A 56,198-nucleotide genomic window follows, 5' to 3' on the forward strand; every position below is an offset into this window, starting at 1 on the left:
CGAGAATCTGGCCGACCCGGCCGGCGATAGGCGCCTCGACGCCGGCATAGCGAAGGTCGAGCGCGGCCAGCCGTTCGGCGGCGCGCGCCGACGCGACCTGCGCTTCGCGTTCGTGCAAGGTCGCGGTGGTCACGTCCGAGCGTTCGCGCGCGGCGACCCCCTCGGCGACCAACTTGCGCGCGCGCGCATCCTCGGCCTGCGCGAGGCCCAGCCGCGCTTCGGCTTCGCGCGTCGCCGCGCGTGCCGCGGCGTGCCGCGCCGCGAAGGGCGCGTTATCGAGGCGAAAAAGGATCTGCCCGCGCCGGACGATCTGCCCCTCGGGAACGCTGACGTCGGCAATATAGCCCGAGACGCGCGGCTTGAGCTCGACCGTCTCCACCGCGGTCAAGCGGCCGGTATAGGTCGAACGTGGTATATGGTCCTGCACCACGACCGATGCGGCAAGCACCATCGGCGGGGCTGGGGCAGCGGCCTGTTCGCCGCCTTCCGGCCCGCGCGCCCAAAGCACCACGAGCCCCGTCGCCAATATCGCGCCCAGCGCCGCGGCGACCCTCGATTTTCGCATCTCAACCTCCGAATCCGTGCTCGCCGATCCGGATGGATGGCGAGCTCATATTTCGGGGGTGCGGTTTTCCATCGTTGGAGGGTCAAGAGGTTTTCTTCGTCGGCGTCGAATGTGCATGAATCCGTAGAAGACACCGCGCCTATCGGTAGGCGGAGCTCTGCGGCAATAGTAATCCGGCGTGCGGCGACCGCGTTGGTCAGGGCTATGTCCCGCGAAGGTCGGGAAAAGCCCCTCCGCACGCGGAAAGGCCAAATGATCCCGAGGCCAAGCTAGTGCGTGCGGTTCGATGAACCCGCAGCATGGCGCCGGGCGGATTGTCCGCCGGACCTACCGAAACGCCGGGGTTCGCGCGGTTGGAGGCGCGGCGTCGCGCCCCCCTCTTCCGCCAGCCCCTCAATGATCGGACAATCGGGCCTGTCGTCACCGTGGCAATGATTGGCCAGTGTCTCGAGCGTCCGCACCATGGCTTCGATCTCGGCCATTTTTTCCTTGAGGCGCGCGATATGTTCGAGCGCGAAAGCCTTGACGTCGGCGCTGGCGCGGCTTCGGTCGGACCAGAGGCCCAGCAGCTCGCCGATCTGCTCCACGGTGAAGCCGAGATCGCGTGCGCGCCGGATGAAGCGCAGGCGGTGCACGTCGGCGTCGTCATAGTCGCGGTAACCTGAGTCCTGACGCGCAGCCTTGGGGATGAGACCCGTCTGTTCGTAATAGCGGATCATCTTTGGAGAGACGCCCGATATTTTCGCGGCGCGGCCGATGTTCATGCCGCCTCTCCTTCTTTTCCCTTGTCGGCGGCGATCACCGGCCGGAAGGCCTTCAGCCTGAGTGCATTGCTTAGCACGAAGACACTCGACAGCGCCATCGCACCGGCGGCGAACACGGGCGACAACAAAGTCCCGTTCAGCGGGTAGAGCACCCCCGCTGCAACGGGGATCAGCGCCGCATTATAGCCGAACGCCCAGAACAGATTCTGCTGGATATTCCGGATCGTCGCCTTCGACAGCGCGATCGCGTTGACCACGCCGCGCAGGTCGCCCGACATCAGCACGACATCGGCGGACTCGATCGCAACGTCGGTGCCGGTGCCAATCGCCAGACCGACGTCGGCCTCGGCGAGCGCGGGTGCGTCGTTGATGCCGTCGCCGACGAAGGCGACCTTGCGGCCACCCGCGCGAAGCCGGTGTATGGCATCGACCTTTCCGTCGGGAAGCACTTCGCCGACGACCTCGTCGATCCCCAGCGTACGCGCGACGGCATCGGCGGTCGCCTGATTATCGCCGGTGATCATCGCGACCTTGAGCCCGAGGGCGTGGAGCGCCCGGATCGCCTCGGGCGTCGTGTCCTTGACCGGATCGGCGACCGCAATCACCGCCGCGAGTTTGCCGTCGATCGCAGCATAGAGCGGCGACTTGCCTGCCGTGCCAAGTTCGCGCGCCTTGGCGGCAAAGGCCGACACATTATGGCCCAGCCTGGTCATGAACCGATCGGCGCCGACCTGAACCTCGCGGCCACCGACCTTTGCTGATACGCCATAACCGGGAATGGCTTCGAACGCCGCGGGCGATGGAGCGTCCAAACCGCGCGCATTCGCGGCCGCCACGATGGCTTCGGCGATCGGATGCTCGGACTGGCTTTCGACGCTGGCGACCAGCGCCAGCACTTCGACGCGCCCGAAGCCTGCGGCCGGCTCAAGGTCGGTCAGTTCGGGGCGCCCCTTGGTCAGTGTGCCGGTCTTGTCGAGCGCGATGACGGTCACGTCGCGCAGCGTCTGAAGCGCCTCGCCCTTGCGGAACAGCACGCCCAGTTCGGCGGCGCGTCCGGTGCCGACCATGATCGAGGTTGGCGTCGCGAGTCCCATCGCGCATGGGCAGGCGATAATCAGCACGGCCACCGCATTCACCAACGCAAAGGTCAGCGCCGGATCGGGGCCGACGATCAGCCATATCAGGAAAGTCAGCCCCGCAATTCCCATCACCGCAGGCACGAACCAAGCGGTGACCTTGTCGACCATCGCCTGGATCGGCAACTTCGATCCCTGCGCCTGCTCGACCATGCGGATAATCTGAGCCAGCACCGTATCCCCGCCGACTTTGGTCGCGCGGAAGGTGAAGGCGCCGGCCTTGTTGATCGTGCCGCCGACGACGGCCGCGCCGGCAGCCTTGGCGACCGGAGCCGGCTCGCCGGTGATCATCGACTCATCGACCCAGGAGCTCCCGTCGACAACCTCGCCATCGACCGGCACGCGTTCGCCCGGGCGCACCTGAACGATATCACCGGCGCGAACATCGGCGAGCGCAACTTCCAGCGCCGCACCATCGCGCACGACGCGCGCGGTTTTCGCCTGCAGCCCGACGAGCCGCTTGATCGCCTCCGATGTTCGCCCCTTCGCCTTGGCCTCGAGATAGCGACCGAGCAGGATCAGCGCGACGATCACCGCCGCGGCTTCATAATAGACGTTTGCGGTGCCGGACGGCAGGACGTGGGGGGCGAAGGTTGCGACCAGCGAATAGCCCCATGCGGCGCTCGTCCCCAGCGTGACGAGCGAGTTCATGTCGGGGGTGCCGCGCAGGATCGCGGGAATGCCCTTCTGGAAAAAGCGCAGCCCGGGGCCGAAAAGAATGAGGGTGGTCAGTGCAAACTGAATGAGCCAGCTCGTCTGCATCCCGATGCGGGTCATGACGAAATCATGGACGGCGGGGACGAGGTGCGAGCCCATCTCGAGGATGAACACCGGCAGCGCCAGCACCGCCGCGAGAAGCAGCGAGCGGCGTAGACTGTCCAGTTCCTGCTCGCGCACCAGGGCTTCCCGGTCGATGGAGCTGCCTTCGTCTACGACCCGGCGCGGTTCATAGCCGGCACCGCGGATCGCGCTTTCCAGATCCTCGAGCGTGACAGCGCCGCTGCGGTAGCGGATGCTGGCCCTCTCGGTCGCGAGATTGACGGTCGCGGCGGTGACTCCCGCCACCTTCGAAAGGGCCTTCTCGACATGCCCGACGCACGACGCGCAGGTCATGCCCGCAACGCCGATTTCGGCTTCGGTTTCGGGCACCTCGTAGCCGGCGCTCTCGACCGCTTGCACGACGGCGCCGGGATCGGACACTCCAGCGAATGTCACGTCGGCGCGGTTGGTCGCCAGATTGACGGCGACCCCGGTTACGCCCGGCAGCTTGCCGATCGCCTTTTCGACATGGCCGACGCAGGACGCGCAGGTCATGCCGGCGACGGCGACGCTCAGACGCTCCGGCCCGGTGGTCGGAGCATCACTTTTCCGCCTCAACTCGATAACATCGGACATCACATATTTCTCCGGATCTGCTCGTTCGACCGGAATCTGGGGCTTCCAACGATGGGAAGGTCAAGGGGGGAGAAAAATGTCTGTGGAGGCATTGACCTTGCCACGATGGCAAACCCCATCTTCGGACATCAAGCAAAGTTTGGAGGCAATATGACGATCCGTTTCAATATTCCCGGGATGACCTGCGGCGGTTGCGCGCGCTCGATCACCAAGGCGATTCAGGGCATCGATACGCAGGCCAAGGTCGAAACCGACATTCCCGAAAGGCTGGTCAGCGTCGAGACCAGCGCAGACATCGCGTCGCTCAGCGCGGCGCTCCGCGAAGCCGGCTATGAGGCGCAGGCGGCATAGGAAGGGGCGCCAAGAGCCTGATCAACCTGGGGAAATAGATCCAGATCTGGTTCCAGTTCGTCTTTCGCCCAAGGTCTCGGCGGTTATATTCTCCTTTCCATTTCCTGGCGTGGAGAATGAAATTGCGACAATCCGCCATCCTGTTACTCGGGCTCAGCCTGTCCGCCTGCGGCCAAAGCGAGCCGCGCAGTACCCAGTATTTCGAGACGAATCTCGACGAGGCGCGAAAGGTCGTCGCTGGCTGCCGGGATGGCTCGATGCGCGGCGATGAATGTACGAACGCCGACGTCGCGGTGCAGACGGTCGAAGGCCGCGAGCGTTTCAAGCGGTTTCTGGGCAAGGATTAAGCCAAGACACGATCACCGCACCTAACCTTTGGCGATTGCTAGTCCGACACGTTCCGATAAAGCGCCCGCATGACCGACGAACTGACGAGTATCGTCCTGCGCGCCGTCGAACGGGTTCCGCAATGGGTCCGCCGCGACCTGGAATCGAAAGATCCTGTCGGCCGCATCCAGGCCGAGGAAGCGCTCGCCGCAATGATCGCCGAAGTGCTGCGAAAAGCGGACAGCGCGGCGGACTAGCTCGCAGCTATCACGCCGGGCGGCTCCGTTCCTCAAGCTCCGCGATGCGCTCGGAGCAGATCGCATGGACCGCGCGCCCCAGTTCCTCGACACAATTGCCGAGCCAGAGAAGCTCATCCTCGGTGATGCGGTAATGCTTCGAGTAGCGCGCCTTCACATAAGCTTCCTTGAGCTTCTCGAAGCGAGCGCGATCTGTCCGCGTCTCGCGCGGCCAGGCGTTGACCAACCGCATGTCGATGCGCTCGGCTTGGGTCCTCAGGAACCCAAGGTTATGAACGTGCGGAGTATAGAAGGTGCAGACGAGTAGAACGCAATGATACAGCCGTTCTGTCGCTTGATGAGTTAGAAACGCTGCATCCTTTAGTCGGCCCGACTGCCGGCTGAAGTTTGCGGTCTCCAACATTCCAGATGCCGCCGGCATCCACTCGTCGAAATATTCCTGCGCCATCGCCAGCGCCTGTTCGGGCGTCTTCGGCTTCGGCTTATGCAGCGGCTTCTCGTCATATTCGTAGAGCGCGATCCCGTCCTTCGCGACATCCATGAAGAAATAGCGCCCATGCGCCAGCCCGTCGTTCACCTCCTGCAGCGTGTGCACGATGAAATTGACCGGCGTGTGCAGCGTCTTGTCGATCGCCAGTTCGCGAATGAGCCGATCCTCAAGCTTCAGCCAAAAATCGACCCGCTCGGTCAGGCGCTTGTCGTTGACGATGATGAGCAGATCGAAATCCGACCGATAGCCCTTGGCGGTATGCGGCTCATCGACCCAGCCGCCGCGCGCATAGCTGCCGTAGAGGATCAGCTTTTCGATCCGGCCCTTCTTCTTCCAGCCCATCGTCGCAAGCGCGATCGCATCCTCGAATTCTTCGAAGATGATCGCCTTCACGCGCTCGAGCTCGCGCTGCTTGTTCGGCGGTAGATGATCGAGATCGGTTCGCATGACTATTCTCACCCTGTAAGTCCGCTCGCCCGATGGCAAGCTATGTTGCAGCCAAATCTGCCGTCAAGTTTCGGGCGGCACGCGAAAATCCCAGACGGGGATGCCGAACGCGCGGGCCTTGTCGACGAGATTGTCCTGGATGCCGGTGCCCGAGAAGACGACGAGCCCGGCGGGCATCGCATCGATCATCCGGTCGTTGCGCTTGAACGGGGCCGCCTTCTTGTGGCGATTCCAGTCGGGCCGGAAAGCGACCTGCGGCACGCGGCGGGTATCAGCCCAGCAAGCGGCGGCGCGCTCGGCCCCGGTCGGCGTCGCACCGTGCATCAGCACCATGTCGGGATGGCGGGTATGGATACGATCGAGCGCGGCCCAGATATGCTGGTGATCGTTGCAGGCGGGACCGCCGCTGAAGGCGACGCGAGTGCCTTCGGGGATCAATGCCGCGGCTTTTTCGCGCAGCCGCTTGTCGAGGAAATCGCGGCTGTCGATCATCGACGCAGTCAGCGTCTTGTGCTGGGCGCGCGATCCGGTGCGCGGCATCCAGGCTTTGCGGAGATGAAGGCGGAATTGCTCGGCGGCGCATTCGCGGAAAAATTCCATCGTATCGCGGCGCTCGATCATCGTGATGCCTTCGGCGATCTTGCGCTCGAGTTCGACCGAGCGGATTTCGCTGCCGTCCTGTTCGCGCTGCTGCTCGCGCTGGGCCTGCTCGTTGCGATCAAGGTCGCGTTCGATCCGCTCGCCGGCACGGTGGAAGATATTGACGATGTTCCAGAGCAGGTCTTCGAGATCGGGCTCGATGCGGGTGTCGACGAGGCAGCCAGTCATCGCGTCGAAGATGTCGGCGACGGCGCCGCCAGCGAGCCGATCGTCGGGAAGCGGCCTGCTATCGGGCTCGTCCTCATAGGGACGGTGACCGTAAAGCTGCATTTCCTGAAGAAGATAAGCGCTGGCGCCGGGTTCATGCGGTTCGCCGCGTTCGGGAAAGTCGGACAGGTCGGTCATGTCATCTCTCGCATCTGGCGGCCGCGCCTCTCGCGGCCTTCGCAGCGACGCCTTTGCGGCGGCGGGTGCGGGTCCGCACCGCACGGGCAGAGCCCGGGCGGCCGAAGCGCAGCGAAGGATGGCGGGCGAAGGCTATTTTGCCTCGCGATGCAAAGGGGCAGAGCCCCGGCGGAAAATGGCCGCACGCCAAGCCATTGCGAGGCCCGCGCCCGATGCCGCAGTCGCCCTCCAGCGAAGGCCGGAGGCGCGGCTGCCCTGGGAGAAGGGAGTGATCACTCTATCCATCCCGACAGGGCGAGCCGCTTGCAGGCGGCGCAGCCTTCCACAGGAAATGGTCCGGCGCGGCAACGGTCACGAAACTCGCCCCAAAAAAGTCTTGCCTAATCAGAGCGACGCGTGAAGGCGGCTGGGGGCATGTCCGAAATCCCGCTATGTTTTTCGGACAACTCCACTGGCAATTGTCCGAAATACTGCTATATATTTCGGACATGGAGAAGCCCGCATCCGGATTGAAAGCCGCGATCCTCGATCGTACCGAGGTGCCCGGCAGCGTATGGACCCCCAGCGATTTTCTCGATCTCGGGAGTCGGGAGGCCGTCGATAAGGCTCTGCAGCGCCTCGCAAAATCGGACGAACTGCGCAGGATCGACCGCGGCCTCTATGACAGGCCCGCGCATAATGAGCTGACCCACCAGGCCAATCCGCCCAGTCCGAAGGCAGTGATCGACGCGGTTGCCCGCCGCGACCAGATCCGCGTGCTCGTCGATGGCATGACCGCCGCCAACGACCTCGGTTTCACCAACGCCGTGCCGGCGAAGATCATCGTTCATGCCGAAACGGGCCTGAAGACGATCAAGCTCGGCAATATGGCCATCATTTTCAAGCCGACGGCGGCAAGCAAGCTGTTCTGGGCCGGGAGACCGGCGATGCGGATCGTTCAGGCCCTGCACTGGCTGCGCGACACGATGCTCGGCGACGAGAATGACCAATGGCGCGAGCGGCTCGTGCAGTTGCTCGACGATCCCGTTCATGGCGAAACGCTCCGCACTGATCTTGCCGCGGGCATGACGAGTCTGCCCGTCTGGATGCAGGAGTTGCTGCGCCCGCTCGTCTTCCGTCAGGAACCTGGCGCATGAACCCCGGTTTCGACGAAGTTCTGCGTGCAGGGACGCGAACCCGGAGCGGCCTCTTCATCACCGCCGCGCAGCGCCTAGGCACCACGCCGCAGAATGTCGAAAAGGACTTCTGGGTGTGCTGGACGCTGGACGCGCTGTTCAACGGATTGCCCGATGGCCCCCGGCTGTTGTTCAAGGGCGGGACGTCGCTTTCGAAAGGCTTCGGTCTGATCCGGCGATTCTCGGAAGATATCGACGTCACGGTCTTTCGCGACGACCTTGGCGTCCCCGCGACGATCGACGAGCTCGCGGCGCTGAGCCGCAAGAAGCGCGAGGCCGCGCTCGATGCGATCCGGGACGCGTGCGAGGCCCATATCAACGGCGCACTCCTCGATCATCTGACCGTCATCGCCGCCCAATGCTGTGAGCGGGCCGGGCTCAAGGTCGGCGCGATCAAGGTCATCCCCGACGCAAAGGATCGCCAGACATTGCTGGTGGCCTATCCCAGCGTCACCACCGAAGATGCCTGTATCGCGAAGAGCGTGAAGATTGAATCGGGCGCCAAATCGGCGCTCGATCCCAATAGCCGCCGAACCATCGCGCCCTATGTTGACGAGGATCTGCCCACGATCGATCTCGGCGTCCCCAATGTGACGATCGTCGATGCCGAACGCACCTTCTGGGACAAGGTCGTCATCCTGCACGGGCTGCGGCGATGGTATGAAATCCGGGGACAATTGCGTGGCAACGGCCAGCGCGTGTCGCGCCACTATTATGACCTTCACCAGTTGATGCAGTCGCCCGTCGGTCAAAGCGCGATCGAGGACCGGACACTCGGCGAGGATTGCGTCGCCCATGCGCGCATGTTCTTCAATCGCCCGGATTTCGATCTCGCATCGGCGCAACCGCCGACATTCGTCCTTTGCCCCGAGGACGGCATGATCGACGATCTCAGACAGGATTATCGCGCCATGGCGACGATGATCTTCGGCGAGCCGCCCGAATTTGATGCCATTGTCGAAAGTGTCGCTGCACTCGAACGTCAACTCAACGCCAGGAAATAGCGATCAAGCAGCGCACTACAGCTGGAGCAGTGCGTCCATAACAGCGACTAGAAGCCATTGCGCGGGCCAAACCACCTCATGGCTATCAACACTTGTTTCATTTCGGATAAAAAATTGACTTTTGTTCAATAAAGGAACATATCAGCCATGAAAGGAGCCCGACATGGCAACGGCATCAGCCAAGACGATCGACCGGAAGGATCTTACCGGCCCGGCGCTGCGCACCTTTTTCAACATCGCCGAGGCGTGGAAGCTCAATGAAGGCGAGCAAATGGCGGTCCTCGGGCTCGACAGCCGTTCGACGCTGCATAACTGGAAACGCGGCGAGGTCGCGGCGCTTTCGAAGGATGCGCTCGAGCGGATTTCCTATGTGATGGGCATCTACAAAGGCTTGCAGATTCTCGTGCCGCAGACCGCCGACGAATGGGTCCGCAAGCCGAACAAGGCGAAGAGCTTCGCCGGCAAGTCCGCCCTCGACCGGATGGTGTCCGGCAATGTCTCGGACCTTTATGTCGTGCGGCAATATATCGACGGGCAGCGCGGCTAAGCCCATGCCGCTCGACATTCCGGTGACGGCGACGCGCTGGTCGCCCTGCTATCGCATCATCCCCAGCCGCTTCCCGCCGATCGGCCTGTTCGAGAAGGTGGCCGATCCGGCCGATCTCGAAGCGGTCTTCCAGATCGAGGCGATGACCAACGACCGCCTCCGCGACGAAGTCGGTGTGCTCGCGCTGGTGCCGCCCGAGGACCGTGTTTCGGGCCCCGGCACGACACCGATCATGGCGGCCTTCACCCATCTCAATCCCGAGGGCAGCCGTTTTACCGACGGCAGCTTCGGCGTCTTCTACGCCGGCCACACGCTCGACACCGCGATCGCCGAAACGCGGCATCACCGCACCAGATTCCTCACCGCGACCGACGAGCCTGCCCAGGAGATCGACATGCGCGTCTATGCCATCGACCTTGAGGCCAGTCTCCACGACATTCGCGGTCTCGCGGACAGCCATGCGCATCTCTACGATCCGGACAGCTATATCCATGCGCAAGGGCTCGGGGCGGAGCTCCGCGATGCGGGTTCGGACGGTATCCGCTACCAGAGCGTCCGCCATCCCGGCGGCGAATGCGCCGCCGCCTTCCGGCCGCGCCTCCTGTCCAATTGCCGGCAGGAACGGCATCTCTGCTATATGTGGGACGGCACGGCCATCACGACCATCTATGAAAAGAAGAGCCTCGATACGTAAAAGGGCACGATAGCGTCCGGGCTCCAAGCCGAACGGTTTTTGTCAGGCATCATCGTCCAAGAAATCTCCCCGCATCGACAGGCGTCAACTGCGACCGCAGCCCTTCTGCCAGCCGCGCCGGGCCGACGCGGCGGAGATCGGTATTGAAATCGTCGCGCTGCGGCTCAAGCGCGTGGACCGCGATGCCCAGCGGCAAGGCGCGTTCGTTCAGCGCGGCCCAAGCGGCGCGCCCCGCGGGATCATCGTCGCGCGCGACGTAGAGGCGCCGCAAGCCTGTCGGAAACAGGAGCGCCGCGAGATGCGCCGCCGAGAGGCCGGCGACGAGCGGCAGCGATGGCGCGACCTCGCGCAATGACAGCATGGTCTCGATGCCCTCACCGAAAGCCATGACCTCTCCCGCCAGCCCGAAGCGAACGCCATGCCCCAAAAGATGTCCCATCGCGCGCCGCGGATAGGCCACCGGCGCCTTGGCCGGCCGTGCCGGATCGAGCCAGGTGCGATGGACGCCCATGAGCGAGCCGTCCAAATCGGTGACAGCGGCGATTATCGCCGGGAATGCCGGCTTGACCGATGGGGCATCCTCTTCGGACCGGCGATAATAGCAATGCGGATGATATCGCAGCGCCGGCAAATCCCCGCCCCGCCGAAGAGCGCGGCCCGCGAGATAGATTGGCACCAGCGTCCCGGCGATGGGTTTCGAAGCCGCCCAAAGCCGCGCGGCCGCCTCCCTGCTTCCCGGGCTCGCCCGCCGCGGACGCGGGTTGCGCTTCACCAGGTCAGGCGGAGGCAGGCTCAGGAAGCGCCGCGCCTCGGCAAGCGTTTCGCCGAGGCTCATATGCGTGCAGCTCGCGGCGATGATGTCGAGCAAGTCGCCATGGTCGCCGGTCGCCGCATCGGTCCATTTTCCAGCGCGCGGCTTGCCGTCGTCACCGCTGAGACGGACATAAAGACTTCGCCCCGGCGCATTATGCACATCGCCGACCAGCCAATAATGGCCTTCACGGCGACCGTTCGAGAGATAGTGACGGCACACCGCCTCGGCATTTTCACCGAGACGGCGCGCGAGTTCACGGGCTGGACTTTCCATGCGGGGCTCCTTCAGGCGGCCTTGCGGTCGCTGACCCGTTCAATCGGAAACCGATCGACGAGCTTCGCGAACACATCGGCGCCAGCAGCCCCTGCCGGCACGTAGAGCTTCAATTTCCACGAGACGATCTCCGAAATCAAGCCAAATGCCTTGAGGCGCTCGATCCCCAGATCGTTGAAACCGGTGAGCTCGATCCGCCAATCGTTCATCGAGCGGACGCGCGCGACGCGCTGACCCTCAGCGAGGTGAAGGACGGCTTCGCCCGCAAGCAGCGTCGACCAGGCTTGTTCGGCCGACAGCTTCGGCGGCCCGTCATCGACGATCCGCGCGGCCCATGCGGGCGATACGCGGCGGCCGATGACGCGCTCGCCCGCATCGGTTTGCAGCCGGTAGACCCGCGTCGACTCGTTCGGCAGGCTGCGCCAGATCGGCAACAGGAGCCCCGAGACCATGTGCAGTGTTCCGGTCTCATAGTCGGGAAGCTCTCCAAGTTCGGCTTCCCACGCCGCGGTAAACGCCTCCGCATCGACGATAGTCCAGTGGCTCGCCCCGAACTGCTCGGCGAGGATCAGCACTGTCTCCATCGGGCGGATCAGGCGGAAACGGCGATGCACCGCACCCTCGTCGTCGATGAGGCTGCGCGCGCGCAGCTTGACCGCTGCCCGGCCCGAACGCCCGTTCACCAGCAACGCCGCGTCCTCGGTCCGTGCGAGATCGAGCGCCTTGCCGAGCGAGAGCGGGACGACGCGGTCCCTCCGGTCGATGGTCAGAAGCTGGGTCTCGGCGCCGGTGCCGGGATGGGTGTAGATCGTCCGGCGATCGGTGACGACGAAACTCTCGGCGCGCAGCGTTTCGAGACCGACCTCATAGCTGCCCGCCGCCACCGCCGCCTCGATCCGCGCGATGAGGAGCGCCTCGAACGCCTCGAACAATATATTCTGAAGGTCGATGGTGAGCGCGAGCATGCGGTTGAGGAAGGTCGTGATCGGCGGCAGTTCGTCGCGAATCCCGCCTTCGGCATCGAGCAGCGACAGCCCGGTTGCGGTCTCGAAGCTGAGCAGCGAACAGCCCTCCACCTTGCCGCGCACGATCAGCATGTAGAGCTGGCGGAGCGCGTCGCGGGCATAGAAGGATTCCAGATTGTCGTGCGCGCTGAACATATTCTGGCCGCCCGTCTGCCGCTGCCCCCGCGTGATCGCGCCCATCGTGTCGAGCCGCCGCGCGATCGTCGAGATGAAGCGCTTCTGCGCCTTCACGTCGGTCGATACCGGGCGGAACATCGGCGGCTGCTTCTGGTTCGTGCGGTTCGTGCGTCCGAACCCCTGGATCGCGGCATCGGCCTTCCAGCCCGCCTCGAGCAGATAATGGATGCGGCGGCGCTGGTTCTTCGCGCCAAGGTCGGCATGATAGGACCGCCCGGTGCCGCCGGCTTCCGAAAAGACGAGAATTCGCTTCTCATCGTCCATGAAGGCATGGGTCTCGCCGATATTGGCGCTGCCAGGCCGGTTTTCGACCGCGAAACGGAGGTCACCGTCATCGCCGACCCGCGGCACGATCCGCCGCGAGCGCCCGGTCACCTCGGCCACCTTGTCGGCCCCGAAATGCTGGACGATCTGGTCGAGCGCGCCCGGCACCGGGGGCAAGCTCGCCAGCTTCTCGATCATCGCATCGCGGCGGCGGCAGGCTTCGCGGCTGACGATCATATTGCCATCGCCGTCATAGGCCGGGCGCGAGGAAAGATTGCCGTCGCCGTCGGTGCAGGGTTCGAACAGCTGGACCGGGAAGCTCGATGCCAGATAATCGAGCACATATTCGCGCGGCGTGATGTCGACCGACACATCGTTCCACTCGTCCGCCGGGATCTCGGCGAGCCGCCGCTCCTGCAAGGCCTCGCCGGTCGAGACAATCTGGACGACCGCCGCATGGCCCGCCTCGAGATCGCGCGCGATGCTCGCGATCGCGCTCGGCGTCTGCATCGCGGTGATGAGATGGTTGAAAAAGCGCTGCTTGGTGCTCTCGAACGCCGATCGCGCCGCCGACTTGGCCTGCGCGTTGAGCGTGCCATGTTCGGCGCTCGTCACCCCCGCCGCCTCCATCGCGGCATCGAGATTGTTGTGGATGACCTGGAAGGCGGCGGCATAGCTGTCGTAGATGCGCCGTTGCTCGCCCGTCAGCGCATGTTCGAGCAGTTCATATTCGACGCCGTCGAAGGAGAGCGACCGCGACGCGTAGAGGCCGAGCGCCTTCAAGTCGCGCGCGAGCACTTCCATCGCCGCAACCCCGCCGTCCTCGATCGCCGCGACGAAATCCGCCCGTGACACGAACGGGAAATCGCTGCCGCCCCAGAGACCCAAGCGCTGGGCATAAGCGAGATTCTGCACGGTGGTGGCCCCCGTCGCCGAGACATAGACGATGCGTGCCTCGGGAAGCGCATGTTGGAGGCGAAGCCCGGCCCGCCCCTGCTGCGATGGCTTCTGATCGCCGCGCTCACCCTTGCCGCCCGCGGCGTTGGCCATCGCATGGGCCTCGTCGAAGATGATGACGCCATCGAAGTCGCGGCCGAGCCATTCGACGATCTGCTCGATCCGGCTCGCCTTCCCCTCGCGCCCCTGCGAACGCAATGTCGCATAGGTGGTGAAAAGAATGGCCTCGCCGAGCTTCACCGGCGCCCCCTGGCGGAAGCGCGACAGCGGGGTGACGAGCAGTTTCTCCTGCTGCAACGCCGACCAGTCGCGCTGGGCGTCTTCGAGCAGCTTGTCCGACTTCGAGATCCAGAGCGCGCGGCGGCGCCCTTTCAACCAATTGTCGAGAATGATGCCCGCGACCTGGCGGCCCTTGCCGGCGCCGGTGCCGTCGCCGAGGAACCAGCCGCGCCGGAACTGCACCGCGCCTTCCGCGTCATCGGATGCGGCGCCGACGACGTCCCAGGTGGCATCGACCGTCCACGCGCCCGAGAGATGCCCGGCATGGGCCTCACCCGCATAGATGATCGATTCGAGCTGCGCGTCGGACAGCATGCCTTCGCTGACCAGCCGCGCCGGCAGATGCGGTCGATAGACAGGCTTGGGAGGCGCGACCGATGCCATCGAGGCCGACTGGACCAGCGCGGTGGGATGCGGCCTCGCGCCGGGAATGAGGAGCGACTGGAGCGCATAGGGCTCGTAGATGGTGTCGCCGAGTTGGCCCTCGGGCGGCATCCAGTCCAATATTTCATAGCCAAGCTCGACGCCGGGATCGGCGGGCAGCGCAGCCTTTGCCGAAGCCGGGGCCCATGCGCGATCAATGTTCGCGACCGTACGGGCCGGCCCGACCGTCGTCGTTGCGGCGAGCAAAGCGGGCGGTGCCGGGCGCGGCGGCAGATCCTCCTCGACCCATTTGAGCAATGTGGAAAGGTCGGGCGCTTCACCGCGGCTTTGTAGAAGCTGCGCGGGATCGCCCGCGGGAATCTTGTCGATCACGATGAGGCGGGTAGGGATCGTCGTGCCATGCCGCGAAAAGACCTGGCCGGTGATCGCCGCCGAGAAACGAAGCGTGCCGCTTTCCTGCAAGCGGATGAAGGCGTCGCGCCATGCCGGCGCCTCGGGTGAGCAGCCGGCGCCGAGGATCGCGACGAGACGGCCGCCGTCTTTCAGACGCGCCAGCGCCGAGGCGATATGGCGAAGCGCCGCGCCCTTCATCTTGCGGTCGACATTCACGAGCGAGGAGAATGGCGGATTGATCAAAACGACATCGGGCACAACCGCCGGATCGAGCCGGTCGTCGATCGCCGCGGCATCGTGACGGCTGACGGGTGTCGGCGCGAAAAGCAGCTCGAGCAGGCCCGCGCGCAGTTCGGCGAATTCGTTGAGCGCGAGCGTCGCGCCCGCAAGACCCGCATGCACGGCGAGCATGCCCGTCCCCGCCGAGGGCTCGAGCACGCAATCGCCGGGCCGGATCGCGGCAGCGAAGGCGGCGACAAAGGCGAGCGGCAGCGGGGTCGAGAATTGCTGGAAGGACTGTCCTTCCTCGGAGCGCCGCGTCTGGGTCGGGACACGCGCCGCGATGCGCTGCCACATCGCGAGCTGGCGCTGCGGCGAGCGGCTGCGCGCGGCCAGCGCGCGCCCATAGCGGCGCAGCAGCAGGACCTGCGCCGCCTCGCACGCGTCATAGGCCATCTTCCAGTCCCATGCGCCCTCGGCATCCTTCTGGCCGTAGGCCGACGTCATCGCGATCCGGATCTGCCCGGTGTCGAAGGGCGTTCCGTCCTCAAGCAGCGGAAGCAGGCGCTGGGCCGCATCGAAGAGCCGCGCCGCCGGGGTGGCTGCAGGTGAGGAAAGAGATGAGGAAATGGGGGCGGCGCCGGCTGCGGCGTCGGGCAAAATGGTTCGCATGGCGGGAATATCCTGGAGAGGCGTTGAAGGGCAGCCGCCAGGCGCTCTCTCCTGAACCCTGGGGCTATCCCCTTCCGGCCCGTCTCTCCCTCTCAGCCAAAGCGTTCCCCGGCTTCGGTGAAGCCATAGCCATTGGCCAGGATCGCCGCGTCGACGGCTTCATCGGAGTTCAGATAATCGAACTCGCGCTCGAGCTGCCGGTAGAGCCAGCGCGCCAGATCGCGCAGCGCTTCGCCAATCTCATCCTCGGCATCCGCAGTCATCTCCCGCATCCTCGGGTCATCACGCTCGACGGTGATCGCCATGCTATATTCGTGATGATATCGGCCGCGGTGCACGACGACCGACGATAGCCGATAGAAGTTGCGGCGCTGGACCGCCTGCAACGCGCCCGCGATGCGATGAAGCTCGGCGTCTTTCGGCGCAAAGCTGCGGATATTCTTCAGCGCAGCCTTGGCGTAACGATAGACACCCTCGAAGCAGGCACCGTCGCCCTGGCTCGCAAAGCCCGAAAACCAGATGCAGCTTCGCGCGCGCGTGCCGCCGCCGAACAGCCGGACCCGCTGCGTCGCCAGTTCGACGCCGACAAGGTCGCAGATGCGCTCGAAATCGTCGAAAACCGTATCGTACCAATCATAATCGAAGCCGCCCTCGCGATACCATGCACGGGCCCGGTCCTTTGCCGGCTCGGAAAGCTCTTCGAGACCATATATGGTCGTTTCGACAATCTCGGGCATGGGCTTGCCTCCTTTGAACGGGTCGAAGAGGTGGGAAAAAGGGAGGCGGACACGCCTGCCTCCCAAACAAGGACCTACCTCCCCAAAAAGGAAAAGCCCGGCACAGAGCCGGGCTTTTCCGTCGGTTTGTCAGCACTGGATCGATCATCCCGTAGGACGGTCGCTCTGAAGCCGGCCAAGCGCCTCCTCGAGGAAGCCCGTCGTCGACATCGTGTCGATGTCGTCGGCGGTGATGAAGATGGCCATGCCGCCGAAGCCGTCGGGGCGCATCTTCGAACAGGTCCAGGCCATCATCACCTGCAAATGATCGAGTGTCTCCGATCGCCGGACGATGTCCTGGAGGATGGTCTCATAGCCGAACATCGACATGTCGATCTCAAGTTCGGTCGCCTCCGCTTCGCATTCGCCGAGTTCCTTTTCGACCAATTCGGCTGCGCAGCTTTGAACACCCTCGCTTTCCGCAAGCAGCGCCCTCGCCTCATCGACCGACAGGAACAGAAAGTCGTTCGGACCCGCGCTCGCGAAGAAATAGACGTCGTCGCCCATATCCTCATGCTCGAAGATTTCGCCAAGGATCCTGCGCTCGAGCACAGTCATCGCCGCGACCGGGACATCGGGCTGGATGACCGTCTGGGAGAAATAGTCAGCCATGACGCGCCTCCTCCACAGCAGCCGCATCCACCGGTGGGGGATCGCCCTCGACCACCAGCGGCGGCACGATAAAGGCCGCCGCGTCGAAATAGGCGAGGACCGCCTCGATGCTCCCGCGCTCGTTCACCAGATAGTGGTCGATCATGACGCGGTCGGATTCGTCGACCATGTAGGAATCGATCGAGCCGGCACCGCGAAAGACGATCCGTTCGGCGCTCCATTCGCCGGGATAGCTCCCCGACCAGCGAACAAAAGGCAGCCCCTTCTCGGCACAGAAGCTTTCGAGGGCTTCGACCCGGCCCCAGGCAACCTCATGGGCATAGAGCGACACCGCCTCGCCGACGGTGCGATGGCCGGGCTCGAAGGACGGACCATCCCATTCGGTCGACAGGCCCTCCATGGCGATCAGGCCCGCAAGCTCGGCGAAGGTCGATTGGTCGGCATAGCCGCCGATCGTAATCGAAACTGGAACACGGTCAGCCATGACGCCCTCCATGGTCTGCGCCCGGCATCGTCACCGGTGACAGTTGATTGGCAAGATTGGACATTTCAATTCTCCAGAAGAAGGAAAGCCCGGCACGCGGCCGGGCTTTCAAATTTGGGATCGGGATGGGCCGTCCTGGCCCGCGGCGGCTATTCGGCCGCGACGACATCGCCGCCCGCGACATCGTCATTGAGCGCGTCGGCGAGACCCGGCGGAAGTGCGCCCCCGGCGTCATCATTCGCCGCATCCGGAACCGGAGCGGGCTCAAGGTCAGGATTACGCAGCGGCGCCGGGAGCCAGTCGCTGTCTTCGAGCAGCCGCTCGGCCTCGCGTGCCATATCGGCCTTTTTGAGATGGTCGATCATCCGGGCAAAATTATCGCCCCGCGCTTCGGCGACGTCGGCGATGATCCGCGGCTTGGTCACGCTGCGGAAATAGCCGTCGGCCGTCGGACGCCAGCCCGCGCCGAGCACATCGAGTCCCACCGCCTGCGCCAGCACATGGCTGTGCGCGATCCGGCGCTCGACGCCATGCGCCGAGATGCGGCCATTGTCATATTTGGGCACGATCTCGGCCTGCGCGTTGACGCAGAGCGACGCACAATGCGCGAACAGCTTCGTCTGCTCCTCGCCATCGAGCGTCAGCAGATAGTCCCACACCTCCTTGTCCGACTGCGGGAGCCGCTCCTTCCATTCGGCCGCGCGCGCGTCGATCGCCTGCGCCGGGCCGCAATCGCGCAAATTGGTCGGCGCGTTGGTGAAATAGACGCGGTTCGGCGACACCTGAACGCAGCTTTCCCTGCTGCTCGAATAGAAGCAGCCGAGCACCAGGGCATGGAGAACCGAAGCGAAGGCGGTCGCCGGATCCTGCGCGAAGGCGTCCTGAAGCGCGAGCGTGCGCCACGCCGTCAGATCCGACACGAGCCGATCGGGAAGGGGCCGGAGTGTCTCCACCTCCTCGTCCTCCCCGGCGTCCGCCGACACCGCGGCTTCGCCGCCCGCGTCCGGGCCGGCGGACCGGGCATCGCCGTCCGCGGCCGAATGCGCTTCGTCTTCGGACGCTTCCGCCTTCGGCTCGTCCTCGGGCTTCACGAATCCACGCTCGACCCGCACCGAACCATCGCGATCGATCGAGACGAAGGCACCGGCGATCGCTATTTCGGCCGGGTCGAACAGCTCCGGCCGGTCCGCGAGCGTACCGAGCTCGGTCTCGACTGCATCGAGACGCGCGTGGACCTCGGCCGGAACCTCCGGGGCATCGGCCCATTCACCCTCGAGTTCCTCGGCTTCGGCCTCGAGCGTGGCGACGCGCGCCAGCTCGTCCTCGCTCATCGGGGTCACCTCGCGGTCGATTTCGCGGAGGCCGCGCGTGGCGTCCCACGGCAGGTCGATCGAGGTCGTCACCCATTTCCAGCCCTCGGCAAGGACGCGCTCGCCTTCCGCCTTCAGCTTCTCGTCGACCAGCCGATCGAGAAGCGCCGGATCGGTGAGCCAGCCGCCGCCGTCGGCTTCGAACAGGTCGCGCACGACGCCGCCACCGGCTTCGACATAGGCGCCCAGACCGACGAAGCATGTCCGTTTGTCGGCGGCGCGCACGCTGTTCTCGGTCAGCTTCTGCCGAATATAGGCCGCCGATTTGTTGAAGCTGTGTTCGAGCTGGTCCCACAGCTCTTCCTGGCGCGCATGGTCGTCCGACACGGTGAACGCCATCAGCTGGTCGAGCGTCATCGCATCGTCGGCGTAGAGGGTGTGAAGCTTCGGCGAGACACCCGCGAGCTTGAGCCGCTGGCGCACCGCGGCCGGCGTGGTGTGGAAGTGCGCGGCGATTTCCTCGATGCCGGTGTCCTTCTCGACCATCGCCAGCATCGCACGAAACTCGTCGAGCGGATGAAGCTGCTCGCGAAAGCTGTTTTCGGCGAGACTGTCCTCCTCGGCGAGGATATCATTGTCGGCAGCGCGCACGACGCAGGGGATCGGCGCATCCTTCGCGAGCCTTTTGCGCTTCACCAACAGTTCCAGCGCGCGGTGGCGGCGCCCGCCGGCCGGTATCTCATACCGGCCGGTTTCCTGGCCGTCGGCACCCAGCAGCGGCCGGACGTTGAGGCTCTGGAGCAGCCCGCGCCGGTCGATGTCGTCGGCCAGCGCGTCGATCGACACGCCGGCCTTCACACGCCGGACATTGGACTGCGACAGGACCAGCCGGTCGAGCGGGATGTCGCGCGACGGGCTGAGGGTGATTTTGGCGGCAGTTCTGGCCATGGCCATTCTCCATGACGGGCCGCCGCGAGACACTCTCCCGGCTTTCAAGCCCGTCACGAAAACCCGGCCCTCCTCTCCCTTTGGGGCCGCCGCAGGCGGACCTATCCGCACCCGGAAATCCGGCAGCCACGCCCGCTCATCCGCGCTGCCGCTTCGCGCAAACGCCGCTCGCCGAGCAGGATCGAGCCCGCGCTGCGAGCCGCCGCGGCATAGACCGAGAGCGGATGATGCGGCGTGAAGCCGAGATCACGCTCGATACCAAGGCCGAACGGCAGCCGGACCGCTTCGAGTTCGGCCAGCGCGAAGCTGCCGAGCTCGGGGCATCCGAAGCCAAGGTCGGCAAGGCCGAACAATATGCCGTCCTCGTCCATCTCGGTCGCGAGCCAGGTCGCCGATCCCACCGGGTTGAAGAAGCGCACGACGGGCGCCGGATCGGGCTCGCGCCCGCCGCGCGCGACGGCTGCACGACGGGCCGCGTCGTTGGCGCGCAGGTGCGCCGCGAGATCGGGGGTCAGGAGTTTCATGTCGCCGCCCTGCCCGCCAGGGTTGGGGCGTACATGCCGGCCGGGCGGACGCCGGGCCGCGCGAGCGCCCGGGGCAGGAAGAAGGGATGATATGTCATGCAAGGTCTCCGCGGCGGACCGGAGGCAGGGCCACTCCCGCCTCCTTCGATCCGCTCACCAGGACCCGTGCCTTCCTCTCGCTCTCTTTCCGGCGCCCCGCGGCACCGTCCGGCGACCGGAATATAGATGCAGATCTGGGGCCAATTTTCCGGGGCCCGCGCCTTTCCCGTTTCCGGCCAATCGATTAGGACCGGGAGGCGATCGCCGTCGCGCAGCAGGGGCCAGGGCAAAAGCCCGCCTCGCCGAGGGCCGGGACCAGTCGCATAATGTCCCATCTGTCGTCCGTGCCGGAGAGGAACCGGGACCGGCGACCCAGGGAGCGGCTCGCGGGATCGACGGGTTGGGAACGTGCCGGCGACCGGACGGTCACAGTGAAGCATTTTTGTTTGATGGAGGAACTCGCCCTCGAAATTTCCACGGCGACGAATGAGGACGGGCTCTTCGAAGCCCTCGCGCGCGCATCGATGCGCCTCGGCTTCGACCATTTCGCGCTCGCCTATGACCGGCGCGGCAATGCCGAGCCGGCATCCCTGCTGGTTCACAATTACCCCGATGCCTGGGCCAAGGTCTATGTCGGTTTCGATCTTGGCGGTGCCGATCCGGTGCGCCGCGCCGGCGAACGGTCGATGACCGGCTTCCGCTGGGACGAGATCGAAAGCTACATCCCGCTGACCCGCAGCGACCGGCAAATGCTCCATGTCGGCCGCGAATATGGTCTCGCCGACGGCTATACGGTGCCGCGCCACCTCCCTGGCGAGGCCAGCGGCGCCTGCTCTTTCGTCCTGCGCCCGCAAAGCGAGCTTCAGGACGATATGCTCCGCATTGCCGAAATCATCGGCGCGCTCGCGATCGTCTCGGCACGCCAGCTCGTCGGCGCCGTGCCGCTAAAAAGCAAAGCGACGCTGAGCGAACGGCAGCGCGAGTGCGTATTATGGACCGCACGCGGCAAGACCGCGGCCGAAGTGGCGGTCATTCTCGGGATCGGCGAAGTGACGGTCGTCCAGCATCTCAAGACCGCGCGCGACCGCTATGACGTGCATTGCGGCCAGATGCTGACCCTCTGCGCGCTGTTCGATGGCCTCATCGGATTCGGGGACGTCTATGACTGGTGGCACGCGCGCTGACCGCGTCAACGACGACTTGTCCGGAAATTCAGCAAGGAGGCAGGCACGCCCGGAATGACAGCCGAGGCAAGGGCGTGCCGCTCAATCGCAGCACGCGCCCTTGCCTCCGATCTGGATCGGCGGGCAGGGCGTGGTTCCATAGGAGCAGAACACGCAGCAGTCGCCGGGCTCGGGCCTCAGCACGGCACCGCAGCCCTTGCAGTCATAGAAGAACTGACAGGCGTCGGTCGGCATCGTTTCCGTCTCGCGATGGCCGCACTGCGGACAGGTGATCGTCGAACGAAGGTCGGGGCCGGCATCAGACATAATGGTAGCCCGCCCACAGCAGCGCCGCGCCAAGCAGGAGGCCGGCAAGCGTCAGGATGCGCACCCAGCGGGGCGTGCAGGCACCGCCGGGGCCACAGCGCGCGGCCGCGCGCTGCTGGCGGAACAGCAGGAAGGCGCCGAGAATGAGGCATGCCGCCCCGATCAGAAGAAGCGGCGTGCGATAGGGCATGGCGACCATCGCGATGCCGCCGAGCCATGCGGCTCCGATCCCCGCAGAGGCCAGCAGGAAGGGCAGCGCGCAACAGGATGCAACGCCGAAAGCCGCGGCGATGCCGGCTAAGGTGAACGCGCCGGCGTCGATACCCTTGGGGCGATTCTGCATTGGGATCGGTTCCTTGTGCGGTGTGAGGGGACGCCGTAGCATCTGTAGCAGCTACAGACTCAAGAGGTATTTTTGCGATGGCCGCAACCAGAGCGATGCAGATCGGCGAACTCTCGCGCCGCACAGGCTGCAACATCGAAACGATCCGCTATTATGAGCGGATCGGCGTCCTCGACGTTCCGCTCCGGCGCGGTCGCTACCGCAACTATGGCGAGGAGGATGTAGGGCGCCTCGGCTTCGTGCGCCGGGCCCGAGAGCTCGGTTTCACCCTCGACGAGGTGCGGGCGCTGCTCCAACTCGCGACTGGAGGCCAGGCTGCCTGCGCCGAGGTGCGCGACGTCGCCTCGTCGCACCTTGCGGATGTGCGCGCGAAGATCGCCGATCTCAAGCGGATGGAGCGTGTCCTCGCCGCTTCGGTACGGGCTTGCGAGGCCGGCGACGATCCCGCCTGTCCGCTGCTCCAGACGCTTCGGGCCGGTACACCGCACGGCTGATCGTCCGGATGACACCCGCGTGACGACGAGCGACAGGCTCAACTATCAAGAGCTTCTGGAATCGCGCGGATCATCCTCATATCTGGGGATACGCGCAGTCCACGGAAAATGATTTGATTCCCGGCACCAACAGCCGAGGAATCATCATGATCGACACGACCCCGCGGGCGCCCGCCGCGCCCGGGAACGCGGCGCTGCGCGCCATGTTCGCCGCGCGCAAGAGCGTCTTCATCGACCTGCTCAAATGGGACCTGCCAGTACTCGCCGGCCAATATGAGCTCGACCATTTCGACACGCCGGCGGCGCGCTATCTCATCCTGCTCGACGCCGATGGCCGCCACCGCGCCTCGGCGCGGCTGCTCCCGACCGAGGGCGCACATCTCCTTGGCGATCATTTTGCGCATCTGTGCGCCGGCGACGTGCCGCGCGGCCCCACCGTGTGCGAGATCAGCCGCTTCTGCCTCGACCGGGACCAGGACGCAGCATCGCGCCGCGCCGCGCGCGACCAGCTGGTGACCGCCCTTGCAGAGCATGCGCTGCGCGAAGGCATCACCGATTATACCGGCGTCGCCGACCTATGCTGGTTCGATCAGGTCCGGGAGTTCGGCTGGAGATGCGACGCGCTCGGGCCGAAGGCCGCGGATCCGGGTGGGAGATTGATGGCATTGCACATCCATATCGACGCGCATGTGCTCGACGACCTCAAGCGCGGCGGCGTCTATGCGCCGTTCTCGTTCCGCCTCGCCGACGACGATGGGGAGGCGGAAGCATGACCGGTCTTGCGTCCGATGATCTTGCCCGGGAACTGCGCGAGACGGGATACTGCATCGTCCCCGACCTGATGCCGCCGGATGCGATTGGGGCGCTCGACGCCGATCTCGATCCGGTCTTCGCCGCGACACCGTTCGGGCGCGGCGACTTCTACGGTCACCGCACCAAAAGATTCGGCGCCCTGATGAAGCGCTCGGTCTGGGCGCAGGCACTGGCGCTCGAACCGACAATCCTCGCGGCGGTCGAATCCATTCTCGGCGACGCCTGCGAGAGCATCCAGCTCAATGTCGCGCAGGCGATCGAAATCCATCCGGGCGAGATCCGGCAGTTTCCACACCGCGACCATGACATGTGGGCGGGAGAAAAAGGCGCGCACGAATATCTGCTCAATGTCATCTGGCCGCTCACCCCCTTCACCGCGGACAATGGCGCAACGCACATCTATCCTCACAGCCATGGCGCGGAGGGCATGGCGAAGATCGACCCCGGCGAGCCGATCATCGCTGCGTGCGACCCGGGCGCCGCGATCTGCTTTCTGGGCTCGACCGCGCATGGCGCCGGCGCCAATATCACCGACCAGGTGCGGCGCGGTGTCGTGATCGGCTACAGCCTCGGCTGGCTCAAACCTTATGAGAATTTATGGCTCGCCTATCCCCCCGAGATCGCGCGCGGCTTCCCGCGCGAGCTTGCCGCGCTCGCGGGCTATCGCCAGCACCGTCCCAATCTCGGCAATTATGAAGGCCAATGCCCTTCGTTACTCCTCGGAGGCGATATCCCGGAGCATATCGGCGCGGTCGATGGGCTGCGTCCCGACCAGATGGCGATGCTCGCAGAGTTCGCGGCGGCCGAGCGGAACGGCGCATGAGCCCCGCGCATGTCGTCGAGCCAACTTATGAAGCGATCAAGCGCCGGCTGATGGCCGGCGGCTGGGTGCCTGGCAGCCGGCTGGAATCGGCGAAGATCGCCGATCAGCTCGGGGTCAGCGTGACGCCGGTGCGTGATTGCCTCTACCGACTGGCGGGCGAGCGCATGGTCGATTTCAGCCATGGCGACGGGTTTCACGCGCATCGCCTGTCCGAGACCGAGTATCGCGACATGCTCGAACTCCATCTCATCCTGCTGCTCGCTGCGCTTGCGACGACCCCGCGCGGGCGCGCGACGCCGGCTCCGCAGGATGGCGACTATCCCGATCGAACCGCCGGACTGTTCATCGAAATGGCAGCGCGGTCGGGCAATGGCGAACTGGTCGCGAGCATCACCGCGCTCGGCGACCGCCTCCATCTGGCGCGGCACCTCGACGAACAGCTTGTCGGCGAAACAGTCGCCGAACTGGATGCGCTCGCGGCCGCGCTGACAAGCGGCCCGCCGCATGAGACGCGCAACCTTCTGCTCCGCTATCACGAACGCCGCGCCGGCGAAGCGGCCAGCTATGCGCGGCTGCTTGGAGGCGCGTCATAGTGCCAGACCCGGTGCCCAACGTCTGATTCTGCCCATAATCCTTGTCTTTGCGCGGCCATGCTGACATGATTCGGGGTGCGGGACAGATTTGGCAACGCCCGCGCGATATTCTCGCCAGCCATTATGAACGCCCGTCCTTGTCGGACTGGCGGCCGTTCCGGACCATGCCGCTCCCACGCGGCCAAACGGCGGCACAGCGTTGGAAGATCGATAGCCGGGCAAACGCCGGCCAGCGATCTCGTGCCAATCGGCTGTGTAAATTGTCATCATACCCTGCCAAGAAACTGTCGCAGGAGCGCCACCCCTTTTCGGTGTCGTCGGCCTGTCACGCGCATCCCGACGACCGGCCCGTCGTGGCACCGGCGGACGCTTGCGACCTCGATGACGCTTTTCGGGCGCATGGTCCTTGGCTCTTTCATTTTCTTCGCCGAAGGGCTGGGCCCGAAGAAGCGCCGGATCTCGTGCAGGAAGTTTTCGCGCGCGCGGCGGGCAGCGAGCAGCGTCACAGCCTCGCCAATCCGGGCGGCTTCCTTCGCCGGATAGCGCAGAACCTGCTGATCGACCGCGCCCGGAGGCAGCGGCGCAACCCCGCGCTTTTCTTTTCCTTTCAGGAGGAAAGCGATGCCGCCAGCCCGCCGCAGCAGGAATGGAATATGGAAGCCGACGACCTTCTCCGGCTCTATGAAGAGGCGGTCGACGCCATGCCACCAAAGACACGCCGGGTGTTTCTGATGCACCGGGTCGACGAACTCAGCTATCGTGAGATACATGAATGCCTCGGCATCAGCATCGCGACGGTGGAATATCATATGATGAGGGCGCTCGGCTTTATCGCAAAGGTGGTGGACGGCGGCCGATGAGTGAGGCGTCTGACGACTATCCGGTCGACACGGTAGCGCACGCCTGGCTCGTGAAGATGCGCGGCGAGAACCCCGATGCGCACCGCGGCGAGTTCGACGCCTGGCTTTCGGCCTCGCCTGATCACAAGGCGGCCTATGAACGGATCGCGAAGAATCTCGCCGCCTCGGCGATCCTGAAATCCTCGCCGCGTCACGGCACTGCGCAAACCGAACAGCGCAGCGGCCGACGCCGGGCCGGGCGACGCTGGCTGTCGGCGGGAGCCGTGATCGCCGCCGCTGCGGTGGTGTTTCTGGCTTTCGGCGCCGGAGGCGCTCCGCTTTCCGGTCCGCTCGGAGACGGTGCGCTCGCGGCGCGCGCGGCCGAGCCGCTGGTCACCCGCCGCGGGGAGATCCGCAGCTTCCGCTTTGCCGATGGTTCCACCGCAGTGCTCGACACCGATAGCCGGCTCGAAGTCTCATTTGCGCAAGCGACACGCCATCTGCGGCTCGCCAAGGGGCGCGTCCGGCTTTCGGTGAGCAAGAATGAACAACCGCTTCGCGTCGAGGCCGGCGACGGCGTGGTCACGGCCGAGGATGCGGCATTCGATATCGGTTTCGAGGAAAATGGCGCGCTCAGCGTAACGATGCTGCGCGGCGAGGCCGATATTCGCTTCGGCGGCGCCCCGGAAACCGGCGCCCGGCACGCCCAAGTCCTGTCATCGGGACGGTCCGTGACCTACGGCCCGCACGGCAAGGAGCAGCCACCAGCCGCATCGCCGACACAGCAAGACAGCCGCGAATGGCCGTCGGGCTGGGCGGACTATCGCTCGGTCCGGCTCGATCAGCTCACTGCCGAAGCCAATCGCTACGCGGCGAAGCCGATCATCATCGACGACGCAGGAACCGCGGGGCTCGAGGCGTCGGGCCGGTTCAGGATCAGCCAGCCCGAGACAGTGGCCGAGCGGCTCGCCCAATTGTTCGATCTGGAGATCAGCAAGCGCGCCGACGGCATCCACCTGCGCCACCGATAATTATTTCATCATTCCCCTAAGGCGGTCGCCGACCCGGCGTCATCGCTCCCCCAAAGGCCGTGTGCCCAAGCACCCGGTCACAACCCAGGGGGAGTATGATGATGTCCGGAAAGTCTCGTTTTTGCTTGTCGCTGATGGCCGGTGTGGCCTGTCTGCATCCCGTTGCCGCGGCGGCTCAGTTGCAGGATCGCCAGAGCTTCGATCTGCCAGCGCAGGATCTCGACGAGGCACTGCGAAAAGTGGCTGCGCAGGCAGGAATCGAACTCTATGCGTCGAGTGCCGATCTCGCAGGCCGGAAGGCCCCAACGCTAGACGGAAACATCACTCCGCGCGAAGCAATCGAGACCCTGCTGCGCGGAACCGGGCTGACCCCGCGCTTCGAGCGCGGTTCGGTCATCATTTTGGGGCGAGCGCAGTCCGAGAGCAGTCCGGCACAAGAAGACATCGTGGTGACCGGCAGCCGTATCGCGGGCGCCCCGTCCGCAGCCCCGGTTGTCCGAGTGACGAGCGAAGATATCCGTAACGCAGGCCAGGCCGATCTCGGCGAAGTTGCGCGCAGCCTCCCGCAGAATTTCGGCGGCGGATTCAACCCCGGCATCGGCAACGGCCAGGGAGCGCCAAACGAGAACGCCAACGTCAACGGCGCCTCGACCTTCAACCTGCGCGGGATCGGTCCCAATGCAACGCTGACTTTGATCAATGGAAATCGCTTCGCCTATACCGGCGTGTCATCGGTGATCGACGTCAGCGCCATCCCTGTTTCCGCTGTCGAGCGGATCGAGATCGTCGCGGATGGGGCCTCGGCCATCTATGGCGCGGACGCCGTCGCGGGCGTGGTGAACATCCTGCTCAAGCGCGACTATGACGGTGCGTCGGCAATGGCGCGCGTCGGCGCATCGACCGATGGCGGCAATGTCCAGCAGCAGTACGGGCTGCTCGGCGGCAAGGCGTGGTCGTCGGGCGGGCTGCTCGCAGCCTATGATTATAGCCGTTCGTCGGCGATCCGCGCGGGGGATCGCGATTATGCGGACGCCGCCAATGCGGAAACGATGCTCTTTCCCGCGACCTGGCGGCACTCGCTGCTCCTGAGTGGACATCAGGCGATCGGTCCGGATGTGACGCTTGCTGCCGACCTTCTTTACAAGAAGAGTCGGCTACACTCGGTTACCGGATACAGCCTGGCGCTCGCCCCCGACCAGTTGGGGCTCGACAATGTCAGTACCTCGGAATCCTTCGGGATCGCCCCAAACATCTCTGCGGAGCTCGGCGGGGACTGGCGCTTCAAGGCGAGCGGCTTCTTCGGCACCGATCGCACGGGCGGCTTCTCCGACCTCTTTTTCGGGGGAAATTTGCTCGCACACATCGACAAACATTTTTTCAACCGCAACCTCGCGCTTGAAGCGGGCTTCCAAGGACCACTGTTCGCCCTGCCGGCGGGCGACGTGCGCATTGCCGTCGGCGGTGGGGCGCGGCGCAATCACTTCTTCGCGGCGTCCCCCACGGGCGATGTCCGGCGGCGGCGTGACAATCTCTTTGCCTATGGCGAACTGCTGGTCCCGGTCACGGCACCCGCGCAAGAGATTGCGGGATTGCACTCGCTCTCGCTCACAGCCGCGCTCCGCTTCGAGGATTATTCGGACGCGCCGAGCATTATGATCCCCAAGCTCAGCGTCGTTTGGGAGCCGGCGGAGATCCTCCGCCTCGGTGCTTCGTGGGGGCGTTCGTTCAAAATGCCGACGCTCTACCAGCAGTATAGCGGCTATTCGGCGATCATGGGACGCGCTGCCCGCTATGGGAACGGTTATCCGGCGAGCGCGAACGTCATCTTCGCGGCGGGCCCCGACAGTCGCCTCGGACCCGAGCGTTCGGAGAATATTACGCTGAGCGCGCAGCTTACTCCTGCGCGCGGCCTCGAATTCTCCGCCACTTGGTACAGGATCGATTACACCGACCGCGTCGCGACGCCGATCCCGTCGCTCGTCGGCGTGCTCGATAATCCGCTCTATGCCGATCTTGTTACGCTAAACCCCGATGCGAACGATCTTGCCGCGATCATTGACGGCGCACTTCTCGGCCTGGAGAATAGTACGGGCCGGCCCTACGACCCTGCGACCATCGTTGCTTTCATCGACGCACGCGACCGCAATATCGCGCGCCAGCGCTATTCGGGCGTCGATCTTTCGATGCGCTACCGCATTGAATTCGATGGTGGGAAAGAGCTTGCGCTCTCGACCGCGGGCAGTTTCCTGAAGAGCCGCCAGCAGATCCTTCCCGGCGCTGCCTGGACGTCGCTCGCCGGCACATTGTTCCGGCCATCGCGCTTTCGCGGGCGTGCCGGAGTTACCTATGGCGGCGACCGTTTCACGCTCGCCGCCTTCGTCAACCATATGAGCGGGCTCGATGACGATCGGCAGGCGGTGCGCATGCGCATTCCCTCCTATACCACGCTCGACCTCACGGCGCGGGTGCGCCTTGGCAAGCGGACCGACGTGTCGCTTGCCGCGCTCAACCTGTTCAATGCGAAGCCGACGGCGATTGTCACCGCCCTGCCCAGCGAGACGCCCTACGATACGACAAATTATTCACCGGCGGGGCGCTTCGTCGGCCTCACCGTGCGGCAGGAGTGGTGAGCATGATCCGCCCTCTTCTGCTCGCAGGGGCGGCACTGCTCGGCGCGGCGCTGCCGACCTCGCCGGCCTCAGCCGCACAGAAAGCCGGCCGCAGCTGGACGATCGACGATCAACTGACGGTCCCCGAGGTACGGGATCTCGCGGTCTCGGCGGATGCGAAGAGCGCGATCTATGTCGTGCGGATCGCCGACCGCCAGAGCGACCGGACGGTCGCGCTGCTGCGATATGTTGATCTGGAAAAGGGCACGACCCGCGAGCTGCAGCGAGCCGCGTGGATCGATCAGCTGAAGCGCATTCCCGGAACGGGGGACTGGAGCGCGCGGCTCGATAAGGGCGATGGCGTCCAGCTCTATCGGATAGGGGCGAGCGGCGCTGTAACCCCGATCGTCGCGCATCCTGCGACTGCAATTTATGGCGATACCGAGGGTGCTGTGCTTCCGGGCTATGGTCATGCGCCGCTTGCTACGGGGGTGCGGGCGCACAGCTGGTCTCCCGATGGGCGCTGGCTCTGGTATGTCGTCCTTGACGCCGCACCGTTCGTCAAAGCGATGCGCTACGACGACGCGGTCACTGCCGAGCGCGCGCAGCGCCGCGCCCCCGGCCGGGCCACTGCCTCGATCTACCTCCGCGATCCTGAGGGCAGGGACATTCTTCTCGCGACGCGTCCGCAAAGCGACCTTCGGACATTTTTCGACAGGAGCTTCGTCCAGTGGGAGAAGGATGAGGTGCGGTTCGATGTGATGGAAACGGACCCCGCCGGAGGGCAGCAGGTTGTGACGATAGGCTGGTCGTTCACATCGGAAAAAATTCGAGTGGTGGATGGCAAAGCCGCTCGCGGTTACTGGCGCCTCCCCGGCCTTCATGGCGGCCGGCTGTCGTCGGAAGGCACCGGCGATACGCGCGAGCTTGTCGAAACCATTCCCGGCGACGAGCGGCGGAGCTTCGGACGCTTTCCCTTTGCGGTGGGCGATGCCCGCGCGGCCGGCGGCTTCCTGTCGCCTGATGGAAGGCGCGCGATTGCGGGGTTCCGCACGATCGACAATCCTCGCTTCGGGCTAGCAATCATCGAAAATGATCGTGTCCGAACGATTAGTAGCGCTCTCAGCCTCAACTATTGCGACTTTACGGTCTCGCTCACCAAAGGCGCCTGCATCGCGCAATCGCAGACGGTGCCGCCATCGGTGGTGCGCGTCGACGTTGCGAGTGGCGGCATAACCCGCGTGGCATCGGTCTCGGCCGATCACGAAGGGATCGCGCCGCTTCGGATCGAACCCCGAACTTGGATCAATCGACATGGTTACAAGGCGACCGGTTATATCGTCTGGCCGCGCGGATACACAAAGGGTCGGCAATATCCGGCGATCGTCATTACGCATGCATCGGACGCGGACGACCGCTTTGCAACGCACGAAAATCAATGGGAATATCCGGCGCAACTGTTCGCCGAACGGGGCTATGTCGTACTGCTCGTCAATAGTCCGACGTCCCGCCAAAACGCCGAAATCGATGCCGCCTATGAAGCCTGGGTCAGCGAGACGAAGGCGGTTTCGCCAGAGAAGCTGAGGCAGCTAATTTGGTTGAACTCGGTCGCGACCTTCGAAGATTCCGTGAAGGAGCTCGTCGATCGAGGGATCGTGAATCCGGCGCGGGTTGGGATCGCAGGTTACAGCTTCGGCTCGCAAATGACGAATGTCACGATCACGAACAGCTCGATGTTCCGCGCGGCATCGAGCGGCGACGGCGGCTATCTCGAACCGGCCTTCTATTTCAACGTGGCAGGTTCTTACGGCACGGTGTTCGGCGGGCCGCCAACCGATCCGGCGGCGCTCGCAAATTATCGCCGGCTCTCTCCGTCGCTTCGTGCAAACGAAGTTTGCGGCGCGGTGCTGCAACAGGTCGCGGCACCGCTCATTCCGTCGATTGATCTTCACGCCGCGCTCCGCAAGGCCGGTGTTCCCGCGCAGCTCAGCCTTTATCCGGGCGAGAACACAGCGACAGATGAAACGCACATCTTCCACATCCCGTCGAACCGCATTCTTGCGATGGAGGAAAATATCGCGTGGTTCGATTATTGGCTCCTCGGCAAGCGCGATCCACAATCGCCTCACGCCGACCGCTACGCGCTATGGGACAAGATGCGTGACGCGGCCCCGCGCAGTTGCAGCGCCAAAACGGCGAACGATGAGAACCGACATTAGCTTTCGACCCGGCCTCCCTCCTCCCACCAGCGCGTCCATGCCTCGGCCGCCGCGAACGTCAGGATCCGGTGATCGCGTCCATCGTCCCGCCAGCCTTCCTTGCTTGCTCGGATAAGCCAGTCGGGGTCGATCAGCCCGGCGCCGACGAGCTTGCCCTCCAGAAGCATTTCGACGGCCATCGTTCCTTGAGCGTCAAACACGCGCCGGACAAACCCGCCGGGACTGCCTTTCGTCCTGCGTTCGAGAATGAGATCGGGAAGGAGATCACGGAACGCCATGCGCGCTACCGCACGATCGCGGCCCCCTCGCACCCAAAACCACGACGGAATCGATAGGCAGAGTTCGAGGACCGGTTGCGACAGCAAAGGGGTGATCTGGGGCGGGCTGATCGCACGGGGATAGAGTTCGATGCTCTTTTGGGCACGGGCCAGCATGGCAACATGCGCTGCCTTGCCCGGGAGCGCGCCCGGCGGCGCCGCGAACCAGGGATGCCGATCTCCTTCCGCCACAGCAGCGGCCCGGCCCGTAGATCCGAGGCCCGTAAGATCGATACGCCTGCGATGCCCGCCCTTCCGTCGCCGAATGCGTTCCCAGCCTGCGCGGACGACGTCGATCATGCCCGAGCCGGTCAAGTCGGCAAGGTCGCGCGCGGTAGCGAACAGTCCCGGGTGAAGTCCCTGTGCAAGAAAACGGTCGGCAAGCGGCGCCGCGCTGCGCAGGGCGCAGAAAACATTGTCGCCGCCATTGCCCGAAAAATATCCGTCGATCGGCCTGTCGCGCGCGAGTCGGCGATGCTCGGCCTGAAGGGCGGGGAAGTAGTGGGCAGCAATGGGCAGCGGCAGGTGGCGCATGACCGGCCTAGTAACGTCGACGGTGCCGAGGTCGAAGATCGGCGCATCAAGCCCGACACCGAGCCTATCGACGAGGGCCTTAGCATAGCGCCGCTCATCCCCATCGGTGCCGGGCTCGACCATGGTCAGACACCGGAACCTTGGTATGCGCGGGCCGAGCGCCGCTGCTACAATCGAGCTGTCGAGCCCGCCCGACACGCCGACTAAGATGTTGTCGAAGCCGGTCGACCAGGCGCCGATGCTGTCCTTGAGCGTGTCACGCAGAGCGACAGCCGCAGCTTCGAACCCGCAGCCCTTAGGCGGGCGAACATGGTCCCATGGGGACCATGCCTGCTCGATCCGGTTCCCGTCAGCCGTTACGACGAGACGCTCGCCGGGAAGCAGTTCCTCGACGCCATCGATGCCTGTCTTTCGGCCGATGAAGTCGATCCCGCCAAACATGCGCGCCAGCGCGCTATAATCGACGGCGACTTGTCCCGGCTCGGCGATGGCCGTCATATCGCTGGCCAGCACGACACCGCTCGCCGCGCGGCGCATATAGCATGGCATCATTCCGGACGGATCACGCATCAAGGAAACTGTTCCGTCATCGCCGATCAGCATGGCAATATAGCCACCCCAATAGCCAGCGAGCAGCGCCAAGCCGCGCGTCTCGGCGATCGATTGCCGTTCGTCCCGATTGAGATCGGTCACGCGGCCCGATGGTATTTCACGCCGGAAGAGCGGCCCGACGATGCAGCCCCTTTCCCCAAGATCGATACACGGCGCCGCACTGCATAACCGCGCAACGGACGAGCTGAAGACCGGACACTCCGTCGCGGTGCTGGCAGGCGACGGCGGAAGACCCGACGGCGCAATGTCGAGGCGGAAGGCAAGTCTCATCGCACCGTCAGCAAGGGCTTGAAATTCCGGACGCGGTCCAGGGGATCGCTGAGTACGACAGAGCCTGCCTGAACCCAGCAATGCGCTGCGAACGGCAGCATCACTCCGATGACGAGATCGACGCCCAGTCCGCGGCGCGCAAGCATCGTTCGCATGGCAAGCCCCCGGACGAGGCATTGGTCGGTCGCATCGCGATAGCGCGATGCCCGGGCAAAGGCGGCGGCAACGAGTCTGCAGGGATCTAGTCCAGTTTCGGGCAGCCCCGTCGGGATAAGGAGAGTGCCAAGCTGCCGGGCTGCGAGGTTGCGGCGAGCGCGCCATTGGGAGGCGACGGCTTCCAAGATAAGCCAAGGGTGCGATGCCCCGGTTGGACCATCGAAGATGCTTTCGGTCGGATCAGGAGCCAGCGATGGTGGGACTGTGGGAACGCCAGCCTCGACCAGATTTCGTTCGACCAGCCAAGCGGTCTGCTCTTCACTCGCCTTGCCCTTCGCAAACGCCTCAAACGCTTCGGCTGCAACATCTTCCAGCAGGAAGTAGCGGCTCGCCGAAAGATCGAGGCAAATTATCCGTGTGCCTATTGCGCAATATCTGAGGTCGGAGCGGAGGCGGTAGGAGGCCATATGAGATATATGCGTGCGTGCGGCACCGAGGCGCCGCACGCCCGGTGCATCAGTCGTCGGTCTGGATGCCGGCGTTGTATGTCCGCTGGAGCGTCGCAAGGTCGATCGGACCTTCGACACCGAGGCCGCGGGTTTCGGTGCGCGCATCGCCCAGATCGACGATACCGTTTTCACGCTTGTCCATGGCTTTTCCTTTCATCATTCGCGACCGAAATGAGTCGCAGTCCGACGCTAAGCCACAGCGAAAAGCTGCTCTATTTTATAATCCGTTTATTTTCTGAACGTGCGATCAGGGTAAAAAGGTGACCGCGCAAAGGAAACGCGCGTCGGGAGCGCATACCGTCACCTTTAGCTTTCGCCTGGACATACGTGACGGAACCCGGTCACACGCCCGTATTGATAAGGCGCCAAGATGTTCTGGTCGAAACCGGAATTGTCGCAATGGAAACTGGCCCCAAATCTGGATGTATTTTTCTGAAATCATTATCGAGGCCGAACCGTGGCTGACGGACCGCGAGCGCCCAGCGAGCGCCTGATCAATGGAGCGCACCCTGCAACAAGGCGGCCATGTGCCCAATGAGTGCGGGCGGAAAGCCGGGGCATGTCGGCTTTCAACGCCCGCAATTTGGAAATGCCGCCGGTTCAGAGTGCGGCGGGGCCCGATACATCAGGTGCCGCGCCCTCAGGAGCCGACCGACAGGCCGGCGGGAAAGAGCGCGCCCGCAGCCCCGCTCCTTCCGGCAAACCTAATCGAAGACGATGACCTTGCGCGCGGCGGGATCAAATGTCTCGATCACGACCGCTTCATCCTCGACGGCTGGCGACGAGCGTTCGAGGAGTTCAACCTTGGCCGAAAGCACTTCGGCGTAGGCTGCGGGGCAACAAAGGATGAACTCAGTGCCGTTTCCATAAATGCTGCCCCAGTTGACATAGATGGTGCTCCATCCATGCCGCCGTTCCCATTCGATCTGTCGGGGTTCGCCTCGTTCGGTTCGTCCGGGATAGGGTTCTGTCGACAATATATGGACCCGCGCTTCGGGATCGAACCAGCAATGATCATGATCCGCGACGGGCGGACGACTGTCATACTCGTGCGTCGGATAGCATCTGCGGGCGCTTGAGGGTTTGAGACCGGTTGCGTCCATGAACTGCAGCGCACGGGCGATCCGGCCAATATACCATTGGATTTCATTGGCGTGGCGCTGCTGGCCCGTCCGCTCCAGAAAGACCGAGTCCTCGATCTTGCAGGCGCCCAGATAGCCCGTCAGATGGTGACGCCGTACCAGCTCGGTCAGTGGCGCACGCAATTTGAGATCAATGTGCGCGGTGCCGCTTTCCCTTGTTTCATATCCCCACCAGTTCTGACGAACCATGACATTGTGGAGCGTGGATCGGCTTGGAAGTTTCCGTTTCGCATCGACATAGCCTTGGAACCCGCCTGCACATGCCGCGAGGTCGAGCGCATCGTGCCGAGGGACCGATTGCTCCGCCTGGATTTGCTTGGCGAGCGATTTCAACCCGGCGAGGGTGGAATATTGAAACATCATCGCAGGTCTCCGTGGGCTTCGGACCGGCGTCGCCTGCTACCGCCCCCAAAGCCACGAAATGCGATGGGTCAGTGATCAAAACAGTGCCATTATGGCTTCGCAAATGCAGACGGCAGGCCCCTGTTGAAGGCCTGCGAGAAATCTGGCGCAGCGCCAATGACAAGTCAATCGGCAAGAAGGCGGGCAGCGAGCTTGAGCCCTCTTGCGTCGAGCGGGCCTCCCCTGCACGGCTCTGAAGTCGCAACGCGCCCAGAGACGGAGAGTATGGGATGAAGAGATTTCTGCGGCGGCTCTTTGGAACGGAAACCCAAAGCGAGCTGCCCACGCGCCCAAAGATAACAGGTCTTCGCATGCAGAAGTTCGGGCACGACCTCGTTCGGATCGAGTCGATCGGGTTTTTCGGTCATCATGCCGCATCCCCCAATGGAGATTTTCACCTGATTTGGGCGGATCGAAATCGTGAAGGTACGGTCGGCGGATACCGCCGCGAAGGCCATGGTTCCTGGTCCCTGCTTCACGGCGATGAAATTGTCGCAACGGGACAGCTCGAGCGTCCCGCGGATGGAAAGACCGCGAACAATGGCAGCTTCATCATCCACGACCGCTTGTTCGGCGATGGCCTCAAGGGTCGGTTCGTAGCCTTCGGGGCCGACGGCGCAAAGCTGGTCGAAAAGGAACTGAGCGCCAATCTGATAAGCAACGGCCTGTCGGACGATGGACGCATCGCTATTTGTCAGACCGCAAATGCCCCCGGCAGCACCGACAGTTGCCGCTACATTCTTTTCGATCTCGAACTGGGGGATGAAATCGCTCGCTGGGAGGTCGAGACAGGTTGGGCGGACGGTTATGAGTTCGATACGACCAGTCGCCACGTCTACTTGTTACGGACGAACGCCTGCCGTGTCGGCTATGACTTCGACGGGGCTATGCTCGACCGCAAGAGCTGGCAGATCGAGCGCATCGGCGCTGGCGATCTTCATGTCATTCGTATGGTCCTCGCGTCAGAAAAGCCAATGGATCGCGGGATGCGAGAGGCACTTTTGGCCGGCTTGCATGTCGCGGCGCAAGGTTCTGAGCGCACGCTGCAAGCGCATGCTTTGCGGCTCTTGGGCGAATGGTACGAAAAGGAAGGCGCGATCCGGGAGGCGGTGGACGCTTATGAGAAGGCGTTGAGCATCGATGCCCGAATCGGCGTTGCTCGAAAGCTCGAAAAGCTTCGAAAATCTCTGCCATAATCTTGAAAATGGCGCCCCGTGCAGGATAAACATAACGAATATGTGTCGCCGTTTGCACTACCTTAGAGCGGGCGGACGCCGCCGACGCCAGCCTGGCGCCGTCTCCCACAGCCATTGGCGCTACTGCTTAGGCGAGATATCTGGCCGCTAGGGACCTAATGTTCGGGGGGCGAAGCTACGGTTGAATCGATCGATGTTCAATCGCGTAGGTTGATCGCTGCCATTCCAGCGGAGCGCAGATCTGCCCGATGCGAGCACGTCACTGGCTTCGGGTAACTTGAGCCGGGTGATCGACTGACCGCTGCCATGCTGCGGCAACGAGGTAGATCCCTGCCGCAATCATAGGCACCGTGAGCCACTGACCCATGTGAAGCCCTGTTCTGGCTGCGAAGCCGACAAGCTGGGCATCGGGTTCTCGGAAGAACTCGACCGTAAATCGGGCCAGACCATAGCCGATGAGAAACACCCCGACGAGCATCCCCGGCTTGCGCCGCGCGTCGGTGAACCAGAACAGGAAGGCGAGCACGGCGAACAGGACCAACCCTTCCAGCCCGGCTTCGTAAAGCTGGCTGGGATGGCGGGCGAGACCATCATGGCTTCCGGGGAACACAATCGCCCAGGGCACATCGGTGGGCTTTCCCCAAAGCTCGCCATTCACGAAATTGGCGAGACGACCGAAGAACAGGCCGATCGGCACGGTGCAGGCGACATAATCATGGACCCGCAGCCATTCGAGGCCGTGTCGTCGCGCGAACAGGATCAGCGCGAGCGAGACGCCGGCGGCACCCCCGTGGAACGACATGCCGCCATCCCACAGCTTGAGGATTTGCAGGGGGTGGAGGATCATCTCGGGACCGTAGAAGATTACATAGCCAAGGCGGCCACCCAGGATGACGCCGAGCGTCGCATAGAATACGAGATCATCAGCCTGCTGGCGGTTCATCGGGGCCGCGGGTTGGGCCAGCAGCCGCAACAGATACCACCATCCGGCAATAATGCCGGCGATATAGGCGAGCGAGTACCAGCGGATGTCTAGCGGGCCTATGGAGATGGCAATCGGGCTCAATCCGAGGCTGGCAAATGCGATATGGCTATCCAAGGATTGTATCCTGCCAGCGAGGACGGGTGCTCGAGCGCGCCATGGGATTACTCCGGTGCGATTGAAGCGCCGGCATCCTTGAGCGCCGCGAACCCGCCGGGGACGTGGGCGACATTCTCCACGCCCATATCCTTGAGTGATTTTGCGGCAAGCGCTGAGCGGGCGCCGGACCCACAATAGAGCACCAACCGCGATCCGGCGGCGAGTTTGGGATTGTGGGTGGGGCTTTGAGGATCGACCTGGAATTCCAGAAGGCCGCGCGGGACATGTACCGCACCAGACACCAGCCCTGACTTCGCGACTTCACCTGGCTCGCGGATGTCAACGAACCGTACCTCGGGATTGCCGACAAGTTTGGCTGCATCCTCAGGCGCGATAGTTTCGACAAGGGCATTCGCTTCAGAAACGAGCTGCTTCGAGGTGCGTGTTGGCATCGACTTTCTCCTGTAAATGAACCTGTAGCGGATCGCTCAGCCCTGCTCGGACTTGCCGCCTATTTGGCGTAGCCGCTCCGGCAAATCTGTTGGGCAATCACCGCAAAGCTTGTTTGCCGGAACGGCAACGTCGATCTTCTTCGGGTAGGGAAGATCGAGAGCCGCCATGATCGCGACAAATTCCTGAACGGTCTTGCCGGCAAGGCGCGGGTTTCGCTCACGCTCCTGCGCCACTGTCGTGATGTGGCGATGATTGTAGTCGTGAGCGGGGAAGATCAGACCGTCGCCCGGCAGCGTGAAAATCTTCTGCGTGACCGAGTGATAGAGCGTGGCGGCGTCACCGTTCTGGAAATCGGTCCGCCCACAGCCGTCGATCAGCAGGGCGTCGCCGGTGAAGGCGCGAAGACCATCGGGCTGATCGACCAGGTAGGTATGGTGGGCATCGGTGTGCCCCGGCGTAAACAGCGGCTGAAGCTTGAGCGCGCCGACGGTCAGGGGCTGGTCCTCGGCGACGCCGACGTCAGCACACGGAAGGCTGTCCATGGCGGGGTACGCGATCTTGGAGCCGGTAAGGCTGCGCAGATAGCAGGCCGAGGTGACATGGTCCGCATGCACATGCGTCTCCAACGTATAGGCCAGTTCGAGATCCAGTTCCTGAAGTGCGGCAAGGTCGCGTTCGATCGTTTCGAGGACAGGATCGATGAGGACGGCTTTGCGCGTTTCCGGGCAGCCGAGGAGGTAGGTGTATGTCGAGGACTCGGGTTCGAACAACTGACGAAAGATCATGATCGGCCTCCAATGGTGCTTAGCTGCCGATCCCGCCCAGGCTGCGGAACAGCATGTAGGCGGCCACGGCCAGCAGGACGAAAGCGAAGATGCGGGTGAGCAGGCCCTTATGATCGGCGAGCCGGATGGCCGTTTGCATGCCGGCCATGCCGCCAGCGACCCCGCCAGCGATGAAGAAGCCGGCCACGCGCCAGTCCACGAGGCCTGACAGGGCATAGTTGAAGGCTGTCGCCGAGCCGAACGCTCCCACCGAAAACAGCGACGATCCGACCGCGTTGAGGATGGGCATGCCGCTGCCGAGCATGATGCCGGGCACAATCAGGAAGCCGCCGCCGATGCCGAAGAACCCTGACAGCAGGCCGGCGAGAAGGCCGATCACCACGAGCCGGACAGCGATTGGCCGCGTGATCCGCACGTCCGGATCGCCGCCGCCCGACTTGCCCCGCAGCATCGAAACCCCGACCACGATCATCACGCCCGCAAACAGCACCAGGAGGTGCTGACCCGCCACCATCTTGCCCAGGGTGGAGCCGACCAGAGCGCCGACGACACCCGATGCCCCGAAGACGAGGGCACAGGGCCACTTCACGGTTCCGGCCCGGGCGTGTTGGTTCAGGTTGGCGAAGGCGTTGGCAGCGACCGCCAGCGCGCTCGTACCGATCGCGACGTGCGGGTCCTTCATGCCCACGACATACAGCAGCAATGGTAGGGCCAGGATCGAGCCGCCGCCGCCGATCACCCCGAGGGTGAAGCCAACGAGGACACCGGATATGAGCGTGAGGATGTCGACCAGTGTCATAGTGCAGCTCCGGCCCTAGCCGCACGATAGTGTTCCTGAATGGCGAAGAGGCCCATGCCCACCAGCATCGCCACGATGAACACCAGCGCCGCCGGCGCCCCGAGGCTCAAAGCAACGAGGGCTGGGCCAGGGCAATAGCCGACGAGGCCCCATCCAACGCCGAACAAAGCCGCGCCGGAGAGAAGCTTCTTGTCCAGGGACCGGGACGATGGCCCATTAAACGTGGCTGCGAAAAGCGGAGCCTCGCGCCTTCGGCCGAGTGCAAATCCCAAGGCGGAAACGATGACGGCTGAGGCCAGTACCAGGGCCAGGCTCGGGTCCCACGACGGCGCGGCGACATCAAGAAACGCCAGCACCTTGCCTGGGCTAATCATGGCGGAAACGATCAGGCCGAAGCCGAAAATGAGCCCCGAGGCCAGCGCAATGAGCAGCTTCCTCATTGTCTCAAAGCTCCACGACGTGCCGGGCAACGTACACAGTCGCAGCCGCCGTGATGAGGAAGACGCCGGTCGCGGCAAGCGAGCGGGGCGAAAGCCTCGCTATCCCGCAGACACCATGCCCGCTGGTGCAACCACTCCCAAGCCGAGTCCCAAATCCCACCAGAAGGCCGGCTGCGATCACGCCGGCGACTGGGGCCGGCGACGTGAGGTCCGGCAGCACGCCGCCCGCCGCCCGGTAAAGCAAGGGCGCAGCGAGCAGGCCGACCAGGAACATTCCGCGCCACGCCACATCGCCGCGGACGGGCGCAAGCACGCCCCCGACGATGCCACTGACTCCAGCAATGCGCCCGTTGGCGATCCACAGGAGGGATGCCGAGAGGCCGATGAGCGCGCCGCCCACGATGGCCGAAAATGGGGTGAACCCCTCCATCGTCAGGATTCTCCTTGTTCAGGATCGGCGCCAGCACAAAAGAGTGCGTAGAGTTCCGTCAGGATCGGCAGCACGCGTTCGGACGTGATGCGGTAGAAGATCGTTGTTTTCTCCCGCCGCGTGCCGACCAGGCCCTCGTCGCGCAGCGTGGCAAGGTGGCGGGACAAATTGGATTGTGTCAGCCCGAGGCGTTCGCCCAGTTCGGTTACCGACAGCTCCCCGCCGAGCAAGCTGCACAGGATCATCAGACGGTGCCGGCTCGCCAGCGAACGGAGGAACGCTTCCGCTTCGCCGGCCTTTTCCTCCAGAAGTTCTGGGGACATCTTAACGAGAGAAGGTCGCACGATTGCTCCAGACATCTTATATGCAACATATATGATGGATGAGCGTTCGATCAAGCCAGCTTAGGAGATTTCCCGTGCGCTACTATTTCGCCAGACTATCGCGGCATCCTTCGAGGAAAGTGGTCCTGCGCGCTATTGAAGCGCTAGAGCGTGGGCGACCAATGCCGATCGACAAGGCTGCCGGTGGCGCTTCCAAGCTGCGCTGCGCGCAGGGCCAGATTTAGATGCTCGATCGACGTTCACTGTTGGCCGGCGGAGCGGCACTGTTCGCCACCGCCGCTTGCTCGCGCTCCACGTCTTCCCTCGGCGGGGGCGGTGCAAACCCCCTCCCGATACCACCGCTCTTGGATGCGCAGCCTGGACGATCATTCGCGCTACAGGTCCAGTCCGGAACGACTTCATTCTATCCGGGCCGTCCGAGCGACACGCTAGGGTATAACGGCAGCTATCTCGGACCGACGATCAGAGTGCGTCGCGGCGACGATGTGGCGGTTGCCGTGACCAACCGGCTCAAGGCGGACACGACTGTGCACTGGCACGGGCTTCTGATCCCTGGAGAGCTGGATGGCGGCCCCCATCAGATCATCGCGCCGGGCGCGACCTGGCGACCGACGCTTCCGATCCGGCAGCCGGCAGCGACCCTCCTTTATCACTCACACGTCCATGGGTTGACGGCCGAGCAAGTCTATTCAGGTCTGGCAGGGGCGTTGCTGATAACCGATGACGAAGAGCAGGGCTTGGGCCTCCCGTCAGAATATGGCGTGGACGACCTGCCCCTGCTCATCCAGGATCGCCAATTCGAAAATGGTCGCCTCGTCATGCCAGGCGGCATGATGGTCGCCATGCAGGGCCGGCGCGGCGACACGACCCTTGTGAACGGAGCGGTAAACCCGCTGGCGGCAGTGCCAAACCGGTTGGTTCGCCTGCGGCTCGTCAACGCATCGAATGCCCGGATCTATGAGCTGTCGTTTTCCGATCAACGAAGCTTTTACTGGATCGGAACCGAAGGGGGGCTGCTCGAACGAGCAGTGGCATTGGAATCCATAACCTTGGCGCCGGGCCAGCGCGGCGAGCTTCTCGTGGACTTCACGGACGGCAGGCCCGCCTCGCTGGTAACGGCGGCTGATACCAACAGCGCGATGATGGGCGGCATGGGCATGATGGGGCGTGGCGCCGGGAGGACCGATGCCGCGGCGCCAGCGACCGTGCTGCGGTTTGAGCCGCGGCCGTCGGGACAGGCTCGTGCCAGCGGCGCCGTGCCGACCCTTCTGGCATCACGAACTCGGCCCGATGCCAGCAAGGCGGTGCGCCGTCGCCGACTGATCCTCAACATGGGCATGGGCGGCATGATGGGCTCAGGAAACGGCGGTGGCGGCCTGACGATCAACGGCAAGCCATTCGACATTAATCGCATCGATGAGACGGTGAAGCTAGGCTCCACCGAAATATGGGAGGTGTCTGGCGAAATGATGCGCCACCCGATCCATATTCACGGCGTCCACTTTGATGTTCTCACCCGTGGGGGCGGTCAGCCTGACGTTCTCGACCAGGGGCCGCGCGACACTGTCGTCGTCAAGGAGCCGGTGGAGCTTCTCATCCGATTTGATCAGCCGGCCAAGAGCGCTCCTTTCATGTATCACTGCCATATCCTTGAACATGAGGATAATGGAATGATGGGCCAGTTCAGTGTTGCGTAGGCGGAGGCTCCCACTTCTGAAGAGTTTATGCAGCGTCTACCGTTCAACAGGAGAGCAACGTTGCCAAAAGAGCTTTTGCCGTATTTCTAATCGCGGTAACGATGCTGATGGGCGGCACCTCGCTAGCGGCAGGCCGATGACTGCCGCACATACAGGATCGCCTTGCGCTCGAGATGCTGAGCCCCGATCTTCTCAAAGATCATCGCGCATCTCCTGCAGCTCCGCGACGGGGCCGCCGTCGGCATGGGCGAGAAGCAGGCGCACGATCAATGGCGTCAGCGTCTGCCGCGTCGGCGCGGGCAGAGTCTGCCAACGCGGTGTCTGCGCGATCCCGGAACCGTGGGGCCTGGAGAACAGATCGAACTGAAACGTCATGGACTTGCGCGGCATGGAGACCTCCCCGATGTAAGTCGTGAGAGCCCGATGCTGCGCCTGAAACCAATGAAGCCGAAACCGGCCGCGTCGCCTGCAGCAGCTTCACCAAGGCAACCAGCGCGCCAATATTGACGCGGGGAGCGTGGTCGACACGCATCATGCTGCAAACCGCGCGGTCGAACATCCAGGCTGGGATCTCGAGCCAGCGATCGGCCGCCGATCCTGCGATGCTGCAACGGAAAACGCCGCACCCCGCGCGCTCGACTACTTCATGAATGTAAACCTGAAGCCCGGTCCAGGGATGCCACTGATAAAGAACTTCGCGAACGTCGGTCCTATGGGCGTTCCGTCGTCTCGTTGTACAACACCGTGCGTCCCCACAGCAGCCTCGGCGGCATGGCACCCGCCGAGTTCACCAACCGCCCCCGTCAGGGGAATGAGGACACCGAAGCTAACTTATCAGCGGCCTGAAAACGGGGAGCACGTCATTCGCGGTCCGATATGCTGAATCAAGAAGCTCGACGGTCACCGACCAGGGGCTTAGGTCTTGGTTCAGCGAATGGGGATCACACTGACAATATGGCCACGCAACCCGACCAAATTACTACCGGAGAGGATCACGGTGGCCTCGTTCGTCGTCTTATTGCCCGTTGGCGTGACGATCCTGGCGCAACCTACCGAAGCTGGTTTCTGTGGGACGAACGGTTGAAAAACTTCCGCTCGATCCGGCGTGGTATTGGCCAGGTCGTTGGTGAGATCGAGCGCGGCACGTTCGGCGTCGCCTACCGGGGATCGTCGCTCGAAACGGTCGTTCATTCCGTCGCAGAGCAGCGTCAAATTTTCAAAGGCGCCGACCACGCCTTTCTCTGGAAACCGAAGCTCCGCATACCCGATATCTACGAAAACCCGGAGAACCAGCGGGCGTTCGGTCACTTGCTCGACGCCTGTTCGTGTTGCGACACGGCCGAGGAAATTATTGGCCATATCCACACGATCGATCGCTTGAAGATCAAGGGGCTCGGGCCAGCGGTCGCCAACCTGCTCTATTTTCTTCACCCGACGCTGGTGCCGCCCTTCAACACCGCGATCGTCAAAGGCTACAACGCGCTGACCGGCGCGAAGGTGAAGCTCGGGAGCTGGGAGCATTTTCTGGCGATGCGGTCGGGTGTACTCGACTTGAACGATCGCCACCGCGACCTGCTATCGAACGACCTGGGTGCGATTGGCGGCTTGCTGTTCGACATCGGCTTCGATCGCTACCCGGCCCCTCCTCTCGATGTTAGCGGCGAGGCGCTGGCAAGTTGGGGACAACGGCTTGAGACGGCGCGCGAGGAGGCGCGCACGCTCAGCAAGGCGGCGCTACGCGAAGGCGAGAACGAGCGCACCCATACTGAAATCCAAGCATGGCTTCGCGATCTAGGACTCGCGCTCGGCTATGACGTGTGGATCGCATCGAACGACCGCAGCCGTGCCTTCAATGGATCGCCGTTGGGACATGGGTGCCTTGAGCGCCTGCCCGCCTCCATCGCAACCTCCAAGGGGGCGGATTCCATCCGTCTAATCGACGTGCTGTGGCTTGAGCGCGGCGGCGATCACGTCGCGGCAGCGTTCGAGGTCGAGCATTCGACGTCGATCTACTCGGGCATTGTGCGCATGCTCGACTTGGCGCTGAGCGGCAGCGACCTCCACGCGACCGCAGGGCTGTTTCTGGTCGCACCCGACGCCCGCGAGGCGGATGTCCGCGCGCAGTTACAGCGTCCCGCGTTCAGCCGCGTCGCCGATCTCGACATATCGTATCTTCCCTACGGCGAGCTGGAGAGAAACCGCGAGGCCATCGCCCGGTTCGGCTCGGGGCTGAAAGCGATCAAAGCCATCTCCAGCAAGCTGGCTTGATCGATTGAGGTAAGGGGTACGCGCGCGCGCCGCGTATTTTCAAATGGGCGGGGGCTCAGCTGGAGATGAATGATGCATCAGATCGATCCCGAGATGAAGGCGTGCATGGACGCCTGCCACGAATGCCATGTCACCTGCCTCCACATGGCGATGAACCATTGCCTTGAGGCGGGAGGCCGACATGCCGAGCCGCAGCACATGAAGATCATGGCCGATTGTGCGCAGATTTGCGCGGTCGCGATCGACTTCATGGCGCGGAAATCTGAGCATCACCGGCATATCTGCCGCGAGTGCGCCGAGATTTGCCGGGCGTGCGCGTCGAGCTGCGAAGGGCTGGACGGCATGGAGGATTGCGTCGCCGCGTGTCGCAAGTGCGCCGAGGCTTGCGACAAGATGGCCGCGTAAATGGCCCGAGGGCGGCGCTTTCCCCGCCGCCCTCCCGTTACATTGCGAGCCAAGGCGCGTGAGACGGTGCGATGCACGGTCAGGGTTGCGGCAACGCTTTAGAGAGGGGCGTTGTCTGCCCTGCCGCTAGTAGGCTAGCGGCCCGCCCGCCCGCGGCTTGGCGCGGCGGTTCCAGGCAAACCCGATCACGATCACGGCAAGCATCAGGAGTTGTGCCAGCACCGACTGAAATGTCGGGAACAGGCCCAACATCGAGATACGTGGCACGCTGGCGAGCGGCGCTATGTCGATGATCCCCGCCTCTTGGAGGGCAGCGACTCCCTTACCGGCCAGCACGACCGTCAGAGCGGCCATCAGCCACGAGCTGTAGCGGAAGAACTGCGTAATCGGCAGCGTCCGGCTGTAGCGGAGCATGGCCCAGGCGATGACGGCGAGAAGGCTGATCGCTGCGCCGGCGCCGGCCAGCAGCATCGCGGTGTTACCCTGTGTCGAGAGCGCGGCGTAGAAAAGGATCGTTTCAAAGACCTCCCGATAGACCACCAGGAATGCGAGCCCGAACAGGAACCATCCCGACCCGCTCGATAGCGCCCGTGACATTTTCTCCCGGATATAGCGTTGCCACTGATCGGCTTGGGCCTTGCCGTGCATCCAGATTCCGACCGAGAGCAGCACGATCGCGGCGAACAGCGAGCCGAACCCTTCGGTCAGCTCCCGGCTCGCGCCGCTGATCCCGATCGCATAGGTGGCGACGGCCCAGGTAAGCCCGCCCGCGATGAGCGCCCCGATCCACCCGCCATGCACATAGCGCAAGGCTTCTGGCCGTTCCGCTTTGCGGAGGAACGCGATCATGGCGACCACGATCAAAAGAGCTTCCAGCCCCTCACGCAGCAGGATCGTAAAGGCCCCCAAGAAGGTGGACGCCTGCGTCGCGGCGTCGGGCGCGAGCGCCGCCTCGGCATCATCGAACAGGCCGCCCAGCACTGCCACTCGTTCGGCCACATCATCGGCCGACGTGCTGCTCTCCACAGCGGCGCGATATTCTCCCATCGCGCCTTCGATCCTGGACATGAGCGTCGGGTCGCGCGCCGAGAGCGTCGGTTCGATCGGCTCGAACCCGTCGAGATAGGCGGACAGCGCCAGTTCCTTTGCGCCGCGCCGGTCGCCGCGCCGGAACGCGGCGAGGCTTTGCGCAAGCTTGGAGCGAGCGACCGCGAGCGAGCCCGGGGCTTGTTGCATCACCTGATCGGGGTGGCGCCGCAGATAGGCGAGCACCGCGTCGGCTTTCGCCTGCCCGATGCTGCCCGCAAGCGCGGCGGGGGTGAGCGCGACCAGGGTTTTCAAATCGGGGATCCGCGCCCGCAAGCTCGGCTGGGACTTCCACAGCCGTTCGCCTTCGACCGCTTGCGCGTCGGTCAGGGCGAAGCTGCCAGCGCGGAACGCCAGCGCCCAGCGTTGATCGTTCGGCAGATCGGCGAAGCTCTGCATCGCGGTCCCGTCGATGCCTTGGCTTATCACCTGATAGAGCGCGAACACGCTGCGCTGGCGCGCCCGTTCGGCGTCGGTGAACGCGATCGGCGGCGGGTCGAGTCTGGCAGCGTCAGGCCCATGTCCGTCGCCGGTGAGGCCGTGGCAGGACGAGCAGCTTTGGACGTATAGCCTTGTTCCCATGGCGGGGTCGGGTGCCTTGGCGGGAGCGAGCGGCACCGGATAGGCCTTGAGCAGATCGGCGGCGAGGCCATGCGCGAGTGTCGCGACCTCTCGGGACGATCCCTTGCGGCCGATCACGGCTTCGAGCTGCGAAGCGCTTTGGATTAGAGATTGCCGCTCAGGCGTCGCGGGAAGTGCGCGGAGGCGCGTCGACACCCCAGCGGCGAACTCCGTCATCTCCGCGTATTCGGACGCGCTTATGACCGCGCCGTTGGCGACCGCACCGCCATAATCGACCGCCATATAGTCGAGCAGACGCCAAGCAGTTTGAACATCGCGGGTATCGGCCATCGCCGCAGCGGGGATCAACAGCAGCATAAGCGACGCGACCAGCGCGACCAGAGGTGACGGCATATGGGTGATCGATTCCAAGCTTCACTCGTCGCGGACTATGCGAACAGCTCTCATTAGCAGTATTGGGCAGCGTGCGCGACCACCAATGGCAGGATGATGAACATCGCCGCCGGAGAGCTGGCGGGCGATCGTCTCCGGCGACAAGATCGTGACCGCGAACCCGGAGACGATCGGGGGGGTAGAAAAGCGGCAGCGAAGGCGCGTGACGGTGTGCGATGCACGATCAAGGTTTTCGATGAGGCTAAGCAGTGATTGAAGATACTTTCAGATCACGTACTTGTCCCAGCTTGCATAATGCTCGGCGCTGCGCTTTCCCCTTGGAAAGCTGAGGCCGACGAGCGCAATGCCGGCTACGACCGAGGCCACGGCCCCAAGGTGACCAACGCCGTCGAGGAGGAAAGGCGCGGCCACAAGCCAGGCTCCGAACGCGACGTTGATCAGCCGCAGCGCGCGGGCAACTTCTGCGGTGGCGATGATCGCGACCGTGATGACCAGCGCACCCACAACGTGATCGCTGTTCGCCATACCGCCTTCCGTGCCGAACAGTATTCGGGTCAGCATCAGCAGGACGCCGATGACGATGCTCGCAGTCAGCGTCCATGGCAGGGTCAGTCCCTTCTTTGCGTCCGCCCAGAAGGTGCTTGGCGAGGCCATCGCGTCCGACGCGTCCACCGCTCCCGCCTCTATCGCGTCACCCTGGAAGAAGGTGCGGATCAGCGGTTTGCCTTGCCGGCGCGCCCAGAGAAGGAACTGACCCATCGCAATCACCTCGTCGAGCGCGAAGGGGATCATGATCAGCATGGCGAGCGCGGCGATCAGCGCCAGCGTGCTCCATGTGCCGATGACGATGGGCTGACTGATGATGAAATAGATGCTGATGACGCCGAGCGGGATGACAAGGATGCCGAAGAAGGTCACCATCCACGGCATGGTCCGCCAGCGGTCGCGGGTGCCCATTACCGCCATCAGGATCTCGAGGACATAGCTGACCGTGCCGAGCCCACCATCGGGAATCGGCCAGGCCTTGGACATGTCCGAGGTGATGATCTCCTCGGTGCCGTTGCGTGGATCGCTCAGGGAGCCGGCGAAAAACGGCTCCCAAACGCCGTCAATATGCCCCAGTTGGTAGGCGGTGAGGATGCGCGAGGTGAGAAGGCCGATCAGACCCATGGCGACGATCGGCAGCCGCTGTGCGTCGGTGGATGGCGAATAGGTCCAGCCGGGCGGGATGTTCTTGGGGTCCATCATGCCCGCCATGCTCATGCCCGGCATCATCGGCACGAGCACCGACAGGGCGATCACGGCCGAGCCGATGAGCAGGTTGTTGTTGTACTGAGCGGCGCTCGGGCTCCAGAAGATCAGCGGGGCGAAGAACAGCCAGATGCCGACGAACGCGACCGCCCACTGCGCCCATGTCTTCGTGCGGGCTGACAGGGAAAGTGCACCGAACAGCGCGATGGCGAACCCGCTGACGACGTCGCTGATGGCCAGCGCGTTCGCCCGCCACTCGATCGACGGCAGCCCGCGATCAATAGTTACGAAGCGCGCGGCTTCGCCGACACTCTGCGTGGTCACGGAATCGTATATGAGCGGGCTGGAGGCGAGCCACAGACCGAGACCGATGTTGGCGTAAAGCGCCCAGCGGGCACGGCGCTCATCGCGGTCCATCAAGGCCATGTGATCGCCGTGCCCGCCATGGCCCGACATCGCCGCGCCCGCGCCGCCGGTCTCGTGCCCCATCGCCGCGTGGTCCATCTTGCTGTGGTCCATCCCGCCGTGATCCATACCGGCCATTCCGGCGACTGCCGCTTCAGCTTGGCGGTGGTCCGGCTCCGCAGGTTTGGAAGCTTGATTGTCGTTCCAGGCGACCAGGTTCTCGTTGAGCTTGTTGTTCCGATACCAGGCGCCGGGATGACGCTTCAACGCGGCAACGATCGTCGGCAGCGAGTCGCGAAGATTGTGCTTCGGCTCCCATCCGAGCAGCGAACGCGCGCGGGAGACATCGAGGATATAGTGGTCGTTGCTGCTGTCGATCATCCAGGGCTGGATGAAGTCGTCGCTGCCGAGCGCTTCGTTCTGCAGGATGATCCCGGCTTTCGCGAGCGGCTGCGGAATCCGGATCGTCTTCCAGCCCTCACCGTGGAGCGCCTCGCCGACGATGTCCTGGATCTCGGCATAGCCGGGTGCGTCGGGCTCGCCGATGAGCAGCGGCAGTTCTGACGGCAGTTCGTGCCGCCGATCGACCAGACGCAGCACGGCGTCAGCCAAGTCGTCGCGGTGCACCGATGACTGCGCCGCACACAGCATGCCGGGATAAAAATGCGAAATCAGGCGGTGCTCGTAAATCTGCGATATCTGCTGCGCGAGAAAAGCCGAGCGTCCGTCGTCGTCGTAAACTCCGGCGGCGCGCATATAAACGACGGAGATGTTTCCGTGGCGCTCATGCAGCAATGTCTCGGCGTCGACCTTGGACTGCGGATAGGCCCAGGACGCGCCGATCGGCGAGTCCTCGTTGATGCGCTCGTCGGGTGTGGGGGTCGGCTTATGAACGAGCATCGTGCTGGCGAAGACGAATTGTCCGACTTCGAACGATTGCAGCCCGTCAATCAGCCGGCGGGTGCCCTGCACGGTGACCTTGTCGTAGAGCGGATTGGGGTCACCCGTGATATCATAATAGGCGGCGAGGTGGATCACCGAGGCGATGCGGTTGCCGTACCGTGCGCGCACCTCGTCAAGCGCAACTCGGACCGCTTCGTCTGACCCGAGGTCTATGTCGATCGCCGCCGCGGGCGGCGGTGGGTCGGGAGGGCCGGCGCGATCAAGGCCGACGACCGTGTAGCGCTCGCCGAGCTGGGCAATCAGCGCTGCGGCGATAAAACCGCTCGCACCCGTGATGAGGACGACTTCGCCACCCTGGCCGCTGCCGGCTTCACTGCGTTTGCCATCGGTCATGACTTTGCCACCCTTGTTCATTCATCTCTGAAAACACTGACAGGCCCACCCGGACCAACCCTCTCGCACGCCCAGCTTTGCAGCGCGACGCGGCCTTCCCGCAAGCGCCTGTGGGCGACTTAGGGCGTCGGACACGTAAGCTCAGTCCAAGCGGGGGGTGTCTTGGGAGGCGAGGGTTAAGCCGCGTAAGTGGGTAAAAGAAGGTGGAAGGCCTGAGCGGCGCTTGCGTGGACGGTTGGTCCATAGCGCTTACATGCCCGACGCGGGTGGCGCGAGGGTGCCTAGCCATGCCACGAGCGCCAGGATGCCGATCACGCAGGCTGTCTCGACCGCAAGGCTGACCCGCAGCGCCGTAAGCGCCCCGCCATGGTCGTTCATGGCAATCGAGCGCTCGAAGGCCGGCGTGAGGCGGAACCGATTGAGCGAAGCGAGCCCCAGCATCGCTGCGAACAAAACCAGCTTGGCGAGCAGCAGCAGGCCGTAGAGCGTCGTCCCCAAGGCCGCGAAATTGGCTGGGCCGACGAGCAGCCAGCTGTTGATCAAACCAGTTACCACCAGGGTAACAACAACGAGCGTACCAACGGAGCCAAACCCGTGCAGGGCGCGATGGGTCAGCCGAAGGTGCGCAGCATCGATCTCCTCGGCGCGCCGCGCCATCAGGAGAAGCAATCCGAACAGCGCCCCGACCCACAGACCGGCAGCAAGGAGATGGAGGATGTCCGCAGTGAGGTGAAGCCATCCCGTGCTTCCCTCGCTCGCGGCACCATGCCCGTTCCACGCGAGTGTCGCCAATGCCGCGGCTGCCGCAATCATGGCCATAGCCAGCCATGATGCTCTGCCTCGCGCCAGCAGGGCTGCACCGCCGGCGATGACGAGCGCCACCATACGCACCTTCCAGGCGGTGCCAACCGCCGACCCTCCGAGCAGCGCGGCCGCAGCAGCCTGATCGATCGGCCAGAACGGAGATCCGGCCATCGCCGAGGCCATGAGGATCAGGCCAGCGGCCGAGAGAAGCAACCCGAGCGCCGCGCTTGCCGTGAGCCAAGGCCGCAGCGCGATTGCATCATCGCGCTCGCCAAGGCGAAGGCCGTAGAGGCTGAAGGCCGACAGGCCGAACAGCGCCGCCAGGACCAGGTACAACGCCAAGCGGATGGCGACGGTCGGCCAGTCGAGCATTCGCTCACTTCACCGTGAAATTGTAGCTGCCGGTGATTTTGTGTGTATCGCTAGAGACGACCTGCCAGCCGACGCTGTAGCGCCCACGCGGGAGGCGCTGCTTCGGGGTGATGGTGAGCGTCCGGCCATCGGCGCCGACTGCGGCGCTGCTGGGCATTTTCATGGCCGCCATGCCCGGCATCGCTGCCATGGTAAGGTCGGCCTTGGAGAAAGCCGGCACGAGTTTCTCGCTGAACTGAAGGCTGATCTTCTCGGGGGTCGCGACGGCCGCGTTGGCGGCGGGGCTGGAGGACACCAGCTTCGGGTGCGCGTTCGCCACGCCGCCTGCGAAGAATAAGGCTGCGGCGGCAGTCGTGATGAACAAGCGACGCATCAGGGTAATCTCCATTTCGATTGGGTTCACCTGTATTACGCAGCCGGGCGGGTCACCCCTCACGATCTTTTTCGTGCCGACGCACCGCTCTCGATGAGGGGCCGGCGGTGGCGGCGCGTATTCAGAAGGGAGCATGGGGCGCTTTTCACCGCGTCTCCTCTCGAGACGAACTGTGGCCGCGGGCCTGGACGGGCGCATGCGCGGGGTAATGATGAGGTTGCGATTGACCGATCAAGGCTGGACGGGCGACCCCGAGGAGGTCATCGACTGTCTGATTGTGGGCGGCGGTCCAGCGGGCCTCATGACCGCGATCTATCTGTCGCGGTTTCTCAGGAGCTGCGTCGTCTATGACGCGGCGGCAGGGCGCGTCGCCTCCATCCCGCACTCGCGCAACCTGCCAGGATTTCCCGGAGGCATTTCCGGCGTCGCGTTTCTTGCGCGATTGCAGGCTCAGCTGCGCGAATATGGCGGTACGGTCCAGAGCGGTGAGATCGACGCAATTGTCGCCTTAGGCGACCACTTCTCGGCAACCTGCGAACTGAACATCTTGCGCGCGCGGACCGTTGTCCTCGCGACCGGTGTCCTCAACCGGCGTCCCGAGATGCCCGATGCGATGCATGACATCGGCGTGGCGCGTGGGCTTCTCCGCTATTGTCCGATCTGCGATGGTTATGAGGCCCGGCGGATGAACGTGGCGGTGCTCGGCGGCAGTGGTCATGGCGCTGAAGAAGCTGAATTCCTGAGGGCTTATGGGGCCAAGGTCACGCTTCTGGCTGAGCGCTCGCTCGATCTCGGGCCGACCGAACTTGCCAAGCTGAACCAGCAGGGCATCGATGTCGCCCCCTCGCCTGTCGAGCAGCTGCGTCTTGGCGACTGTGTCGAGGTGCGGTTGGCCAATGGCCTGGAGCTGCAATTCGACACGCTTTACCCTGCGCTCGGCTCGTCGCCTCGGACGCGGCTTGCCACTTTGCTGGGCGCGAAGCTCAGCAAATTAGGGTGCGTGCTGACCGATGCCCACCAACAAACCTCGGTTGATGGCGTGTACGCAGTCGGCGACGTAGTAGAAGGGCTCGATCAGATCAGCGTCGCAGCCGGGCAAGCGGCAATCGCTGCGACTGCAATCCATAATCTGTTGCGCGACCGCGACAGCGGATTGTCGTCCGCCATCGCCGGGCTGTATCCCGCTCGGAGCGTACCGCCGACGTAGTGGGAGCCACTGGCGGTGCACCGAGCGAAAGCCGCCAACAAAGCGCTGATCGCCGGCTCGCTTGTCATCTTCTTCGGCTGCTTCGCGCTTATTCGTATCCACACGACGATCGGCGACACGGCCTTCCTCCGTTCGATGATCCCGCACCACGATCCCGAGGCTTGCGCGGGAGTGCATCGAGACAGTGTGCTATTACCAGCGTCGGGGGTTGCTCGACACGCCCTAGCGGGGCCGGGCTCGCCGGCGGCATCCGACGCTATGCTTGAAAAGGCCTACGGCACGAAGGTCGGCGCTGCCGCATTTCGTCGCATTCTCCTTCGCAGCGCGCCAACACGCGACCGGCTACTAAGCGTCGGGGCCCCTCAGAACGCCAAGTGGTTTATTCCGCCGTGCATGAAGGTTCCGCCGAGGAACCCCTGGATTGAGATCGCGAGTGTCATCAGGCCAAGCACCGCCCAATACAACGACCGCGACCGCTCGGGACCCTTGCGGTGGCGCGCTGCCATCCAAGCCAGCGCGACGCCGAAGACCGCGATCGATGTCCCGAGCCAGCGATGCGTCATCAGGATAGGGTTGCGGTCGGTCAGGTAGAACCCGCCTGCGAACCAGCCCAGGAACGCCGCCACGATCGCTCCCAGCGCGCCGACGACCAGCATTATGTGTGCGACATGCTGATAATCCCGGTTGCGGCGCCACAACCCGAACAGCTCCACCCCGAACGCACCGATGAACAGGGCGATGGGAAAATGAATGACCATGGTATGCACCCGGCCCAGCCAGCTCACAAGCCGTTCGCCGAAAGTCTTGTTCTTGTTGGCGGTCTCCTCGTGCATGCCGCCCATGTCCATGTCGTCGCCGGCGATGTCGCGGCCGCCCATGTTCATGTCCACGGTCGACATAGAGCCCATGCCCATGTGGCCGTCGCCAGCGTCCGCCCCATCTGCTTTCTGCGTCTCGGCTGCGCTGCTAGCGGCCGGCCCGGGACCGGCCCCGAGCGCATCGTGATCTTCGTGCGCCGATGCCGACGTGCTTACTGAGATTGCAACCGCAAGGAGTAGAGCGAAAGCCCCGCCTCGTTTACCGCCCATCACCCAACCCCTTGAACCGTGTTGTTTCAATCCAGTTTACGCACGCCGCGCCTTCTTCCCTCACCTGCCCAGCTTCCTTTGTGAAACTTTCCGTCTGCTCTTCAAGACGGACTGGACGCCACAGCTACGCTGGCTGCGGCGACCGCGTCATGCCACTCCGCCAAAAAACATCGACCGATCAGCTGCCGTGGCGGGCGAACAGGCGGCGGCCGCTGGGACCAAAGGCGACCACGTCATAGGCTTGCGCCTTGACGCCCGGCACTTCCATTCCTGGCGAGCCGAACGGCATGCCGCCGACCGCGAGGCCTCGCACGCCCTTGGGCCGGGTCGAAAGAGCCCGCTTCATGTCGGCGATCGGCACGTGGCCCTCGAAAGCGATGCCATCGGCGATTGCGGTGTGGCAGGACGAGACGTCCGCGGGAACGCCCGCGCGCTTCTGCAGCGCCGGGCGGTTGGGATCATCGACGACGCGCACCTGACGGCCGAGCTGCTGCTGCACCTGCGCCGCCCACTTGGCGCAACAGCCGCAGCCGGGGTCGCGGTGCATAACGATCGGGGTAGCCGCGCTGGCGGCAACCGGAACCAACAAGGCTGCGGCAGTAAGCGCAAATCGCAACGCTGACTTCATGGAAAAATCTCCTTGGTCGTTCCTCCCGTCTCCTCGCTGGGGGCGGGAGGAACGAGGCTTATTACTGAGGACGCTTGCCCATCGACCGGAGCATCGCCTGGAGTTCACCGATGCTCTTGTTCTGCTCGGCAATCGATTTCTGGGCCATTTGCCGGGTCTTCGCATCGGGCGACTCCCGGAGAACGATCTGCGACATGGCGATCGCACCGCGGTGATGCTCGATCATCTTGCGGACCCACGTCTCGCTCGCATTAGCGCCCTTGGCCTTCATCATCTTTTCGTGCATCGCCATTTCGGCGGGCATGAAAGGCGTGTTCATGCCAGGCATGTTGTCGTGGTTCATGCCTTGCATTTTCGAATGGTCCATGCCCTGCATCTGCTGCTGAGCCAAAGCGGGGCTCGCCGACGTCGCGGCCAGAGCCAGAAGTGTTACTGTCTTGAACATCGACTTCTCCTTCTTGACCTCAGCCAACCCGACAAGACTAGTCGGCCTCAAAACCATGTGCGAATGCCCAGAACTAGGCTGGTCGACGCCGCCCCCTGGCCTTCGGCGCGTGCGAAGCGAGCCGTGTCCCCGAAGCTGCGGTCGTACGATATGCCCACATAGGGCGCGAACTCGCGCCTGATCTCGTAGCGGAGACGCAGACCGAGTTCGGCCGTGGAAAGGCCTGAGCCGATGCCGATTTCCGGCACGTCCTGCGCGGCGAAGTTTAATTCGGCGCGGGGCTGAAGGACTAGCCGCTGCGTGATCCGCTGATCGTAATAGCCTTCCAGGCGCCCGAGCAGGTCGCCCTTGTTGGACAGGAATAGCGCGCCCTCGACATCGAAGAAGCCGGGTGCCAGCGTTTCGAAGCCGACCGACGCATAGACGCGCGAGGGGTTGGGCTTGAAATCGTAGCGGACGCCAAGCTGTATATCGGTGTATGGGCCAATGGCGCGCGAATAAAGCGCCTGTACCTCCGCCGCTTCCAGACTTCCCCCGATATTCCCTTCGCCCTCGGTCTTGAGCACCAGCCGGTTGATATCACCCCCATACCAGGCACTGCCGTCCCACCGGTAACCATCGCGACCGTCCCGGATCTGGACTTCAGCCAGATTGAATATGACCTGGGAGAAATTCTGCCCGCCGTGCATCGACCGCAGATGCTGCTGCGAATGCGCCATGGCAGCGGCAGAGTAGACCTGGTCCGCGGCCCGATCCGTCGGGATGGGCGGCGGCGGAGCGGTGCCGGCCTGCAGGTTGGTGCCGATCATCGCCGCGCCCGTGGCTGAGGGCATGCTTCCCATGTCGTGTCCCGGCATGCCTTGCATC

Annotated in this window: 55 protein-coding genes and 1 pseudogene (2 of these 56 only partly in view); 22 read left to right on the plus strand and 34 right to left on the minus strand. The window is 64.1% G+C overall.

Annotated features, from left to right (window positions below):
• The 3 genes from ATE67_RS18735 to ATE67_RS18745 form a co-directional block, all read right to left on the minus strand.
• Positions 1-565, minus strand: the start of a protein-coding gene (locus ATE67_RS18735) for an efflux RND transporter periplasmic adaptor subunit (RefSeq protein WP_058818171.1). 602 nt of this gene lie to the left of the window's left edge; the window shows 565 of its 1,167 coding nt (coding positions 1-565); the start codon lies at positions 563-565; its stop codon lies beyond the left edge, outside the window.
• 269 nt (positions 566-834) lie between these two features.
• On the minus strand, positions 835-1,329 hold the full coding sequence (cueR, locus tag ATE67_RS18740; RefSeq protein ID WP_058818172.1) for a Cu(I)-responsive transcriptional regulator: 495 nt from the start codon (positions 1,327-1,329) through the stop codon (positions 835-837).
• A complete protein-coding gene (locus tag ATE67_RS18745) occupies positions 1,326-3,860 on the minus strand; it encodes a heavy metal translocating P-type ATPase (protein ID WP_058818173.1) in 2,535 nt (844 codons plus the stop codon). Before ATE67_RS18745 ends, cueR begins: the two co-directional genes overlap by 4 nt.
• Positions 3,861-4,010: 150 nt before the next feature.
• Between ATE67_RS18745 and ATE67_RS18750 the strand changes: the two genes are divergently transcribed.
• The 3 genes from ATE67_RS18750 to ATE67_RS21770 all read left to right on the plus strand — a co-directional run bounded on the left by ATE67_RS18750 (position 4,011) and on the right by ATE67_RS21770 (position 4,795).
• Positions 4,011-4,211, plus strand: coding sequence for a heavy-metal-associated domain-containing protein (locus ATE67_RS18750; RefSeq protein ID WP_058818213.1), 201 nt, complete (start codon positions 4,011-4,013; stop codon positions 4,209-4,211).
• A 122-nt stretch (positions 4,212-4,333) separates the two neighbouring features.
• Positions 4,334-4,558, plus strand: a complete 225-nt coding sequence (locus ATE67_RS18755; RefSeq protein WP_231728229.1) for an EexN family lipoprotein — start codon at positions 4,334-4,336, stop codon at positions 4,556-4,558.
• Between the two features lie 69 nt (positions 4,559-4,627).
• Positions 4,628-4,795, plus strand: coding sequence for a hypothetical protein (locus tag ATE67_RS21770; protein ID WP_170935596.1), 168 nt, complete (start codon positions 4,628-4,630; stop codon positions 4,793-4,795).
• Positions 4,796-4,805: 10 nt separating this feature from the next.
• On the opposite strand, the gene ATE67_RS18760 is transcribed toward ATE67_RS21770, so the two are convergent.
• Both ATE67_RS18760 and ATE67_RS18765 read right to left on the minus strand, forming a co-directional pair.
• A complete protein-coding gene (locus tag ATE67_RS18760; protein WP_058818175.1) occupies positions 4,806-5,732 on the minus strand; it encodes a HEPN domain-containing protein in 927 nt (308 codons plus the stop codon).
• 63 nt (positions 5,733-5,795) lie between these two features.
• Positions 5,796-6,737 (minus strand): DUF2493 domain-containing protein, encoded by a 942-nt coding sequence (locus tag ATE67_RS18765; RefSeq protein WP_058818176.1) that lies wholly within the window; start codon positions 6,735-6,737, stop codon positions 5,796-5,798.
• Positions 6,738-7,225: 488 nt separating this feature from the next.
• Here ATE67_RS18765 and ATE67_RS18770 point away from each other — a divergent pair, with 488 nt between their 5' ends.
• From ATE67_RS18770 to ATE67_RS18785, 4 genes are all read left to right on the plus strand, one after another.
• Positions 7,226-7,873: a DUF6088 family protein gene (locus ATE67_RS18770; protein ID WP_058818214.1), complete on the plus strand. Its 648-nt coding sequence runs from the start codon at positions 7,226-7,228 to the stop codon at positions 7,871-7,873.
• Complete coding sequence (locus tag ATE67_RS18775; protein WP_058818177.1) at positions 7,870-8,916, plus strand: nucleotidyl transferase AbiEii/AbiGii toxin family protein; 1,047 nt, start codon at positions 7,870-7,872, stop codon at positions 8,914-8,916. The genes ATE67_RS18770 and ATE67_RS18775 overlap by 4 nt, the downstream gene beginning before the upstream one ends.
• Positions 8,917-9,079: 163 nt before the next feature.
• Positions 9,080-9,463, plus strand: a complete 384-nt coding sequence (locus tag ATE67_RS18780) for an antitoxin Xre-like helix-turn-helix domain-containing protein (protein WP_058818178.1) — start codon at positions 9,080-9,082, stop codon at positions 9,461-9,463.
• 4 nt (positions 9,464-9,467) lie between these two features.
• Positions 9,468-10,157 (plus strand): RES family NAD+ phosphorylase, encoded by a 690-nt coding sequence (locus ATE67_RS18785; RefSeq protein WP_058818179.1) that lies wholly within the window; start codon positions 9,468-9,470, stop codon positions 10,155-10,157.
• Positions 10,158-10,206: 49 nt separating this feature from the next.
• On the opposite strand, the gene ATE67_RS18790 is transcribed toward ATE67_RS18785, so the two are convergent.
• From ATE67_RS18790 to ATE67_RS18820, 7 genes are all read right to left on the minus strand, one after another.
• Positions 10,207-11,244 (minus strand): DUF7146 domain-containing protein, encoded by a 1,038-nt coding sequence (locus ATE67_RS18790; RefSeq protein ID WP_058818180.1) that lies wholly within the window; start codon positions 11,242-11,244, stop codon positions 10,207-10,209.
• 11 nt (positions 11,245-11,255) lie between these two features.
• Entirely contained in the window at positions 11,256-15,614 is a 4,359-nt protein-coding gene (locus tag ATE67_RS18795; RefSeq protein ID WP_058818181.1) for a strawberry notch family protein, read from the minus strand.
• Between the two features lie 92 nt (positions 15,615-15,706).
• Positions 15,707-16,351, minus strand: a complete 645-nt coding sequence (locus ATE67_RS18800; protein WP_058818182.1) for a hypothetical protein — start codon at positions 16,349-16,351, stop codon at positions 15,707-15,709.
• 144 nt (positions 16,352-16,495) lie between these two features.
• Positions 16,496-17,002, minus strand: a complete 507-nt coding sequence (locus ATE67_RS18805; protein ID WP_058818183.1) for a hypothetical protein — start codon at positions 17,000-17,002, stop codon at positions 16,496-16,498.
• A complete protein-coding gene (locus tag ATE67_RS18810) occupies positions 16,995-17,486 on the minus strand; it encodes a hypothetical protein (protein WP_058818215.1) in 492 nt (163 codons plus the stop codon). Before ATE67_RS18810 ends, ATE67_RS18805 begins: the two co-directional genes overlap by 8 nt.
• Positions 17,487-17,635: 149 nt before the next feature.
• Complete coding sequence (locus tag ATE67_RS18815; RefSeq protein ID WP_058818184.1) at positions 17,636-19,744, minus strand: ParB/RepB/Spo0J family partition protein; 2,109 nt, start codon at positions 19,742-19,744, stop codon at positions 17,636-17,638.
• Between the two features lie 101 nt (positions 19,745-19,845).
• Positions 19,846-20,268 (minus strand): DUF2958 domain-containing protein, encoded by a 423-nt coding sequence (locus tag ATE67_RS18820; protein WP_053555749.1) that lies wholly within the window; start codon positions 20,266-20,268, stop codon positions 19,846-19,848.
• Between the two features lie 488 nt (positions 20,269-20,756).
• Between ATE67_RS18820 and ATE67_RS18825 the strand changes: the two genes are divergently transcribed.
• Positions 20,757-21,491 (plus strand): LuxR family transcriptional regulator, encoded by a 735-nt coding sequence (locus ATE67_RS18825; RefSeq protein WP_053555750.1) that lies wholly within the window; start codon positions 20,757-20,759, stop codon positions 21,489-21,491.
• An 81-nt stretch (positions 21,492-21,572) separates the two neighbouring features.
• Here the strand turns inward: ATE67_RS18825 and ATE67_RS18830 are convergent, their stop codons facing one another.
• Complete coding sequence (locus ATE67_RS18830; RefSeq protein WP_053555751.1) at positions 21,573-21,797, minus strand: GDCCVxC domain-containing (seleno)protein; 225 nt, start codon at positions 21,795-21,797, stop codon at positions 21,573-21,575.
• Positions 21,790-22,140, minus strand: a complete 351-nt coding sequence (locus ATE67_RS18835; RefSeq protein WP_053555752.1) for a mercuric transporter MerT family protein — start codon at positions 22,138-22,140, stop codon at positions 21,790-21,792. The genes ATE67_RS18830 and ATE67_RS18835 overlap by 8 nt, the downstream gene beginning before the upstream one ends.
• A gap of 77 nt (positions 22,141-22,217) precedes the next feature.
• On the opposite strand from ATE67_RS18835, the gene ATE67_RS18840 reads away from it, so the two are divergent.
• The 8 genes from ATE67_RS18840 to ATE67_RS18875 all read left to right on the plus strand — a co-directional run bounded on the left by ATE67_RS18840 (position 22,218) and on the right by ATE67_RS18875 (position 31,561).
• The gene (locus tag ATE67_RS18840) at positions 22,218-22,634 is read left to right on the plus strand and encodes a MerR family transcriptional regulator (RefSeq protein ID WP_053555753.1); all 417 of its coding nucleotides are present in this window, start codon (positions 22,218-22,220) and stop codon (positions 22,632-22,634) included.
• Between the two features lie 146 nt (positions 22,635-22,780).
• Entirely contained in the window at positions 22,781-23,407 is a 627-nt protein-coding gene (locus ATE67_RS18845) for an acyl-homoserine-lactone synthase (RefSeq protein WP_058818216.1), read from the plus strand.
• Complete coding sequence (locus tag ATE67_RS18850; RefSeq protein WP_058818185.1) at positions 23,404-24,270, plus strand: phytanoyl-CoA dioxygenase family protein; 867 nt, start codon at positions 23,404-23,406, stop codon at positions 24,268-24,270. The genes ATE67_RS18845 and ATE67_RS18850 overlap by 4 nt, the downstream gene beginning before the upstream one ends.
• Positions 24,267-24,863 (plus strand): GntR family transcriptional regulator, encoded by a 597-nt coding sequence (locus ATE67_RS18855; protein WP_058818186.1) that lies wholly within the window; start codon positions 24,267-24,269, stop codon positions 24,861-24,863. Before ATE67_RS18850 ends, ATE67_RS18855 begins: the two co-directional genes overlap by 4 nt.
• Positions 24,864-25,027: 164 nt before the next feature.
• On the plus strand, positions 25,028-25,723 hold the full coding sequence (locus ATE67_RS21155; RefSeq protein ID WP_082660512.1) for an RNA polymerase sigma factor: 696 nt from the start codon (positions 25,028-25,030) through the stop codon (positions 25,721-25,723).
• Positions 25,720-26,733 (plus strand): FecR family protein, encoded by a 1,014-nt coding sequence (locus tag ATE67_RS18865; RefSeq protein WP_058818187.1) that lies wholly within the window; start codon positions 25,720-25,722, stop codon positions 26,731-26,733. Before ATE67_RS21155 ends, ATE67_RS18865 begins: the two co-directional genes overlap by 4 nt.
• Positions 26,734-26,867: 134 nt before the next feature.
• On the plus strand, positions 26,868-29,363 hold the full coding sequence (locus ATE67_RS18870; protein WP_231728230.1) for a TonB-dependent receptor: 2,496 nt from the start codon (positions 26,868-26,870) through the stop codon (positions 29,361-29,363).
• A 2-nt stretch (positions 29,364-29,365) separates the two neighbouring features.
• Complete coding sequence (locus ATE67_RS18875; RefSeq protein ID WP_058818188.1) at positions 29,366-31,561, plus strand: prolyl oligopeptidase family serine peptidase; 2,196 nt, start codon at positions 29,366-29,368, stop codon at positions 31,559-31,561.
• On the opposite strand, the gene ATE67_RS18880 is transcribed toward ATE67_RS18875, so the two are convergent.
• The 4 genes from ATE67_RS18880 to ATE67_RS18890 form a co-directional block, all read right to left on the minus strand.
• Complete coding sequence (locus ATE67_RS18880; RefSeq protein ID WP_058818189.1) at positions 31,558-33,105, minus strand: asparagine synthase-related protein; 1,548 nt, start codon at positions 33,103-33,105, stop codon at positions 31,558-31,560. The genes ATE67_RS18875 and ATE67_RS18880 overlap by 4 nt on opposite strands.
• A 185-nt stretch (positions 33,106-33,290) precedes the next feature.
• On the minus strand, positions 33,291-33,917 hold the full coding sequence (locus ATE67_RS18885; RefSeq protein ID WP_058818190.1) for a lasso peptide biosynthesis B2 protein: 627 nt from the start codon (positions 33,915-33,917) through the stop codon (positions 33,291-33,293).
• A gap of 49 nt (positions 33,918-33,966) precedes the next feature.
• The gene (locus tag ATE67_RS22050; RefSeq protein WP_269433469.1) at positions 33,967-34,101 is read right to left on the minus strand and encodes a hypothetical protein; all 135 of its coding nucleotides are present in this window, start codon (positions 34,099-34,101) and stop codon (positions 33,967-33,969) included.
• Between the two features lie 562 nt (positions 34,102-34,663).
• The gene (locus ATE67_RS18890; protein WP_156417112.1) at positions 34,664-35,434 is read right to left on the minus strand and encodes a hypothetical protein; all 771 of its coding nucleotides are present in this window, start codon (positions 35,432-35,434) and stop codon (positions 34,664-34,666) included.
• Between the two features lie 299 nt (positions 35,435-35,733).
• Between ATE67_RS18890 and ATE67_RS18895 the strand changes: the two genes are divergently transcribed.
• A complete protein-coding gene (locus ATE67_RS18895; protein ID WP_058818192.1) occupies positions 35,734-36,699 on the plus strand; it encodes a tetratricopeptide repeat protein in 966 nt (321 codons plus the stop codon).
• A gap of 259 nt (positions 36,700-36,958) precedes the next feature.
• Here the strand turns inward: ATE67_RS18895 and lgt are convergent, their stop codons facing one another.
• The 7 genes from lgt to ATE67_RS18930 are packed head-to-tail and all read right to left on the minus strand — an operon-like array spanning position 36,959 to position 41,010.
• Entirely contained in the window at positions 36,959-37,798 is an 840-nt protein-coding gene (gene lgt / locus ATE67_RS18900) for a prolipoprotein diacylglyceryl transferase (protein WP_082395462.1), read from the minus strand.
• Between the two features lie 47 nt (positions 37,799-37,845).
• Entirely contained in the window at positions 37,846-38,232 is a 387-nt protein-coding gene (locus ATE67_RS18905; protein ID WP_054725933.1) for a rhodanese-like domain-containing protein, read from the minus strand.
• A 36-nt stretch (positions 38,233-38,268) separates the two neighbouring features.
• Positions 38,269-39,018: an MBL fold metallo-hydrolase gene (locus ATE67_RS18910; RefSeq protein WP_054725930.1), complete on the minus strand. Its 750-nt coding sequence runs from the start codon at positions 39,016-39,018 to the stop codon at positions 38,269-38,271.
• Positions 39,019-39,037: 19 nt separating this feature from the next.
• A complete protein-coding gene (locus ATE67_RS18915) occupies positions 39,038-39,817 on the minus strand; it encodes a sulfite exporter TauE/SafE family protein (protein WP_058818193.1) in 780 nt (259 codons plus the stop codon).
• The gene (locus ATE67_RS18920) at positions 39,814-40,257 is read right to left on the minus strand and encodes a DUF6691 family protein (RefSeq protein ID WP_054725928.1); all 444 of its coding nucleotides are present in this window, start codon (positions 40,255-40,257) and stop codon (positions 39,814-39,816) included. Before ATE67_RS18920 ends, ATE67_RS18915 begins: the two co-directional genes overlap by 4 nt.
• A 4-nt stretch (positions 40,258-40,261) precedes the next feature.
• Positions 40,262-40,687, minus strand: a complete 426-nt coding sequence (locus ATE67_RS18925; protein ID WP_054725925.1) for a YeeE/YedE family protein — start codon at positions 40,685-40,687, stop codon at positions 40,262-40,264.
• Positions 40,688-40,689: 2 nt separating this feature from the next.
• A complete protein-coding gene (locus tag ATE67_RS18930) occupies positions 40,690-41,010 on the minus strand; it encodes an ArsR/SmtB family transcription factor (protein WP_037530392.1) in 321 nt (106 codons plus the stop codon).
• A 245-nt stretch (positions 41,011-41,255) separates the two neighbouring features.
• Here ATE67_RS18930 and ATE67_RS18935 point away from each other — a divergent pair, with 245 nt between their 5' ends.
• Entirely contained in the window at positions 41,256-42,728 is a 1,473-nt protein-coding gene (locus ATE67_RS18935) for a multicopper oxidase family protein (RefSeq protein WP_058818194.1), read from the plus strand.
• A 192-nt stretch (positions 42,729-42,920) separates the two neighbouring features.
• Here ATE67_RS18935 and ATE67_RS18940 read toward each other — a convergent pair whose 3' ends face one another.
• On the minus strand, positions 42,921-43,118 hold the full coding sequence (locus ATE67_RS18940; RefSeq protein ID WP_058818195.1) for a hypothetical protein: 198 nt from the start codon (positions 43,116-43,118) through the stop codon (positions 42,921-42,923).
• 564 nt (positions 43,119-43,682) lie between these two features.
• Here ATE67_RS18940 and ATE67_RS18945 point away from each other — a divergent pair.
• Positions 43,683-44,996, plus strand: coding sequence for a hypothetical protein (locus ATE67_RS18945; RefSeq protein WP_058818196.1), 1,314 nt, complete (start codon positions 43,683-43,685; stop codon positions 44,994-44,996).
• 72 nt (positions 44,997-45,068) lie between these two features.
• Positions 45,069-45,401 carry a four-helix bundle copper-binding protein gene (locus ATE67_RS18950; protein WP_058818218.1) on the plus strand — a complete coding sequence of 111 codons (333 nt, stop codon included), beginning with the start codon at positions 45,069-45,071 and terminating at the stop codon, positions 45,399-45,401.
• A gap of 126 nt (positions 45,402-45,527) precedes the next feature.
• Here ATE67_RS18950 and ATE67_RS18955 read toward each other — a convergent pair whose 3' ends face one another.
• From ATE67_RS18955 to copC, 4 genes are all read right to left on the minus strand, one after another.
• Positions 45,528-47,462: a cytochrome c/FTR1 family iron permease gene (locus ATE67_RS18955; protein WP_058818219.1), complete on the minus strand. Its 1,935-nt coding sequence runs from the start codon at positions 47,460-47,462 to the stop codon at positions 45,528-45,530.
• Positions 47,463-47,726: 264 nt separating this feature from the next.
• The gene (locus tag ATE67_RS18960; protein ID WP_231728231.1) at positions 47,727-50,435 is read right to left on the minus strand and encodes a vitamin K epoxide reductase family protein; all 2,709 of its coding nucleotides are present in this window, start codon (positions 50,433-50,435) and stop codon (positions 47,727-47,729) included.
• Positions 50,436-50,663: 228 nt separating this feature from the next.
• Positions 50,664-51,590, minus strand: a complete 927-nt coding sequence (gene copD / locus ATE67_RS18965; protein ID WP_058818198.1) for a copper homeostasis membrane protein CopD — start codon at positions 51,588-51,590, stop codon at positions 50,664-50,666.
• Positions 51,591-51,594: 4 nt separating this feature from the next.
• Entirely contained in the window at positions 51,595-51,963 is a 369-nt protein-coding gene (copC, locus tag ATE67_RS18970; RefSeq protein ID WP_030541571.1) for a copper homeostasis periplasmic binding protein CopC, read from the minus strand.
• Between the two features lie 223 nt (positions 51,964-52,186).
• On the opposite strand from copC, the gene ATE67_RS18975 reads away from it, so the two are divergent.
• Positions 52,187-53,170, plus strand: coding sequence for an NAD(P)/FAD-dependent oxidoreductase (locus ATE67_RS18975; RefSeq protein ID WP_231728232.1), 984 nt, complete (start codon positions 52,187-52,189; stop codon positions 53,168-53,170).
• 24 nt (positions 53,171-53,194) lie between these two features.
• Positions 53,195-53,320, plus strand: a pseudogene (locus ATE67_RS21935) (DUF305 domain-containing protein); the annotation flags it as partial.
• A 212-nt stretch (positions 53,321-53,532) separates the two neighbouring features.
• Here the strand turns inward: ATE67_RS21935 and ATE67_RS18980 are convergent.
• The 4 genes from ATE67_RS18980 to ATE67_RS18995 form a co-directional block, all read right to left on the minus strand.
• A complete protein-coding gene (locus tag ATE67_RS18980; RefSeq protein WP_030541569.1) occupies positions 53,533-54,069 on the minus strand; it encodes a DUF2231 domain-containing protein in 537 nt (178 codons plus the stop codon).
• Positions 54,070-54,436: 367 nt separating this feature from the next.
• Positions 54,437-54,886 (minus strand): DUF411 domain-containing protein, encoded by a 450-nt coding sequence (locus tag ATE67_RS18985; RefSeq protein WP_046407136.1) that lies wholly within the window; start codon positions 54,884-54,886, stop codon positions 54,437-54,439.
• 61 nt (positions 54,887-54,947) lie between these two features.
• Positions 54,948-55,358: a DUF305 domain-containing protein gene (locus tag ATE67_RS18990; protein ID WP_405053484.1), complete on the minus strand. Its 411-nt coding sequence runs from the start codon at positions 55,356-55,358 to the stop codon at positions 54,948-54,950.
• Between the two features lie 20 nt (positions 55,359-55,378).
• Positions 55,379-56,198, minus strand: partial view of a copper resistance protein B gene (locus tag ATE67_RS18995; protein ID WP_058818200.1) — the 3' portion only. It continues 494 nt past the right edge of the window; only the last 820 of its 1,314 coding nucleotides appear in the window; the start codon falls outside the window, past its right edge — the gene reads right to left on this strand; the stop codon is at positions 55,379-55,381.

The sequence above is a fragment of the Sphingopyxis sp. H050 genome, from assembly GCF_001468265.1.
Lineage (GTDB): Bacteria > Pseudomonadota > Alphaproteobacteria > Sphingomonadales > Sphingomonadaceae > Sphingopyxis.

Bases quoted from the DNA above. Each gene is read 5' to 3' on its own strand.
- cueR (WP_058818172.1), bottom strand. From the start codon at position 1,329: ATGAACATCGGCCGCGCCGCGAAAATATCGGGCGTCTCTCCAAAGATG.
- ATE67_RS18745 (WP_058818173.1), bottom strand. From the start codon at position 3,860: ATGTCCGATGTTATCGAGTTGAGGCGGAAAAGTGATGCTCCGACCACC.
- ATE67_RS18750 (WP_058818213.1), top strand. From the start codon at position 4,011: ATGACGATCCGTTTCAATATTCCCGGGATGACCTGCGGCGGTTGCGCG.
- ATE67_RS21770 (WP_170935596.1), top strand. From the start codon at position 4,628: ATGACCGACGAACTGACGAGTATCGTCCTGCGCGCCGTCGAACGGGTT.
- ATE67_RS18760 (WP_058818175.1), bottom strand. From the start codon at position 5,732: ATGCGAACCGATCTCGATCATCTACCGCCGAACAAGCAGCGCGAGCTC.
- ATE67_RS18765 (WP_058818176.1), bottom strand. From the start codon at position 6,737: ATGACCGACCTGTCCGACTTTCCCGAACGCGGCGAACCGCATGAACCC.
- ATE67_RS18770 (WP_058818214.1), top strand. From the start codon at position 7,226: ATGGAGAAGCCCGCATCCGGATTGAAAGCCGCGATCCTCGATCGTACC.
- ATE67_RS18775 (WP_058818177.1), top strand. From the start codon at position 7,870: ATGAACCCCGGTTTCGACGAAGTTCTGCGTGCAGGGACGCGAACCCGG.
- ATE67_RS18780 (WP_058818178.1), top strand. From the start codon at position 9,080: ATGGCAACGGCATCAGCCAAGACGATCGACCGGAAGGATCTTACCGGC.
- ATE67_RS18785 (WP_058818179.1), top strand. From the start codon at position 9,468: ATGCCGCTCGACATTCCGGTGACGGCGACGCGCTGGTCGCCCTGCTAT.
- ATE67_RS18790 (WP_058818180.1), bottom strand. From the start codon at position 11,244: ATGGAAAGTCCAGCCCGTGAACTCGCGCGCCGTCTCGGTGAAAATGCC.
- ATE67_RS18795 (WP_058818181.1), bottom strand. From the start codon at position 15,614: ATGCGAACCATTTTGCCCGACGCCGCAGCCGGCGCCGCCCCCATTTCC.
- ATE67_RS18800 (WP_058818182.1), bottom strand. From the start codon at position 16,351: ATGCCCGAGATTGTCGAAACGACCATATATGGTCTCGAAGAGCTTTCC.
- ATE67_RS18805 (WP_058818183.1), bottom strand. From the start codon at position 17,002: ATGGCTGACTATTTCTCCCAGACGGTCATCCAGCCCGATGTCCCGGTC.
- ATE67_RS18810 (WP_058818215.1), bottom strand. From the start codon at position 17,486: ATGGCTGACCGTGTTCCAGTTTCGATTACGATCGGCGGCTATGCCGAC.
- ATE67_RS18815 (WP_058818184.1), bottom strand. From the start codon at position 19,744: ATGGCCAGAACTGCCGCCAAAATCACCCTCAGCCCGTCGCGCGACATC.
- ATE67_RS18820 (WP_053555749.1), bottom strand. From the start codon at position 20,268: ATGAAACTCCTGACCCCCGATCTCGCGGCGCACCTGCGCGCCAACGAC.
- ATE67_RS18825 (WP_053555750.1), top strand. From the start codon at position 20,757: ATGGAGGAACTCGCCCTCGAAATTTCCACGGCGACGAATGAGGACGGG.
- ATE67_RS18830 (WP_053555751.1), bottom strand. From the start codon at position 21,797: ATGTCTGATGCCGGCCCCGACCTTCGTTCGACGATCACCTGTCCGCAG.
- ATE67_RS18835 (WP_053555752.1), bottom strand. From the start codon at position 22,140: ATGCAGAATCGCCCCAAGGGTATCGACGCCGGCGCGTTCACCTTAGCC.
- ATE67_RS18840 (WP_053555753.1), top strand. From the start codon at position 22,218: ATGGCCGCAACCAGAGCGATGCAGATCGGCGAACTCTCGCGCCGCACA.
- ATE67_RS18845 (WP_058818216.1), top strand. From the start codon at position 22,781: ATGATCGACACGACCCCGCGGGCGCCCGCCGCGCCCGGGAACGCGGCG.
- ATE67_RS18850 (WP_058818185.1), top strand. From the start codon at position 23,404: ATGACCGGTCTTGCGTCCGATGATCTTGCCCGGGAACTGCGCGAGACG.
- ATE67_RS18855 (WP_058818186.1), top strand. From the start codon at position 24,267: ATGAGCCCCGCGCATGTCGTCGAGCCAACTTATGAAGCGATCAAGCGC.
- ATE67_RS21155 (WP_082660512.1), top strand. From the start codon at position 25,028: ATGCCGCTCCCACGCGGCCAAACGGCGGCACAGCGTTGGAAGATCGAT.
- ATE67_RS18865 (WP_058818187.1), top strand. From the start codon at position 25,720: ATGAGTGAGGCGTCTGACGACTATCCGGTCGACACGGTAGCGCACGCC.
- ATE67_RS18870 (WP_231728230.1), top strand. From the start codon at position 26,868: ATGGCCGGTGTGGCCTGTCTGCATCCCGTTGCCGCGGCGGCTCAGTTG.
- ATE67_RS18875 (WP_058818188.1), top strand. From the start codon at position 29,366: ATGATCCGCCCTCTTCTGCTCGCAGGGGCGGCACTGCTCGGCGCGGCG.
- ATE67_RS18885 (WP_058818190.1), bottom strand. From the start codon at position 33,917: ATGGCCTCCTACCGCCTCCGCTCCGACCTCAGATATTGCGCAATAGGC.
- ATE67_RS22050 (WP_269433469.1), bottom strand. From the start codon at position 34,101: ATGGACAAGCGTGAAAACGGTATCGTCGATCTGGGCGATGCGCGCACC.
- ATE67_RS18895 (WP_058818192.1), top strand. From the start codon at position 35,734: ATGAAGAGATTTCTGCGGCGGCTCTTTGGAACGGAAACCCAAAGCGAG.
- ATE67_RS18905 (WP_054725933.1), bottom strand. From the start codon at position 38,232: ATGCCAACACGCACCTCGAAGCAGCTCGTTTCTGAAGCGAATGCCCTT.
- ATE67_RS18910 (WP_054725930.1), bottom strand. From the start codon at position 39,018: ATGATCTTTCGTCAGTTGTTCGAACCCGAGTCCTCGACATACACCTAC.
- ATE67_RS18915 (WP_058818193.1), bottom strand. From the start codon at position 39,817: ATGACACTGGTCGACATCCTCACGCTCATATCCGGTGTCCTCGTTGGC.
- ATE67_RS18920 (WP_054725928.1), bottom strand. From the start codon at position 40,257: ATGAGGAAGCTGCTCATTGCGCTGGCCTCGGGGCTCATTTTCGGCTTC.
- ATE67_RS18925 (WP_054725925.1), bottom strand. From the start codon at position 40,687: ATGGAGGGGTTCACCCCATTTTCGGCCATCGTGGGCGGCGCGCTCATC.
- ATE67_RS18930 (WP_037530392.1), bottom strand. From the start codon at position 41,010: ATGTCCCCAGAACTTCTGGAGGAAAAGGCCGGCGAAGCGGAAGCGTTC.
- ATE67_RS18935 (WP_058818194.1), top strand. From the start codon at position 41,256: ATGCTCGATCGACGTTCACTGTTGGCCGGCGGAGCGGCACTGTTCGCC.
- ATE67_RS18940 (WP_058818195.1), bottom strand. From the start codon at position 43,118: ATGCCGCGCAAGTCCATGACGTTTCAGTTCGATCTGTTCTCCAGGCCC.
- ATE67_RS18945 (WP_058818196.1), top strand. From the start codon at position 43,683: ATGGCCACGCAACCCGACCAAATTACTACCGGAGAGGATCACGGTGGC.
- ATE67_RS18950 (WP_058818218.1), top strand. From the start codon at position 45,069: ATGCATCAGATCGATCCCGAGATGAAGGCGTGCATGGACGCCTGCCAC.
- ATE67_RS18955 (WP_058818219.1), bottom strand. From the start codon at position 47,462: ATGCCGTCACCTCTGGTCGCGCTGGTCGCGTCGCTTATGCTGCTGTTG.
- ATE67_RS18960 (WP_231728231.1), bottom strand. From the start codon at position 50,435: ATGAACAAGGGTGGCAAAGTCATGACCGATGGCAAACGCAGTGAAGCC.
- copD (WP_058818198.1), bottom strand. From the start codon at position 51,590: ATGCTCGACTGGCCGACCGTCGCCATCCGCTTGGCGTTGTACCTGGTC.
- copC (WP_030541571.1), bottom strand. From the start codon at position 51,963: ATGCGTCGCTTGTTCATCACGACTGCCGCCGCAGCCTTATTCTTCGCA.
- ATE67_RS18980 (WP_030541569.1), bottom strand. From the start codon at position 54,069: ATGTCGACCGTGGACATGAACATGGGCGGCCGCGACATCGCCGGCGAC.
- ATE67_RS18985 (WP_046407136.1), bottom strand. From the start codon at position 54,886: ATGAAGTCAGCGTTGCGATTTGCGCTTACTGCCGCAGCCTTGTTGGTT.